Source organism: Arthrobacter liuii, from assembly GCF_014639275.1.
Lineage (GTDB): Bacteria > Actinomycetota > Actinomycetes > Actinomycetales > Micrococcaceae > Arthrobacter > Arthrobacter liuii.
This window is the reverse complement of the sequence record NZ_BMFW01000030.1, coordinates 1-43,376: the sequence shown is the minus strand read 5'-3', so window position 1 is coordinate 43,376 and position 43,376 is coordinate 1. Positions and strand designations below refer to the sequence as shown.

31 protein-coding genes, 1 tRNA gene, 1 rRNA gene and 2 pseudogenes are annotated in these 43,376 nt (G+C 62.9%); 19 read left to right on the top strand and 16 right to left on the bottom strand.

The window, feature by feature from the left end; translation table 11 throughout:
• The first annotated feature begins 138 nt into the window (after positions 1 to 138).
• Positions 139 to 1,366 (top strand): annotated as a pseudogene (locus IEW19_RS19425) (IS256 family transposase).
• Between the two features lie 308 nt (positions 1,367 to 1,674).
• On the opposite strand, the gene IEW19_RS19420 reads toward IEW19_RS19425, so the two are convergent.
• Positions 1,675 to 3,729, bottom strand: coding sequence for a S8 family serine peptidase (locus IEW19_RS19420; RefSeq protein WP_229748599.1), 2,055 nt, complete (start codon positions 3,727 to 3,729; stop codon positions 1,675 to 1,677).
• A 97-nt stretch (positions 3,730 to 3,826) separates the two neighbouring features.
• Between IEW19_RS19420 and IEW19_RS19415 the strand changes: the two genes are divergently transcribed.
• The 4 genes from IEW19_RS19415 to IEW19_RS19400 all read left to right on the top strand — a co-directional run bounded on the left by IEW19_RS19415 (position 3,827) and on the right by IEW19_RS19400 (position 7,765).
• Positions 3,827 to 4,054, top strand: coding sequence for a hypothetical protein (locus IEW19_RS19415; protein WP_188573225.1), 228 nt, complete (start codon positions 3,827 to 3,829; stop codon positions 4,052 to 4,054).
• A 798-nt stretch (positions 4,055 to 4,852) separates the two neighbouring features.
• A complete protein-coding gene (locus IEW19_RS19410; protein ID WP_188573221.1) occupies positions 4,853 to 5,518 on the top strand; it encodes a ScbR family autoregulator-binding transcription factor in 666 nt (221 codons plus the stop codon).
• Positions 5,519 to 5,959: 441 nt separating this feature from the next.
• The gene (locus tag IEW19_RS19405) at positions 5,960 to 6,532 is read left to right on the top strand and encodes a recombinase family protein (protein WP_188573220.1); all 573 of its coding nucleotides are present in this window, start codon (positions 5,960 to 5,962) and stop codon (positions 6,530 to 6,532) included.
• 402 nt (positions 6,533 to 6,934) lie between these two features.
• The gene (locus IEW19_RS19400; RefSeq protein ID WP_188573219.1) at positions 6,935 to 7,765 is read left to right on the top strand and encodes a hypothetical protein; all 831 of its coding nucleotides are present in this window, start codon (positions 6,935 to 6,937) and stop codon (positions 7,763 to 7,765) included.
• 141 nt (positions 7,766 to 7,906) lie between these two features.
• On the opposite strand, the gene IEW19_RS19395 is transcribed toward IEW19_RS19400, so the two are convergent.
• Positions 7,907 to 8,347: a hypothetical protein gene (locus IEW19_RS19395; protein ID WP_188573218.1), complete on the bottom strand. Its 441-nt coding sequence runs from the start codon at positions 8,345 to 8,347 to the stop codon at positions 7,907 to 7,909.
• Positions 8,348 to 8,775: 428 nt separating this feature from the next.
• On the opposite strand from IEW19_RS19395, the gene IEW19_RS19390 reads away from it, so the two are divergent.
• A complete protein-coding gene (locus IEW19_RS19390; RefSeq protein WP_188573217.1) occupies positions 8,776 to 9,729 on the top strand; it encodes a hypothetical protein in 954 nt (317 codons plus the stop codon).
• A gap of 1,790 nt (positions 9,730 to 11,519) precedes the next feature.
• Here IEW19_RS19390 and IEW19_RS19385 read toward each other — a convergent pair.
• From IEW19_RS19385 to IEW19_RS24305, 5 genes and pseudogenes are all read right to left on the bottom strand, one after another.
• Positions 11,520 to 12,005, bottom strand: a complete 486-nt coding sequence (locus IEW19_RS19385) for a hypothetical protein (RefSeq protein WP_229748598.1) — start codon at positions 12,003 to 12,005, stop codon at positions 11,520 to 11,522.
• Positions 12,006 to 12,272: 267 nt separating this feature from the next.
• Positions 12,273 to 12,743, bottom strand: coding sequence for a hypothetical protein (locus IEW19_RS19380; RefSeq protein ID WP_188573215.1), 471 nt, complete (start codon positions 12,741 to 12,743; stop codon positions 12,273 to 12,275).
• A gap of 1,493 nt (positions 12,744 to 14,236) precedes the next feature.
• A complete protein-coding gene (locus tag IEW19_RS19375; protein ID WP_188573214.1) occupies positions 14,237 to 14,608 on the bottom strand; it encodes a hypothetical protein in 372 nt (123 codons plus the stop codon).
• Positions 14,609 to 15,152: 544 nt separating this feature from the next.
• Complete coding sequence (locus IEW19_RS19370; protein ID WP_188573213.1) at positions 15,153 to 15,455, bottom strand: EthD family reductase; 303 nt, start codon at positions 15,453 to 15,455, stop codon at positions 15,153 to 15,155.
• A gap of 425 nt (positions 15,456 to 15,880) precedes the next feature.
• A pseudogene (locus IEW19_RS24305) lies at positions 15,881 to 16,117 on the bottom strand (cadmium resistance transporter); the annotation flags it as partial.
• Between the two features lie 112 nt (positions 16,118 to 16,229).
• Between IEW19_RS24305 and IEW19_RS19360 the strand changes: the two are divergent.
• Positions 16,230 to 17,594, top strand: coding sequence for an LCP family protein (locus IEW19_RS19360; protein WP_229748597.1), 1,365 nt, complete (start codon positions 16,230 to 16,232; stop codon positions 17,592 to 17,594).
• A 562-nt stretch (positions 17,595 to 18,156) separates the two neighbouring features.
• The gene (locus IEW19_RS19355; RefSeq protein ID WP_188573211.1) at positions 18,157 to 19,197 is read left to right on the top strand and encodes a hypothetical protein; all 1,041 of its coding nucleotides are present in this window, start codon (positions 18,157 to 18,159) and stop codon (positions 19,195 to 19,197) included.
• Positions 19,198 to 20,175: 978 nt separating this feature from the next.
• Here IEW19_RS19355 and IEW19_RS19350 read toward each other — a convergent pair.
• Positions 20,176 to 20,778, bottom strand: a complete 603-nt coding sequence (locus tag IEW19_RS19350) for a hypothetical protein (protein WP_188573210.1) — start codon at positions 20,776 to 20,778, stop codon at positions 20,176 to 20,178.
• A 156-nt stretch (positions 20,779 to 20,934) separates the two neighbouring features.
• Between IEW19_RS19350 and IEW19_RS19345 the strand changes: the two genes are divergently transcribed.
• Both IEW19_RS19345 and IEW19_RS19340 read left to right on the top strand, forming a co-directional pair.
• Positions 20,935 to 21,414: a GNAT family N-acetyltransferase gene (locus IEW19_RS19345; RefSeq protein ID WP_188573209.1), complete on the top strand. Its 480-nt coding sequence runs from the start codon at positions 20,935 to 20,937 to the stop codon at positions 21,412 to 21,414.
• A gap of 137 nt (positions 21,415 to 21,551) precedes the next feature.
• Positions 21,552 to 22,802 (top strand): IS256 family transposase, encoded by a 1,251-nt coding sequence (locus IEW19_RS19340; RefSeq protein ID WP_229748601.1) that lies wholly within the window; start codon positions 21,552 to 21,554, stop codon positions 22,800 to 22,802.
• Between the two features lie 257 nt (positions 22,803 to 23,059).
• Here IEW19_RS19340 and IEW19_RS24425 read toward each other — a convergent pair whose 3' ends face one another.
• The 3 genes from IEW19_RS24425 to IEW19_RS19325 all read right to left on the bottom strand — a co-directional run bounded on the left by IEW19_RS24425 (position 23,060) and on the right by IEW19_RS19325 (position 25,674).
• Complete coding sequence (locus IEW19_RS24425; protein WP_188573208.1) at positions 23,060 to 23,488, bottom strand: ParB family protein; 429 nt, start codon at positions 23,486 to 23,488, stop codon at positions 23,060 to 23,062.
• Position 23,489: 1 nt separating this feature from the next.
• Positions 23,490 to 24,125, bottom strand: a complete 636-nt coding sequence (locus tag IEW19_RS19330) for a ParA family protein (RefSeq protein WP_188573207.1) — start codon at positions 24,123 to 24,125, stop codon at positions 23,490 to 23,492.
• A 631-nt stretch (positions 24,126 to 24,756) separates the two neighbouring features.
• A complete protein-coding gene (locus IEW19_RS19325; protein WP_188573206.1) occupies positions 24,757 to 25,674 on the bottom strand; it encodes a glycoside hydrolase family 16 protein in 918 nt (305 codons plus the stop codon).
• Positions 25,675 to 26,248: 574 nt separating this feature from the next.
• On the opposite strand from IEW19_RS19325, the gene mobF reads away from it, so the two are divergent.
• From mobF to IEW19_RS19310, 3 genes are all read left to right on the top strand, one after another.
• Positions 26,249 to 29,824: a MobF family relaxase gene (gene mobF, locus IEW19_RS19320; protein WP_188573205.1), complete on the top strand. Its 3,576-nt coding sequence runs from the start codon at positions 26,249 to 26,251 to the stop codon at positions 29,822 to 29,824.
• A gap of 154 nt (positions 29,825 to 29,978) precedes the next feature.
• The gene (locus IEW19_RS19315) at positions 29,979 to 30,194 is read left to right on the top strand and encodes a helix-turn-helix domain-containing protein (protein ID WP_188573204.1); all 216 of its coding nucleotides are present in this window, start codon (positions 29,979 to 29,981) and stop codon (positions 30,192 to 30,194) included.
• Between the two features lie 16 nt (positions 30,195 to 30,210).
• Positions 30,211 to 31,401, top strand: coding sequence for a tyrosine-type recombinase/integrase (locus IEW19_RS19310; protein WP_188573203.1), 1,191 nt, complete (start codon positions 30,211 to 30,213; stop codon positions 31,399 to 31,401).
• A gap of 122 nt (positions 31,402 to 31,523) precedes the next feature.
• On the opposite strand, the gene IEW19_RS19305 is transcribed toward IEW19_RS19310, so the two are convergent.
• Together IEW19_RS19305 and IEW19_RS19300 are read right to left on the bottom strand one after the other, a co-directional pair.
• Positions 31,524 to 31,597: transfer RNA gene (locus IEW19_RS19305), tRNA-Thr, on the bottom strand.
• A gap of 138 nt (positions 31,598 to 31,735) precedes the next feature.
• Positions 31,736 to 32,623 (bottom strand): DsbA family protein, encoded by an 888-nt coding sequence (locus tag IEW19_RS19300; protein WP_188573202.1) that lies wholly within the window; start codon positions 32,621 to 32,623, stop codon positions 31,736 to 31,738.
• Positions 32,624 to 32,800: 177 nt separating this feature from the next.
• Here IEW19_RS19300 and otsA point away from each other — a divergent pair, with 177 nt between their 5' ends.
• The 4 genes from otsA to IEW19_RS19280 all read left to right on the top strand — a co-directional run bounded on the left by otsA (position 32,801) and on the right by IEW19_RS19280 (position 37,977).
• Entirely contained in the window at positions 32,801 to 34,297 is a 1,497-nt protein-coding gene (gene otsA / locus IEW19_RS19295) for an alpha,alpha-trehalose-phosphate synthase (UDP-forming) (protein WP_188573201.1), read from the top strand.
• On the top strand, positions 34,287 to 35,120 hold the full coding sequence (gene otsB / locus IEW19_RS19290) for a trehalose-phosphatase (RefSeq protein ID WP_188573200.1): 834 nt from the start codon (positions 34,287 to 34,289) through the stop codon (positions 35,118 to 35,120). The genes otsA and otsB overlap by 11 nt, the downstream gene beginning before the upstream one ends.
• Before the next feature lie 217 nt (positions 35,121 to 35,337).
• Complete coding sequence (locus IEW19_RS19285; protein WP_018772048.1) at positions 35,338 to 36,420, top strand: ABC transporter ATP-binding protein; 1,083 nt, start codon at positions 35,338 to 35,340, stop codon at positions 36,418 to 36,420.
• Between the two features lie 138 nt (positions 36,421 to 36,558).
• Complete coding sequence (locus IEW19_RS19280) at positions 36,559 to 37,977, top strand: DUF4032 domain-containing protein (protein WP_188573199.1); 1,419 nt, start codon at positions 36,559 to 36,561, stop codon at positions 37,975 to 37,977.
• Between the two features lie 3 nt (positions 37,978 to 37,980).
• On the opposite strand, the gene IEW19_RS19275 is transcribed toward IEW19_RS19280, so the two are convergent.
• Positions 37,981 to 39,351, bottom strand: coding sequence for an FAD-binding oxidoreductase (locus tag IEW19_RS19275; RefSeq protein ID WP_188573198.1), 1,371 nt, complete (start codon positions 39,349 to 39,351; stop codon positions 37,981 to 37,983).
• Positions 39,352 to 39,540: 189 nt separating this feature from the next.
• Between IEW19_RS19275 and IEW19_RS19270 the strand changes: the two genes are divergently transcribed.
• Together IEW19_RS19270 and IEW19_RS19265 are read left to right on the top strand one after the other, a co-directional pair.
• On the top strand, positions 39,541 to 41,274 hold the full coding sequence (locus IEW19_RS19270) for a glycoside hydrolase family 13 protein (RefSeq protein WP_188573197.1): 1,734 nt from the start codon (positions 39,541 to 39,543) through the stop codon (positions 41,272 to 41,274).
• A 2-nt stretch (positions 41,275 to 41,276) separates the two neighbouring features.
• Positions 41,277 to 42,332, top strand: a complete 1,056-nt coding sequence (locus IEW19_RS19265) for a LacI family DNA-binding transcriptional regulator (RefSeq protein ID WP_188573196.1) — start codon at positions 41,277 to 41,279, stop codon at positions 42,330 to 42,332.
• Here IEW19_RS19265 and IEW19_RS19260 read toward each other — a convergent pair.
• Both IEW19_RS19260 and IEW19_RS19255 read right to left on the bottom strand, forming a co-directional pair.
• Entirely contained in the window at positions 42,329 to 42,853 is a 525-nt protein-coding gene (locus IEW19_RS19260; protein ID WP_188573195.1) for an SRPBCC family protein, read from the bottom strand. The two genes, IEW19_RS19265 and IEW19_RS19260, sit on opposite strands and share 4 nt — an antisense overlap.
• 282 nt (positions 42,854 to 43,135) lie before the next feature.
• A 23S ribosomal RNA gene (locus IEW19_RS19255) occupies positions 43,136 to 43,376 on the bottom strand; the annotation flags it as partial.

The following is a 43,376-nucleotide window of genomic DNA, read 5'->3' as shown; positions in this document are numbered from 1 at the left end:
CTTCAACACCTTCAAACAGTGGCGGGCCCTGGCAACCCGCTACGACAAACTCGCCCTCACCTACCGCGGCGGAGCAGTCCTCCGAGCAATCAGCATCTGGCTGACAGCTTTAGGAGACACGCCCTAGACCAGTCTGCCCTGCTTGACCTCCTTGGCCAACTGAAACTCACCGATGTCTCGGACCGGATCCGCGCCGCGACCGAAACCCTGTACCAGCAGCTCATCGAGGCCGAGGCGACCGCGTTCATCGGCGCCGCCCCGTTCGAGCGCACCGAGGACCGTACCGCACAGCGCAACGGGACCCGGGCCAGGACGTTGACGACCACCGCCGGGGACCTGAGCCTGAAGATCCCCAAGCTGCGGACCGGGTCGTTCTTCCCGGCGTTGCTGGAGCGGCGCCGCCGCGTGGACCAAGCCCTCTACGCTGTCGTGATGGAGGCCTACCTGCACGGGGTTTCCACCCGCAAGGTCGATGACCTGGTCAAAGCGCTCGGGGCCTGACACCGGCATCTCCAAGTCCGAAGTGTCCCGGATCTGCGAGGACCTGGACCACGAAGTCGGCGCGTTCCGGGACCGGGACCTCTCGACCATGGACTACCCGTACGTGTTCCTGGATGCCACCTACTGCAAAGCCCGCGTCGGGCGCCGCGTCGTCTCCCAGGCGGTCGTGGTCGCCTTCGGGGTGGCCGAGGACGGGCGCCGGGAAGTCCTGGGCTTCGACGTCGGCGACAGCGAGAACGAGGGGTTCTGGACCGCGTTCCTGCGGTCGCTGAAGACCCGCGGACTGGACGGAGTGAAACTGGTGATCTCCGACGCCCACACCGGCCTGAAGAAAGCCATCGGGACGGTGTTCCAGGGTGCCGCGTGGCAGCGCTGCCGAGTGCATTTCATGCGCAACGTGCTCTCCACCGTCCCGAAGGGATCCCAGGAGATGGTCGCTTCGATCATCCGCACCGTGTTCGCCCAGCCCGACGCCGGCCACGTGAACACCCAGTTCGACGAGGTTACCCGGATGCTCGGCAAATCCCACCCGAAGGTCGCCGCGATGCTCGTCGACGCCCGGGAGGACGTACTCGCATTCACCGGGTTCCCGGCGAAACAGTGGCGCCAGGTCTGGTCCACAAATCCCATGGAACGGGTCAATAAAGAAATCAAAAGACGGACCGATGTCGTCGGGGTCTTCCCCAACCCGACAGCCCTCCTCCGGCTCGCCGGCGCGGTCCTCGTCGAACAACATGACGAGTGGGAAGCCGGGGACCGCCGCTACCTTTCCGAGGCCTTCATGGCCGAACTCAAGACCATGCACACAACACCCGCCAAACCGGTAGAGGAGGCGATTTTGCTCCCCGAACTCGCTGCAGCATAATCAAACAACTGACCCGCACGGTGTCGAGAAAACTCCACCACTCAGCGGGACGTAACCTGGGTTGGCGCCCGCTTCCCAGTGGACATGATGGTGTATTGCGCATTTCAGGACCGTCCATTGGCATCCAGCAGCAGTATCCCCGATTCGGCCCCATTCAGGGTGGCAGCAGTGAGGCCCTATGAAGCGCTGCCCAGCGGGCATGTTGGTGATCCCGCTGGGCAGCTTTTCACGCCCGCCGGCACCCTAATGGGCGATCTGCCGGGGCAACAAAGCCCCGCTTCGCCAAGGGTTCCCTGTTGCGGGTTACATCAGGAGATGTAGGCGCCGTTGGGACCAACGTGGATAACGCCACCCTGGTAGTTTTGGGCGACGCTTCCGTCATTTCCGGTGGGGTACTCATCACTTGTCGGGTAGCCGAGGCGACCCGATTCATATCCTGTCGAGGCCCAGATGGATCGGATTGCCCCGACGGAGATGTGCGCTCCGGTAGCCGGCGACCAGATAATGGCCCCACCCTGATAGTTCTGATAGACGCCGCCGTCACGCAGACCAGGAACCTGATCAGTGGTCGGGTATCCCAGGCGTCCGCCCTCGAATCCTGTCGCCGCCCACTCACCCCGGATCGGCCCGACGGAGATGTGCGCTCCGGTGGCGGGTGACCAAATGATGGCCCCACCCTGATAGTTCTGATAGACGCCGCCGTCACGCAGACCAGGGACCTGATCAGTGGTCGGGTATCCCAGGGCCCCGCCTTCGAAACCTGTCGACGCCCACAGCCCGCGGATCGCCCCGACGGAGATGTGCGCTCCCGTGGCGGGTGACCAAATGATGGCCCCACCCTGATAGTTCTGATAGACGCCGCCGTCACGCAGACCAGGGACCTCATCCGTGGTCGGGTATCCCAGGACTCCGCCTTCGAAACCTGTCGACGCCCAGAGGTCCCGGATGGCGCCGGCTGAAACGTGCGCTCCCGATGCGGGCGAGTAAAGGATGCATCCGTGTTCGAAGCACTGGTACGCACCGTTGTCCTTGAGCCCGTTGACTTCTCCCGTCGTCGCTGCTCCAAGGGCCCCGTTCAGCGACGCTGCCTTGGCTGCTATCGGGGTCAGCGGGGCAGGGGGTGCAGCCGGATAGACGACGGCGGCCGAGGCATCAACGAGGCCGGCACCACAGCCGCCTGAGCAGGTTCCGGGAAGGGGCCGGGCGGTTGCTTCAAGCTTCGCTTTGATCTGGGCCGGTGTCAGGGAGGGATCAGCGGCCTTCATGAGGGCGCCAACCGACGCTGCCATCGGCGTCGCCATCGACGTGCCCATCATGTAGCCGTACGTCTCTGCCCCTGGAGTCGTTGTCCCGGCGTTGAGCGTGGAGAGGATGCCTGCCCCCGTATCGCCTCCGGGGGCCATGATGTCAACTGCAGGGCCGAAATTTGAGTATGAGGCCCTGGAGCCTGACTGGTTGGTGGCGCCGACGGTGATGACATTGTTGCAGTTCGCCGGCGTGCTGTTCGATGCGAGCTGGTTCTCGTTGCCGGCAGCCACAAAAACGGCGGAACCACGGCTTACGGCACCATCGATGGCCGCCTGTAATGTGGCGCTGCAGGCTGCGGTGCCGCCAAGGCTCAGGTTGATGGTTTGTGCCGGGTTGCCGTTGGCGGGTACGCCGGTGACGGTTCCACCGGACGCCCAGGTGATCGCATCAGAAATATCCGAGAGGTAGCCGCCGCAGTCGCCGAGTGCGCGGACGGGTTCGATTTTCACCCCGGGAGCCGCACCGCTAACACCTTCTCCGTTGTTGGCAACGGCGGCGATGATGCCGGCGACATGCGTTCCGTGCCAGGAAGAATTGGAGGTTGAGGCGGAGCCGCAGGCCCCCGAAATCCGGTAATCTCCCGGGTCGGATGCGTCTGGGTCCCTGCCGTCGCCGTCGCTTGAAGTCGCTGGGTCGGCAATCATGTCGTACCCGGCAATGATGTTGGCATTGAGGTCGCTGTGGGATGTAATGCCGGTGTCAATCACGGCCACAACCTGACCTGCTCCCGTGGTCCTGTCCCACACGCCCGGGACCCGGAGTCCCACGTTGGGATCGGACAATGCCCATTGCCGGGAGTAGTAGGTGTCGTTGGGAGTGGACGTCGGCTGCATGAGAATGTCGGGCTCAACGGATGCCACGTTGCTGTCCGCAGCGATGCTCTGCAGCACGCTCCGGGACTCCTCGGCGTTGAGCCTGTGGCCGGCCTTCACCACCTTGGCGTCACCGGCCGTTGTCTTTACCTCCTTCACGTCAATGGAGGTAGCGAGGCCGGTCTTCGAATAGGTCTTGCCCCGCTCTACAGCGCTGCCGGCTGCGGAAGGCTTAAACTTCACGATGAACTGGTCAGTGGCCTGCGGCGGAGCCGATGACTTTTGCACAGCTGAAGGACCAGACGGCGCAACGGGCTTATCCACTGCGAATGCTGTCGGCATGGCAGAACCAAGCAGCACTCCTGCCAGGAGGAAACCCGCGACCCCCCTGTTCATGCAAGCTTCAAATGTGAAAAATCCCTTGAGCACATCCGCTCCTCTCGGCTTCCCGACTCCCCAGCAAGCCTTTAAAGCCTGCGCTGAAATTGATGATGATGTCTTCTGCAAAACTTCGGATCAAGCGCAGGCGCTTACCGAAAGGCCGTCCTCTGCGCTGGAGCAGCCGTGAACGTGACGGCCGGCTGCTTGCTGACCGTGGACGCGGATGCGCCGACTACGGCCACGGCAGCGCCGGCGGTCAGGACGGCTATAGGCATGGCATCCTTCTCCTGGTGAGCAGCGGGACATCGCCGGCAGTCCCTTGCTGCGCGACAAACGCCCGGGTGGCCGTTAGTGCAGAGGATCAACGGGATTACTTTAACAGTCGAAAAATGCCGATTAGCCGGACCACAGATAACCCTGCGTAAAGACTCAGGAAACTTGGCAAAACCACGACCAATACTGGGCAGGCAGCCCGGAAACGGGGGGCACGGGGCGGCAAACCCTGGCAGGAAGACCCTGCATCCGTGCGGAGCATGGCAGCCATGCTCCGCCGCTTCGGCAAGGACAACGCTTCAACGGAAGACGCCCCGACCAAGTAAGAGCCGGGTGATGTTCACCGCGACGCAGTAGAGATTGCCATTACGCCACCCCCAGGACCTGTCCCTGTTAGACCGTCCTTTACGGACAACGGCTCACGCTAAAATGCTGCCCCTGCCAGCCACCCTCAAGACACGACGCTCGCCCCAAGACGACCCACGAATTCCACTGCAACCCAAAGAACTTCTGTTGTGCTGACGAGGCCCCGGCGGCGAGAAATGACCGCACCGAGCAACCGCAGGCTCGGGGTTTCCGTGCGTGGACGCTGCCCTATGTCGTCCCCATGCGGATTTGCTTCTTGTTAGGATCGGATGAACTTCCGGCGGTTCAGCGGCGTGTCGAAGACGGTTGATGGTCCCGGTTTGTACCAGGAGTTTGAGGTTCATAGATGGTCCTTCAGGATCGGGCGAAAGCCACCCGCGGTGCCGCGCTCCTCGGTGCCGCTGCCGTCTTCGAGGAGCACGGATACGGTGGTGCGACTCTGTCTCGGGTGTCTGAGGTGTCCGGGCTGACCAAGGGCGCACTCTATTTCCATTTTCAGTCCAAGGAGGATCTCGCCCGGGCAGTCATCGAGGTCCAGCACCGGATCGCAGCGGCCGAGGGTGAGAGGATTCTTGCCGAGAATTTACCGGCCCTGACGAAGATAATTCTCATGTGCCGCGGTTTCGGGCTCCAGCTCGTGGACGAGCCGGTTGTTAGAGCCGGGATTCGTTTGACGTTCGAGGCGACGGCCTTCGGTCCACCCGTGCGTGGCCCTTATGAGGACTGGATCGCCATAATGGAGCAGCTGACCGAGCGGTCCAAGTCAGAACTGCAGATCCGGGCTTCCATCGATGCCGGAGCGTTCGCCCGATACCTTGTTGCCTCATTCACCGGGGTTCAAATGGTCTCCGGCGTGCTCACCAGCCGCGCTGACGTTATGCAACGGATCGAAGAGATGTGGGAGATTCTGCTTCCCGGGATCCTGCACGAGGATTTTCACGAAAACCCCCGGACCCTTTCCCGACTTATTTCCACCGGCCTGCCCGAGAGGCCTGCTCCTACAGCGCCGTAAAGGACCCGCGCGCTATGAAGCCGTTTCCGCGATCGCCTTGATCGCCAAAAACCGGACGACCGTCTTGTTTATGTGATCGAAGTCATTTAGTGTTATCCGGGATCCATTGGGAGCTCCGCTCAACGAGCGGCTGTGTCGGCGGACATAATTTGGGGGGCGCCGGCACAGATCCACGGTCCTCACGCCTCCGGGACTATGCCTTCCTCCTGGACAGTTTTGATTTCAGTTCGTGCCATCGCCGCCAGCTACTCCCGGCCGACCAACGGCCACGTTGCAGAGCATCAGGCCCTCACTACGACAACAAGGACGTCCGATAACGATCGTTCGCGATACATCTCTTGATGCGTTCAGCAATCCGCAAAATTCCGGAGTTGCTTTTTGCAATGCTTGCCGTGTACGCACCTATGTAACGCTTACTAGGGTTGGTGATACGTTATATTCATGCGCGTTGGATATGGGCGGGTCTCTACCCCTGATCAACACCCCGAGGCCCAGCATGACGCCCTGGCTGCGGCTGGCTGTGAACAGGTGTTCGTTGATGTGGCTTCGGGAAAGCTTGCCCGCCGGCCTGAACTGGACAAGGCCCTGCTCTCGGCCAACCGGGCAGGTGACCAACTCGTTGTGACCAAACTCGACCGGCTCGGGCGGTCCTTGGAAAACCTCATTGAGGTCTCCAAGGCTCTCCAGGAGCGAGGGGTTGATCTGGTGGTCTTGGACCAAAGCATCGATACGTCCACCGCGATGGGGCTGATGTTCTTCCAAATCCTTGGCTCAATTGCCGAGTTCGAACATGCCCTGATGTCCGAACGGACCCGTGACGGTCTGGCCGCGGCGCGGGCGAGGGGGCGAACCGGCGGACAGAAACCCAAGCTCGGCCCCCGTCAGGTAAAGCTGGCCCGGGAAATGTACGAGGAAAAGGGAGCGGACGGGAAGCGAGCCTACACGGTGGAACATATCGCCCAGGAATTCGGCGTCACCCGGCCCACGATCTACAGACACCTGGCGAAACCGTAACCTGGTCGACGGGTCGAACACGGCGCCCGGGCATATCCGTGCAACGAGAGCTCTGGCCAGACGTCGTGCCGGCTTGTGCACGGGACTGTTGAGCGGAATGCGATTCCGTGCAGGCGACTCCTGACATGTCGATATCCATACTCGTCTGCACAACCCCCGGAAACACGGATCCGGCTGTGCAGACGGGTACGGAAAACGACAGCCGGCACGTCCGGTGGACGACCGGCTTACGGGGCAGCTTCCAAGCGTGCTGGATGCGACAGATGCGTTAGATTCCGAGTGCGACATTTCTGAGGAATGGCGGGGGCCACACCTAAGATCGATCCGTAAACCCATTGGGTACTGAAGGCCGAGATGTCAAGCCAAGCGGCCCCTGTTCAAGAACATGGAAGGCGGTTCGACGTGGACTCCATCGGACATGCGATTGACTTCGTGAACTCGTGGAACTGGACCGTGATTGCCGCTGTCGTGACTGCGGTGACTCTCGTCGTGATCGCGTTTCAAACTATTGCAACCGCCAAGGCGGCAAAAGAGGCGGAGCGCAGCGCTGACGCTGCGAATAAGGCGCTCCGACTTGGCCAGGCGCAGCAGCGCCAGGCCATATTCATGGCCATCGAAGCCGTGAAGGCGAGGATCGACGCCGGTATGCCTGTGGTGACCGTGACCGATGCCCACGCGACCTGTCTTATACGTGCAGACGGAGTGGAGCCCGAGTCACAGGCATTCTTGCCTAGTTCTGATGGCGGACGCAGGCTGACGTGCCGTTTGGACTTCCGGCTCCATAACGGCGGGTCACGTGCGGCCGAAGTTGAGTTCTCCCAACCCGTGCGAGTAACCGAAAGCAGTCGCAACTATAACGAAGGCCAGACTCGGTGCACGCTCGAATCAGGTGCGTCTGTTGCTGTGATGGCTCTGGCAGATCGCGCTGTTGGTGAGGTAGTCCGCCGGGTCGAGACGGGCGAGCCTGAGCAATTCCAAGTCAACGTGAACTACGGATCGCCGACCGACGAAGGGGGCCAGGATTCACAGTTCGTGATGGGGCTAATCAACGGGATCGAGAAGGACCAATCAAACCCGGACGTGAACCAGTGGCGCATCCGTCCCGAAGCGTACGGCGTGGCGTGGGGGCGGCCCAAGCGCGTGTATTTCCTATCGCGGGCTGCGAACCGTCGGATCCCGGAGGTGGAACTGTCCGACCTTGAGCCAGTCGAGACCGAAGCGTCGTCGAGTTAAACTCGACCTCGGTTTCGAAAAATGTCCTCTCGACCCGCGCACCGTAGAGGACCCGGCAAACGGGCGAGCCATTCCGTCGTGGTACGTGCACATCCACCAGGGTGTGGGTCGCATGCGACCACGGCGCGGGCTCCTGCGAAATCAGCGTCCTGACAGGCACGCGTCCCGCGCAGCGGCGAACGCCTGGATATCCGCGACCTCGCCCGGGCCGACCTGCTTCAACCGCGCGTCCGCGGCGTACAGGGCGGACGAATCGCCCGTCCTGATCTCGTTAAGAATCGCATTCTGCTCGATACTGCTGTCGTCGATCGCCTCCTTCAACGCCTTGCCCCCGGCCGTGACCGCAGTCCGGCATGTCTGGAGCGCGACGGCAGTCGCAGGGTCCGGCGCGATGACAGTCTCCGCGGGACTCGCGACCGTCACTGTCCGCTCCGGGCCAGGGACAGTTACGGTCGGGCCGGGAACGCTCGCGGTGGCCGTGGTGGTTACTGCCGCCACGGGGGCTGGCTGGGCGGACTGGACCGCGGAAATGACCGCAGCGGCGACTCCCGCGGACACCAGCAACGTAACAGTCGCAGACACAGCCGCACCCTTCCAAAACGTACCTCGCGGGCCGGTGGGTGTGGTCATGGTACGCCCCCATATTCCGTGACTTGTAAGAGCGTGCCTCTCGGCTGGAGGCCGACAGGTCACGAGAGACTTAATAGCACTAAATCATGGCCCGTCGATAGGGACACGCCCACGGCTTGATCGGCACAGCGACCATTCTCGGGACCTGTCAACCGTCCCGGTGAGGGATCCCCTTGCGGGCTACACCACGTGCCAAATAGCGCCGCAAAAAGACCGCCATTTACCGCCGAAAGTCACACCCACCCCGGGATCTCCCCGCCGAGCAAGTCACTAAGGGTCGTTTTTGACTTTCCATAATGGATTCGAACCGGGCGGTTTCTCGTAGTCTGCGAGAAGACGCCACGGACTGGCATGTCGGATGTTCACGGTAGGGTCGCAGCATGTCGCTCACACGTCATCTCAGCAGCAAGGATTCGCCGATCCGGCAATTTGTCTATGAGAGTGCCCCGCAGCTCGCGCTAGCTGGAACCCGTGGTCGACGGGGACAAGAGATTGCCTCGTCGTTCGGCTTCGACCAGCTCCTTTCGCTCAAGACACAGCTTCCTATCCCTGAGGATGTGAAGGACCGTCAGAGCCATGCAACTGTGGCGGGCACGGCTCTGGATTACCGACTCCGAATGGACCTGCCCGACTTTGACTTTGTGGAGACCGTGGCTCAGAGAGGACTCGACGTCCTTGCCTCGGATACCGCTGTCGTGCACAGGGGAAAGCATATTCATAAGGTGCTGGAGATGGCTTTAGGTTTCGCCTATCTCACCTGGAAGGACAAGAACAGTGACCCGCTGAGCCTGGACAGGGCATCGATTCCCTTGGCATGGTGCGAGAGTATCGCACGGATAGGGCCGCACGATGCACTCTCGGGCGCCCTCGGACAACGGGTCAAACGAGCGAAAACCGCCGTCGATTTGATGATGAACATCGACGACCCGCTGCTATTCGACATCGCTCTAATGAGAAGGGCGGTCGGGCCGCTTCTGGATGAGTGGAACCGTGGCTTCGAGGTAGGCGTCGACTACGTCGCCAACCCGCGTTTCCTCGGGAGCATGGCGGTAGGAGGCGCAGACGCCGATTGGGCTGTCGGAGACATGCTTGTGGAATTAAAAACGAGGGAGGAAATTACCAGCCCCTGGCTCAGGGATACGCTGTTCCAGCTCCTTGGCTACGCACTCCTTGATCTCGACGATTCGCTGGGCATCCGCCGGGTAGGCATCCTGCTTCCCCGGCAGCCCCACTTTGCAGTCTGGACTCTCGATGACCTCCTACAAAAGGACGCGGATGAGGCGCTTCCGCGTCTCCGCGCAGCTTTCGCTGGCCTACTGACCAGCGAGAGGTAACTCCTGCAGTCATCCCGTGCGAATGTTGCATCCGAACTGGTCGTTTTTGTTGCCTTGGTCTGTCTCATAACTAACGGTTCGTACTGCAAGCCCCCAGAGGTTGCGAGGCATGGATGTGGGAATCGGCAGCCCATGAGTAAGTTGCGTGACTTCACGGGAATCAGGATCCTGTGGGACACAGCTCGTGAGACGTCTCGTTTCCCAAGGGTTTCGAGACAATCTGGAGGGTAGTGATTAGGGAACGCACCGTGCATTCATTCGTGCAGGGTAAACGTGCACATCGAGGCAGTTGCTTCATCTGGCCGGCACGTTATGCTTGCGTCGGCGACCGCGTAGGCCGCGAAGTTCGAGCCTGTCGGGGGCCGGGTGAACGAGACTGAGTTCGTGCCCAAGGAACGGTGGGCCGCTCTCCCTGTTCAGCCGCCCGCCGGTGCGCTCCGAGCCCGTCGGCGACGGGTCGGGATCAGCATGATCGCCTGCACCGTGTGGATGGTAGTGGTAGACGGGGCGGTGGTCGCTGGTGCCGTTGGCGGTGCTCGGGTTTGGGATCCGCTTGGCCCGTTTGTCCTGCTCGGCATTCTTGGTGTCGTATTGAGCGTGCGTCAGGCGCGCGCTCAGAAGGATGAGTTAGCCCGCGGGTACACGACGTTGCCTCCTCGTAATTGAGACCTGGGCAAGCACTCGGGCAGCAACGCTATCCTTTCAGTACACGCGGTGAGTCCGCGCCGCGTGGCGGGAAGTCTTTTGGGGATCCCTCAGCGTGCAGGGCTGTGGTCCGGGAACAGGGCTGGGCCGCCCATGATCCCACCCGAATAAGTGGAAATATTCGGTCTTGATCGGAATCGAAGTCACCATGAGCTGCCCCGTGCGGGATTCGATGGCGAAATATTGGCGCCACCCCCGGTTTTCCCGCGCCAGCCCAGACCGTCTTTCCACATGTGCCGTGAGAACATTGAGCGGTCTTGAGTCCTTCCGCGGCAGTCGTGGTCGGAAAATCCCGGGGGTAAAGGTGTCTGTAATGTTTGGAGGAATTGGAAGCTTGTTGATCGGCTTCTACTTTGTGGTGGTAGTCGCGGTCGCCGTGCTTGTTATCTGGGTGCTGATACTTGCCATTACCTTCTTAAGGCTTCGAATTGCGGAAATCCGAGGCGCAAACGGTCCAGGTTCTCCCAGGAACTAGACCAGATTCTCTGGGCCGCAGGCCCTCCCATCGGAACTCCTCCCGCCCGAGAAACGTTCGGCTTGCGGCGGAGCGCGGACAGATGTCAGGTGCCCGGACTGGACGGAGTGGGTAATGGTTGCCGGTCTGGAGCGTGGCGTCGACCGAGCGCCCACCCGGCACCGAATGAGAGCAATGACAACCCGATAATGAGCAACACGACCCCGGCCTGACTCTGTGGCGTCAGCCATACTCCTGACGGAAGGAAGGTCGTATTGCTGGGCGGCGCATAGGCGAACCAGCCGTAACGCGCTGATCCGCTGGGCAGAAGGAAAAGCACCAACCCAATGACGGAGGCCACCGCACCGAGAAAGACTGTGGACACACCCACCCAACGCGAGAGGCCTGATCTGGATTCCCGGCCCCGCCCGGCTTGAATCTCACCCATGTGGCCATGCTAGACCGCAATAACGGTGCCCGCAGAGGGATCCCACGGCGAACGCCCCGCGTTCATTGGATGATTTGCGTACGAAATCATGCGGATTTTTACCATTTGTCCGACATGGCCGATCGGGGACGCGTCTCGCGGGTGGAGGTCCCGCCGACCCGGGCACCTGAAAGCCAGCGCCATTTATTCGGCGGTAATTCTCACTCCGGCGACGGCCCCTGTCCAAGGACCATTCGGGTCGTGTCGCATCAGCGCTGCTCCGACGTATCCCTCCTGCAGCTCGACAACCTTCGACGAGACGCCGGAGCAATCAAGATCGAGTGACAACAGCTGCTCCGACGCTGGGCCGGAGATGACCATCTGCGCGTTCGGGATGCCCACACAAGCCGCCGTGACGGTATACCGGCCTGCGGTCGTCACTTTTCCGGTTTTGCTGAAACCAACACCGGGCCCGTCGGCAGGGCCGGAGTCGTCAAGGAGTGCGGGCCCTCGGGCCGTTGCAAGGCGCTTCTGCAATTCGGCGTAGTTGCGCGTTTCGGCCCCCAATATCTCCGGGCCCTTGGTCGGGGCAGAAGGCGCGGGGCGACTGATTTGCTCGGTGCCGGCTGTCCGTGCCGGATCGCCGGCACCCTCATAGGCGCACGCTGCCAGACCACCTGAGAGCAGCATGCCCAGCACCGCCACCGCAGCAGCACTACGGACCGGTCTCATTCCCCCACGACTTGACATGGGCAGAGTCTACGGTTCGTCCGCCGAAAGACAAGACACACTCGTTCCGCAACGTGTTTTGTGGCGTCGGCGTTTGCTCGCTGGCACACCAGAAACTGCCAGGCCATGGGAGCACCAACCTAGGTTCATTCCATCGGCACTGCCCCCCGTTTTGTTGGCTCCATCACCTAATGCGCTGGGTGACCGCAGCGCCCGGTAAAGGATCCGCTACGGGAGCGGGAGGTCCATGATCTGTGTGAAAACCATCTCCTCGTTCGGGTCGCGGGCTGGCAACATCGCGCCGCCCGGGTTCTGGACAATGCGAGGAGTGGAGGGTCTCCGCCAGTCTCGTCTAAGCCCGAGCGTCGCAGTCTGGGCGACGAGCGGGCGGGCGAACGCGCTTGCCATGAAGCTGAAGCGGTCACTCCCGCCGCCATTCCCATGAACCATCTTCGCGAACGTGCCGTCGGAGAGCCGTAGAACGACCGCGTCGTCCTGCCCGCTCCGCAGCGGCCGATCAATGAAAGTCACGTTCACACGCACAAACGAATCCCAGACCTCGTAGCTGGTCAAATAGCCTCGGACCACCGAGCCGTCCGGGACCGTCACCTCGAACTCATGCCGCACGGGCAGTAGCACCCGTTCGAGCCGAGGCGGCTCGCCCCCCATGGAGTGCACTGCGCCGATCATCGTTCCCATTGTTTAGCTCCTATTTCTGTTATCAGCGCGGCCCTATTCCGTTCAGCGACACACCACCGATGATGTCTGATGGCCCGCGGCTGTCAAGACTCACAGGCCGGGGCAAGAAGTCTCCGACAGAAGCAGTGGGCTTGCCGGCCGGAACGGTCCCTTTCGGCCGCAGCCATCCCGGTGAGGGATCCGTTATCGGGACTTCTTGCAAGCCCGGAGCCGAGTCGGACCCGCTGTGTACGCTATCGCTATGAACAAGGTGGCCTCAGAAGGCGGTTGTGGCGACGAGTCCTGCGGGCGCTGAGGAACTTATTTGCAGACGGAGGGCCGCTGGCGCCCGGGTGGGGCTTCGGCCGACGGAAGAATTAACGGGCAGCCAAACACAGGGCAATTGCGGCGAAAGGGTGCGCCCATGGTGGGGGAAGAGCGACCCGTGCGATAGTTGCGGAGTGACACGGGGGAAATGGGTAGCAGGTGCGGTCCTCAGCGCGGCCATTCTTGTCGCGCTCGTCGTGGCGGGGGTTCGGATCTGGGACGTCCACCAGATGACCTCTGACTGGGCACTCTGGCCAAAGGAAGTACCGTCGAAGGTCCAGTTCGCCAATCGTGACTACCAATGCGGAGCGAACCCAATGCCAAACACGCACTCTCTCGACGGATTGACCAAGCAAGGAAAAACCGCGGGCGGAGCTGACATCTACTCAGCCGCGCCAGGAACACAAAGTGGCACAGCGACCTGGATCGTGATCAAGACGGGCCAAGCCACCTACACCTGCGATCTCATGGGCGGCCCGTAGCCGCGCCGGAGCAAATCCCAGCATGTCCGGTGAAGCATCCCTGAGCGACGCCTAAGTAATCCGCGAATATGATCACGACAGGACCCTGCGAAATCTCGGACCGCTTAATTCCGTCTAAGGGTCGTTAGCTTCTGGGCCAGCACTCCAACCCTTGACGATCAAGGACCCAACGACGGTCACCCCGTCTTGGGCGTAGAAGCGAACCTCCTTGTCGCCGACTCGGCCCGTCTGACCGGTCGAGGCGCGCGCCTCGACCTCCTCTGGAGACCTCGGTAGGGCTCGGGCTTCCAAGTCCGTCTTCCGCACGAAGCCCCGAGTCTTGTGGTCTTCCCCGATAGCCGCAATGAGATCGGGTTCCTCCCCAGGCTTCGCAGAGTGGATTGCCGAGCCGTAGGTCTCACCTCTAGCGTTCTTCGGATACGTCACATGGGGGCCTCCTTTGGTTCGAATTGGACCCCGCAAATGATGTCGCTATTGCTGAAGATACTCGGAGACCACGGCCGCGGACGAGCGATCGGTGACTGCCGGCAGCCGGTCGATCACCGTGCTCCGAAATCCCCTCGCGATGTCCCGCGCCGTTGCTGCGTAAATCGCCAGACTCATGTGGCTCGTTTTTCGCAGCACTGTTTGGCGTGGCCTGCCGGTCCCCGCGCGTCCCGGAAGCCGGGCGGGCCTGTAATCACAAATTTCGCTCGAGCAACGCGCTTAGGAGCAAGTTTGAAGGAAGCTCGTGGCACCAGGGCGTTCGTGGAAAGTCACGGTGTGGCCCTTGTCGTCGTGGAAGACGGCCTGCGAACCTGCCACTGTGATGGTGCCCGATTGGTAGGGGTTGCCCCAGCCCGCTGGGGGATTTCCATGGCCGTCGTTCAACGGTTGCTCAGCGAGGAAGAAGGTGTCCTGCACCCGTGCCTCATAGATACCGCAATGAGTGAAGAGGGCGAAAGGAACACCTGAAGCGGGGATGGTTGCCGGACTTGTCGAGGGATCGCCTGTCGGCGCTGCCGGTGCCGCGCATCCACTCATCGCCGCCATGGCGGCCGCCGCAGCGGCGATGGCGCGACCATAGCGACATGACATGCGCCAAGGTTCTCTGACGATTAGGTGTGCGGTCAAGTACCTGAGCATCTCGATTGCATAACCCGCCGAGCCAAGGGGCGGAATTCATCGCAAACGTGCGCCCCCGGGGGCCCTGAGCGGACGGGCATCAGCGTAGGGTCTGGATATGGCATTCTTCGGTCCTCCGAAGGTGGAGGCGACATTCTTTGAGCCGCAGGCTCTGAGCATTGCCCTGTATGTCCGGGACCGGCTCGGGCCTGATGTTGCTCTGGGAGGCTCTCCGGGTTCGCGGCTCGTCCCCGCCGTTAGCGCCGACGCGGTGCTTCTCGACGAGGGTCAACCGCGATGAGATTTCGGCTCAGTGGAGCTCATAGTGGATCGGATTGTTCGGCGCAGCCGTCCTGCGCAAGGAACCAGGACCCATCGACTATTTCGGGCCTCTGGTAAACGAACCGGACCTCGGCCAAATAGCCGAACCCCTGCTCCGTGATGCGACACCCATTCTTCGCGGTTATTCCTCGCCGACTGTGAGCCCCTGAGGCCTGTGCGCGCTCAAACGCTGCTGTCAAAGAACCTCCGCCCAACCTCGAGCAGGCTGCGTCCCGCTGAAGTTGCGGATGTCTGCGTAGATTTGCTCTCCCCGCTCGGCGAGCATCGCTCCGAATCGCTCTGCGGATTCCACCCAGAAGTACGCAGCCGCAATGAACTGCGGGGCCGGCGCGCCCCGTGCAGTCAGCGCTTGATGCACTTCCCATCGCACGCAGTTATCGCCCATCATCTCGGCGAACAGTGGAGCGTGCTTCGTGGCGAAGTAGTCGACGTCGAAGTTTTCAGCGTCGAGTGGGTAGACGACGGATGCACAGAACATGCCGGACTCCCTTCATTCATGAATCAGCGGCGATGGCGATGCGCGCGCCTTCACCGGACAGTGTATGTAGCTCGCAATCACTTCGTACAGAACCCCGCAAACTTCAACAAACATGGAGTACTGGCTCGGGACGTACCCCGACGATGGCGGCAACGATAGTCGCGGCGGTCGTCTCCGAGTTCCGTTGCGCACGCACGGGGACCGGCTTACGGCACTGTCTGCAAGCAATAGGATTCGCCGGGGCAATAACGGTGCGCAAGACTGACCCCATGGCGATCCCTCCTCTCTCCAGCAGCCCCCTCCCTCCGGTAATCACGGCGAACGTCGTATGGCACTACACCCGGAAGGACAACCTCGGGTGACAGGTATATCCGCGGACGAGCGGGCGGACTTGGCCAGTGCGTAGCAACCCAGGCCAGTGGCACCAGTCCCAGGAGCCCCACCCACTCAACTGGGACTGGTGTGAGCGCCCAGGCAGCCGCGGCCGCCGCCACTGCCATTATTCCGATACCCAGGTATTGGCCTACCCAGATCTTCCAGAGTCCAGGCACTGCACACGCCTTCGCCGACAGGAACAGGACGCAAAGCACCAGCAGGTCATCCAGGTTGGTCGCAGCAAAGGCGCCTGCCGCAGTGAGCACGATACCGGTCAGATCTTCCATCGCCCACGACACTACCGAGTTGCCCTTCAGCACAATTAAACCTGCCATCATTGACTTTTCAGGGTCGTCAGGATTCTGGCGTCAGCCGAGTCCCGGGTCAGGAGGATTGTTGATGGTTGATGGGCAGCACCGCCCCTTCGGCGGGTCATCGGACGGGCGGACAGCGGCGTCTGGTCCGCGGCATATGCGCCCCAAGTCCCGGCGTACTTCCATCATCCTGATCTCGGCCGGCGCGTGTGTGGTGCTGGTTCTGGCGGGAGTCGTCGCCTTTGTGGGTGGGACGGCGGTCGGGGTGAACAACAATGTCCACCGCTCCGATGTCCTGGAGGACCTGACCTCTTTGCCCGAGGCGGTGCCGAAGCTGACTCAGGACACGAACATCCTGGTCATGGGGCTCGATACGCGGGTTGATGAGGAGGGCAAGCCGCTTCCACCGGAAATGTATGACGCCCTGCACGCCGGGGATGAGAACATCGGCGGTTACAACTCCAACGTCCTCATGCTCATCCACATCCCCGCTGATGGTTCCAAGGCCACCGGCATCTCGATTCCCCGCGATGACTACGTCCAAGTCAGCGGCATCCCGGGAAGCGGCCCGTTCAAAGCCAAAATCAAGGAAGCCTACGGCTACGGATTCGACACTGAGAAGACCTCGCTGATCAACGCGGGCAAAGCCGATGACGACACGACGTACCAGGCGGCCCGCGACGCCGGACGCAAAGCCGAGATAGCGACCGTGACCAAATTCCTGGGTGGCGTGCATCTAGACCACTTCATCGAAGTCACGATGGCCGCGTTCTACCAAACAGCCCAAGCCATCGCCCCCATCACCGTGTGCATCAACAAGGCCACGAAAGACACCTTCTCCGGAGCTAATTTCACGGCCGGCATGCAGCAGATCGACGCGAAACAGGCCATGGCTTTCGTGCGGCAGCGCCGGGACACATCCGACCCGAACTACCAGTTCTCGGACCTGGACCGTGAACGACGCCAGCAGGCTTTCATCGCCTCGGTCTCCCACCAGCTCAAGGACGCCGGCACCCTTACTGATATCGGCAAAATGCAGGGCGTCCTGGACGCCGTGAGCAAAAACATCGTCGTGGACGCCGGGCTGAACCTCATCCAGCTTGCCCAGCAGGCCACCTCCCTGACCGGGGGAAATATTTCTTTCTCGACCCTGCCAATTACCGGGTTCGGCTGGTCCCCGGAGGGCGCGTCCATCAACACCGTGGATATCAACCAGGTTCAGGCCACCGTCAAAGAACTCCTCACCCCCGCCCCGCCGGCTCCGGCAACGACCGCGGTGGAGACGACGTCCCCCGCGCCCCCGGCGCCCGGGCCCGCGGCAACAGCACCCCCCGCTGCAGACTCCTCCGCCCCGGAAGCCGGAGCCCAACCACAAGCCACTCCTCCCAGCAACGTCTACGCCGATTCCACAGGCGCCCTCCAAGGCGGCGCCATCCCCTGCGTCAAATAGGGTCGCGTCACTTCTTCACAAGGTGCCCCGATGAACGAAGTGCGTTCCTGGGGGGCGTATTGTGCTTCGCCGTCGCCGCCCTGTTCCCACGAGATTCTTCCTGCGGTTCGTCTAAACCCTGCCCTTTGGCGCTGGCCCTTCTCGTCAGACGAGGATTGCGAAGCCCCCGAAGCTGAGGACTAAAGAGACAGGCCCTGGGGCGGCGCAATGAACGCTCCCTTTCATCTGCAAGGACCCTGAAAACCCGTTCCAGTTCCTAGGTTTCGAGACAGAAAGGGGGTGTGGCGCTTTTGGTACCTTCACCGTTCATTTCAATCGTTCGGGGCCAAACGTGCGTACCGGCGCCGAGGCAGAAAGCACGCCTGGTCGCCCGCCTACAGATCCAGGTCCGGGCGCAACCAAGCCGGAAGGTTGCGGGCCATGTGTCAAGGACAGAGCGTTTCCGGGTGCCTCCGGCCGGGCGGCCCCGTCCTCTGTTCATGCGGCCGCAACCCTGCGGCCATCCAGTGGGCGGAAAATGGCCGAGATGGGGAACCACTCTATGACATTGAGGAATTTGACCATGGACATCAGACCTTCCCGTAAGCCCTTCATGCTCGGCGCTGCGCTCTCCGCGGCAGCCCTCCTGAGCTGCACCGCCGTCCCCGCCATCGCCGCCCCGGCGGAACCCTACACGGTCAAGTCCTTCGCTGCCGTCGGCAGCGAGAGCAAGCCCGATGACATCACCCGGCTTGGCAACAACATCTACGTGGCATTCCAGAACGGCGTCGGGCCGATGGGCGAGCCCTCCGCCAGCGGCGCAACCGCGAGCACGATCCAGCAGTACTCCCTGGCCGGCACGCCAGGCGCGTCCTGGACGATCACGGGCAAGATCGACGGGCTGCACGCTGACGAGGCTGGCCAAAGGCTGCTGGTGACAACGAACGAGGACGGCAACTCCGCCTTCCACACCGTGACACCCGCCGCCGGCGCCACCGCCGTCAAGGACTACACCTACACCGGGCTGACGCACGGCGGCGGCACGGACACTGCCACGATCTACCAGGGCAAGATCTTCATTACCGCCTCGAACCCGGCCGACACCACCGGACCGGCTGTCTACCAGGCAACGCTGAGCGGCTCGACCGCCGCCCTGGCCCCGGTCTTCACAGACAACGCCACCGCTGCCGTCGCCAACACCGGCTCGACCGGAACCACGCCCCTCGCACTGACCGACCCTGACTCCGCCACGGTGGTCCCGGCCGAAAGCCCCCGCTTCAAGAACCAGTTCATGCTCGCTTCCCAGGGCGACCAGCAGCTGATCTTCGCGGACCGGGCCGGAACCCCGCAGCAGTCGCTGCAGGTCCTCAACCTCAACGGCCAGGTCGACGACACCGCCTTCGCCACGACGTCCCAGCAGACACTCTGGATCACCGACCCGGACCACAACACGGTGCACTCCGTGACCGGACCGTTCACGGCAGGCCAAGCCCTCTCAACCGTGACACCCGATACCGCCCCTGACTACCTCGCGAGCCTGGACCTCTCGACCGGATCGCTCACACCGGTCCCGGGCCTGTCCTCGATCCACCCCAAGGGCCTGCTCTTCACGAGCGCCCAGTAAGGACGCCTCCGCAGACGAAACCGCGCGGCACCTTCCTCGGGAGGTGCCGCGCTTTCGTTCCGGGGCCGGCGCCAGACCCAGCAGCGGCATCCGCCGCACGGTCATCGGGCGCCTGTACAGCGAGAGCAAGACGCGGTGCAGTGGTGCCGAGGATCCCAAGCGATGTCCCGGCCCTACTTGGCTTCAATGAGAAGGAGCGGTAATTCCGCGAGGCTTTGGATTGTCCCCTCGCGTGGTTTGTCAATTCGGAGCTGAAAATCCGGCCCAGGAGTGGTTCGAGTCCTATTTTGTCGATTTTCGACGTTTGCTGGGTCGTGGTTCCCGTTGGTGACGACGCCCACACCGGCATGCCGATGGCCCGGAGGCTCTGCAGGGTTGGCTCCTGGTTCTCAGGAAACTCTTCAGGAGCCAACCCGACCTCGACGGTTGCGAACCCAAGGGTTTCAACGTCAGATCAGTAGTGTGTCGCAGCGTCGCAGCGTCCTGCCCGGCAATGGCGCACTATCCAGGCTTAGGTCCGATTCCCGCGCGGCTACAGAAATCGGCTCACAGAGCCCAAGTACCGCATCTGCTTCACGGGCCGATCCATGTTCGCCTCTGCGCCTCAAGATGGCCTCAAGATTTCTCCACCATGTCCACAATCTTGGTCTCGGCGCGCGCAGGACGGACACCCAAGCCCCATAGAGAAGGCCCACAGGTTGGGGGGAACCGCGGGCCGTCGATGGAAACGATACAAAGCAATCACAAGAACAACGAATGGACAATTAGGACCGCAACTCCATGGCGCTCGACGAAATAGACCGAGATCGAAGCCCAAGTCCCGGCTAATCTGGACGTGCACCTGATCTGCGACAACTACCAAACCCATAAAACCACGGCCGTCAGGGCCTGGCTAAAAACCACCCCCACTTCCATGCCCTTCAGGCTGGTCCTTGCGGACAGGACCGGGGTGACAAGAGTGCCTGTCGTCAGATGAAGTCAGAAGCTTCCCTCGTCTCCCCCGCCAAAGCCGCTGACGTCTCCACCCCCGAAGCCGCCGCCGTCATTGCCGAAATAGTCATCGTCGCCCATTGCCTCGAACCCGCGTCCCTCATCACGATCGCGGTCTTCGAAAAGGCCACCGAAAAGCATATTGCCCGCAATCCCGCCGAGGACCCCAGCGCCGAGCCCGCGGGCAAACCCGCCACCATTTCCAGACCCTGCCCGACCCCACGGGCCAGCGCCGTTATAGCCGTGCACCCCCGCCTGGGCCTCGGCCTGGGCCATTTGCCCGGCCCGGGTAGCCTGCTCTGCTGCCATCCGGGCATAGGCGAGTGCGTTCACCGGATCACTGCTCTGCAAAGACACCGCTGAGCGGAGGTTGCCTTCGGCCTCGGCGATGCCTTGATGGGCCCCGGGGCCTACGGGGACCGGAAGGGAGCCAAGGTAGTTCCTGGTTCCCTCGATCCGGGCCTGCGCGGTCGACATCGCCTGCGGGAGGACTGCCGCAGCCTGCCGGGCGCGCTGCTGCGGGTCCCGTGAACCGGTAAAGACGTCCATTGCAGCGGTGATGCGCTGCTTCAAGCTCTGGATAAACGGCATGTGGAACTCCTCCGGAACGGTCTTCAGTGCAGTAATACCCCCTACGCGCCAGACTACAACCGGATCACTTCCCCCGGTGCCGGGGGCGAAAATATCCGTAGGATGCCCGACACTAAATTCAACAGTGCGACTGAACCAGGAAAGGCAAGACCGGCCATGAACGCTTCGATCACCCTTCGTGCAGCGACCGGACCAGAAGGCACCACATCGGACCGCGTCCCTCTCCGGCCCCTGGAACCGGCAGACCTTCCCCAACTCGCGAGTCTTTACCGGCAGGCTTACGCCGCACAGTCCGGCCCGCGCAGGCTGGGCCGCGCCGTCGCCACGGATGAGGACCGCACCCCCACCTCCGATGCCGCCTCCTTCGTCGCGTATGGACCCGACGGCCAAATCATTGCCGCCATCATCATCATCGAACGCAACGGTGAAGCGGTCATTGACGAACTCTTCACCCACCCCGATCACCGCCGCCAGGGCCTCGCGGAAGAACTCCTTCGCCACTGCATGCACATCCTGCACACCCTGGGCCGCACCACGCTGAGCGTCACCGTTGAGGAGAGCAACTCACCCGCACTTGCCCTCTATCTCTCCAGAGACTTCCGCCGCGTCCCCGCCGATGACACCGACACCGACTGACACCCCCGAGAGGGCAACAGGAACCGTTGCACCCGTGGCCCCGGCCGCCGGGACTGTCTGAATAACGGTGTGTGGGGTCTGGCCTGATCCGAAAGGAGACGGCCGTGTCAGAGACCACGACCGAGATGACGGGGGTGATGATCGATCCTGTGACGGGAGAGATCATCGATCAGAAGGAAATTGCCGAGCGGTTGCTCGCTCAGGCCAAGGAACAGGGCGTAAGCCTGGTCGGCCCCGGCGGGCTGCTCAACCAGCTCACGAAGAACGTCCTGGAGACCGCGCTGGAAGCCGAGCTGACCGAGCACCTCGGTCACGAGCACGGCCAGACACCGATCGCAGCCAACATGCGTAACGGCACTAGATCAAAGACCATGCTGACCGAGATCGGCCCGGTCGAGATTGAGGTGCCCCGGGACCGGGACGGTTCCTTCGAGCCGGTGATCGTTCCCAAGCGGAAGCGGCGGCTGGACGGGATCGACCAGATCGTACTCTCACTGTCCGCACGGGGTCTGACGACCGGGGAAATCGCCGCGCACTTCGAGGAGGTCTACGGTGCCAAGGTCTCCAAGGACACCATCAGCCGCATCACGGAGAAAGTCGCCTCGGAACTGGCCGAATGGTCCGCCCGGCCCCTGGATCCGCTCTATCCGGTGCTCTTCGTTGACGCCATCGTCGTCAAGGTCCGTGACGGGCAGGTGCGCAACACCCCGTTCTACGTCGTCATGGGAGTCACCACCGGTGGGGAGCGGGAGATTCTGGGCATTTGGGCCGGCGACGGGGGCGAGGGTGCACGGTTCTGGCTGCAGGTATTCTCCGAGCTGAAGAACCGCGGCGTGGAAGATGTACTGATCGCCGTCTGTGACGGGCTCAAGGGCCTGCCGGAGGCGATCACCACCACGTGGGAGCGAACGGTCGTGCAGCAGTGCATCGTGCACCTGATCCGTAACAGCTTCCGCTACGCCGGACGCCAGCACCGCGACGGCATCGTCAAGGCCCTCAAGCCGGTCTATACGGCCCCGTCCGAGCAAGCGGCGAAGGACCGGTTCGCCGAGTTCACGGCTGAGTGGGGCCAGCGGTATCCGGCCATCGTGCGGCTCTGGGAAGCCTCGTGGGCTGAGTTCGTGCCGTTCCTGGAGTACGACGTCGAGATACGGCGGGTGATCTGCACGACGAACGCGATCGAGTCGATCAACGCCCGCTACCGCAGGGCGGTGAGGGCCCGCGGGCACTTTCCGAATGAAACCGCTGCCCTGAAATGCCTGTACCTGGCCACCCGGTCTCTTGATCCCACCGGGGGCGGCAGGGCACGCTGGGTGATGAGGTGGAAGCCTGCGCTAAACGCGTTCGCGATTACCTTCGCGGGCCGGTTCGAAAGAACCACTCAATAATGAAAACCGGCCGGACTCCACACACCGTTTATCGGACAGTCCCCGGCCGCCGGCGCGGATGCCCGTCATGCAGCGGCGTGGCGTAGGCGTTTACCGTCTCTATGTGTCTCGTGCAGGGCCGGATGGTCACCGGTCCCGGCAGGATGAGCCGCTTTGGCTTCCTTCACGGCGGTACGGAACCGTTTGACGTCGCGTTGAACGCACTGCGATTGTCCCCTATATACCTATTAGTTATATAAGGGACAATCGATCTTCGTTTATCGGCGGCCACGCGCGATTCGGCCTGAAGGGACAAAGGGAAAGGGGTCGCCTCCGTTATATGTTTTCTCGCGCCGCTGCATCCTCTCCAGCGCAGCTTCCCGAAGGAAGTCCGAAAAGGATGCTTCCCTCTCGGCGGCAGTGGTCGGCGTGTGAAACCATGCGGCCCGGATGCGTTCGAGTACGTCTTCGTCGGCGTAAAAGGCGCCCTTTGGCTGCGCCTTGCCGGACTTATTCACACTACGCGGCGTAGCGGCCGACGCGGCACGTTCTTCCTGTGCCTGAGAGGCCGAATGGGCCTGGTCCTTGGGGCCAGCTAGAGGCCCCGCGGCCTCGTGTTTCTCCTCCACGGGCACCTGGTTGTTTTGGTGCTCGATGGGGTGCGCGGCCCCGAGAGTACTCTTTCGGCGTTCGGGTCGTGGTGCCATGTCAGCTCTCCAGGGTGCTGTAGTCGTGCTTTGGGAACATTTTCTCCAGGTGCGGACGAAGCTCGATTTCATCCAGGTGCGCGAGGTGCCGTGCGTAAATTTCGTAGGCTTGCCGCGCTTTGTCGTCTCCGGGCCACTCGTCCAGGCCCAGGCCGGCTTCCATGGCGTCCTGGATAACGCTCCAATACGGCACGTAGGGCGTGAACACGCGCCACGGCGAGGCTTCGGCGAGGTCACCTATCCATGCCTTGTGCGTCAGGGTGTTGCGGTTTCCGTTGACTATCACTCCTGCCACTGTCAGCAGGGGGTTGTAGTACCGTGAGACGCTGTCGAAGCTCAGCTGCAGCTGGCTCGATCCGTCGAGGGAGAATTTGCCAGGTTGGCAGATCACGAGGGCGCGGTGCGCCGCTGCAAGCGCATTGATGGTGTGCAACTCCAGGCTGGGTGCGCAGTCAATGAGGATGATGTCGTAGCGACCCATGCTGTCCGCCAGGGCTTCTTTGAGTCGGTACTCGCGGCCGTGCTCAGTGTGCAGCTGCTGGATGGCTTTGGTCGTGTTGGAGTTGCCCGGGAGAACCGCGAGCCCTTCCCAGATGCCCTCTACTTCGACGTCGTGGACCCTCTCCCCCAACAGCACATCAGCAAACGTGAGTTGGTCAGCTTCAACATTTTCTGCAGGACCCAGTCCCGGTCCCACACGATCGAAGCGAAACGGGCACGCCTGACAAGGTAGCCAGCACCACCATCGATACCGTTCGGCAAGCGGTCTGAGACCACAGGCGCTCTCCCGGGCCACCACCAGCCCGGGCGTCAACAGCCCCCCGCCGATCGTCCTTCCCGGATGGATAGCACCCGACCGTCACCTTTGCAGAACACAGGTGACGGTGCACTCAACCCTGCCTGTCGTCCAGAACCAAAAAAGGCTTGACAAGCGTTAGGGAATCTTGTCGTGGTCGACGGCGAAACAGGTTCCGTGTCTTGAAAGCTGGAGGGCTCGTGGCCCTGCTGTGATGGATGTCTCTCCGCATTCATCAAGCGGTGACGTGTTGGCGGGAGCGGCTCTTGGGCATGTTGGAGTACCGGGAATCCCCCGCGAGCTGGGATCCCGCGTTGAGGAACGCGGCTTTGGCGGCGGCGCCGCCATAAAGGCACCTTTCCGTTTCCTGCTATGCCAGACAGGTGTGTTCCGGTTTCTCAAGTCTGCGGGAATCTTGATGAAGTCAAAGCATGAACTTGATGGTTTTTCCTGTCTTGCTCGCACTGTCCCTTCAGATCCTTGACCAGACGGCGACCCACGCGACCTGGACGTGGCCGGCAGTCGTCGGCGCTGGGCAACCGGGAAGGCAAGACTCGGTCTGCAGGATGTAATGCATGGGCTTAATTGGCGTACCGACGGTGGTCGTGCCGAGTTCCTTACCATCAAGGAAGAAGGCGACACGTCCAGGTGTCCATTCAGTAGTCGCCGTGTGCCAGGACGTGAACAGTGCGATTGATGGCACCACGTCATAAACGTCCTGGGACGACCCGCTCCGGTGGAACGCGCCGAAGATCAGTCCTGCAAGATCCCCCTCCGGAAAATCCAGTTCACCATCCATAGGCCAGAGGCCGCTGTCTGGCCACATCAGCCACGCCGTCTTGAACCCGGGGAGGGAATCCGCTTTGAAACGCACGGAATACCGCCCATACAGCTGGCTGTTGGGACGGTGCGGGTTCTGGCTGCTGTTCGCGATGACGGGGGTAGGAGCGGCGCCCATCGAAATACCGCTTTCGGAGTGCAAATACCAGTCCAAGACGCCATTCTTAACGCTGAGGACCTTCGACGGGTAGTAACCGGATTTCCCGCCCGATAACTGTCCCGCCGTGTCGGGTGTCCCATCGCCATAGCCAGCGCTCCATTCAGCGCCATACACTGCTCCTGGGAAGCCGCCCACAGGGACATCACCCTGCGTGAAGTCACTGGCGAAAACCTGCCGCCACCCCGGCAGATCACCCACAGGCAAGCGCTGACCCGAAACGGAATCATCGTCCGCAGACGAACTCGACACCCCTTGAGAGCCGAAAACCGTCCCGTTCAAGTCACAACCGGCAATCGGCAAAACCACGACCATAAGACAGCCCAGAATCATCAAGACACGTTTTGTGGCACAGATTCTTCCCTGGACGAAGCGCAGCGACAGGAGCATCATCAGCAAAGATTATCGGCGCCACCAAACGTTGAAAACCCGCTTCCCAACAGGCTGAAGACCAATCCATCATCAAACGCGACCATCACTCGCTGACTCCGCGCGAGGAAAAGAATACGTTGGAGCACTTTGACTACACCCCAACCTGACGTCAGTAAGAGCGTCGGGAGAAGTCAGGATTGGCTCGGTATTGGGTATTCCTGACACAGGCGGTCCATGGTCTCAGATTTCAACCGGACACTTTTCGCTTCGAGGACACCTATGTCAAGAACCCCTCCATCGACCAACAACTTAGCAATTCTCATCCCGCTCATGTCGAGGAACTTGCCGCACAGCGCAACATTCACACCTCTGGCACCTAAGGGGGCCGTGAGCCCCAAACCACGGTGAGTCATGCCGCCAGGTGATTCGAGACGGATGAACCACCGTGAGCACGAACTACTGCGAGGCGTCCAAGGACGGCCTTAATCCGTACCACCGCTTCTGTTCTCCCGTATGGCCGATAGACGAGGTGATCGTCAGCCGGAGTCCCTCTTACAACCGCCGTGAGCCCGATGCGCGAGGCAAGGCTTATAGCATGACGATGTCGATCGCCCGACTCTCTGCCCAGTCCGGGCTCAGGTATCTGTTCAAGACCACGATGATGGATGATCTGGCCCTCGCCCAGGTTGATTCCACCAGCTACTACCTGAAGGCCGGGACGCCACCGGGCCGCTGGCTCGGATCAGGGCTGTCTGGCATCAGCCGCGGCGCCGACGATGCTGTCACGGAAATCGACGCGAAAGCACTCTTTGAATACGCCGTCCATCCGGACACCGCCGCCCCTTTGGGCCGCGCTCACACCAAAACCACGGTCGTTAAAACAGCGCAGGGCCGGACCAAAACACACCATGCCGTCGTCGGTTTCGACCTTACCTTCAGCGTCCCGAAATCTGTGTCGGTCCTCTGGGCACTGAGTCCGCGATCGGTCCAGGACGAAATCCTGCAAACCCACCACGACGCCGTCAAGGCCGCCCTGCAATGGCTCGAAGATTCGGTCATCCATACCCGTTCCGGACACGGCGGCATCGCCCACCTCGGCACCAGGGGTGCGATCGCCGCCGCCTTCGACCATTGGGAATCACGTGCCGGGGATCCACAGCTGCATACCCACGTGGTCATCGCCAACCGTGTCCAACGCATCACCGACGATGCCTGGGTCACCTTGGACTCCCGAACTCTCTACAAGGCCGCCGTCGCTGCAAGCGAGCGCTACAACGGCCTCTTATTCGACGCCCTCCACCGGAACCTGGGCACCGATACGGAAACCCGCGCGCCGGCTTCGAGCACTCACAACCCCAGCCGGCATCTCACTGGCATCGACGACGATCTGGTCCGCGAATTCTCGAATCGCTCCCGCCTCATCGACCTTGAAACCGACAAGCTCGTTGCCGAATGGACCACACAGCACGGCGCTCCCCCGTCAGCAACCACCACCCTCAAGCTCCGCCAACAGGCAACCCTCTCCACCAGGACCCCTAAATCCGAAACCATCGCGCCGCTCCATGAGCTATCGGCCCAATGGCAAGCGCGGGCGAAGGTCAGGGGTTTCGAGCCAGGCCTCGTCCTAGCCGACACCATTCGGCGCTCACACCCAGCACCGTTCACCTCCAACGACTTCACCGGGACCTGGATTGACGCCGTCGCCGCCCTGACCCGGCATCGGGTCGCGGCCAAACGCGCTACCTGGAACCGCTGGAACCTCGTCGCCGAAGCCGAACGAGTGTGCGCCGACGTCCGCTGCGACACGCCCGCGGACCGTAACGCGATGATCGACGCCGTCGCGACCGCCGCAGAAACTCAATGCGTCGCGCTCAATGAACACCGATACAGCCTCCCGCCGGACGCCGGGCCCGACCTCCGACTTGGAGACCGGGCGGTGTTCGACTTCCACGGCTCCCGTCTCTACACTGACACCCAGACTTTGGCCTGCGAGGATTCCGTGATGGCAGCGAGGGACGACGACGGCGGACCCGCAGTGCATGCCGCCCTCGCCCTGGAGGCACTCACCAGGTACCGACATCACGGCCACTTTGAGCTGCACGCCGACCAGCGCGCCGTCGCCAGCGAGGCCCTCTCGAGCGGCAATCGGCTCGACGCCGTTGTCGGACCTGCCGGTACCGGCAAAACCACCATGCTCGGCGCGATCAAGGCAGCCTGGGAAACAGAGCACGGTGCAGGTAGCGTCATCGGGCTAGCGCCGGCTGCGGCAAGCGCAGAAATCCTCGGCCGCGAACTAGCAATGACAACGGAGAATGTCGCCAAGTGGCTGCACGAATCAGTCGGTCAAGGCGTAGCCCAACGGGCAGAGCGGTTCTTCACTTTGGAGCGGCGACTCGGCGATGCCGCGGTCCCTCGAAGTCCTGTGGCGACCCGTCTGGCGCAACAAGCCACATGGCTCGCCGCGGAACAAAACAGATGGCGGTTCCACCCCAACCAACTCGTCGTCGTCGACGAGGCCTCAATGGTGTCTACTGCCCAGCTCTCTTCCCTGGTTACCCAGGCCCGGGACGCCGGAGCCAAGATCCTACTGGTCGGTGACCCTGCCCAGCTCGACGCGATCGACGCCGGCGGCATCCTGGGCTGGCTGGACCGGCAACACAAAACGGCCCGTTTGACCACCATCTGGCGCTTCGACCAGCCCTGGGAACGGGACGCCTCCCTGCAACTCCGTGCCGGGAACTATTCGGCCATTACCGCGTACGACCAGCACCAGCGGCTGCGCCACGGGAGCTACTTGGACATGATCGACCTGGCCTACTTGAACTGGCACACCGATACCCTCGCCGGAAAGACATCCATCCTTATCGCCCCGGATAACGACAGCGTCCACATGCTCAACGAACGCGCCCAGGCAGACCGCGCCAGCCAAGGCGCCGTGGATGCCGAACAGACGGTCAACATCAGCTACGGGGAACGGGCCGGAAGGGGAGACACGATCATCGCCCGCCGTAACGACCGCACCCTCAGGGACAGTAACGGCGACTTCATCCGGAATGGAACACTGCTCGACGTCGTGCGAGTATCCGGGCGCGACGGCTCACTCCTGGCCGCCCGGCGAGACACCGGCGCAACCGCCATTTTGCGCCGGCACTATCTTGAAGGCTCGGTCGAGCTCGGGTACGCGACCACGGCGCACCGAGCACAGGGCACCACGGTCGACACCAGCCATACTGTCGTAACCCAAGGACGCCTCACCCGCGAACTGTTCTACGTGGGCATGAGCCGCGGGCGCACAGGAAACCACGCCTACGTCTGCGAAAGCGACCCCGCCGACGACGAGGTTCTCGACCCTGCAGCGCGGCCGTCATGGCGCCAGATCCTCGGCGAGGTCCTCGCTGCCGAAGGCGCCGAACGCACCGCCCATGAAACCCTCGAAACAGAACTAGCAACGGGAGACAGCCTGGAACGGCTCAGCGCGGAATACGACTACCTCGCGCAAATCGCCGCGGCAGAAGACCTATCGAAGCTAGTCGAGTCCCACGACAGCCGGGCAGCTGCAGGGTTGCAGCAGTCCCCTTCCTGGGGTGCCGCCGTTACGGGCTGGCGGCGGGCATCATCGATCAACCGCCCGGGCGCAGAACGCCTTGTGCGTGGCGTTGTGGAAACGGTCGCCTCCGCAAAGGACCCTTCAGCCGTCCTTCACCTCCGGTTCCATCAATACATCGCCCAGATGCCGACGAACGGGCCAGCCGATACTCCCGAAACCGTACGGACAGCTCGTCCCGGCCTCGCCAACTTGATGGAACAGGTTCGGGCTCGGATCCAACACCGTCAGGAACAGGTAACTCAGGACGCTTTGGTGCTGGAGACCGACTGGAAGCACAACCTTCTCGAATCCCTGCCTCGAGTTGTCCATCCAGAAGACGTTCTCGAAGTCCTTCGGGGAGTGGCGATTTTCAGAGACAGATGGGGCATTGGCGACTCTCCGCTCCCCTTGGGTCCTGTGCCTGCAGATTACGAATGGGCGCAGCAAAAGGAACGCGCCAGCCTCGAACAAACCATCGACCAAGCTGGCCGCTACCGGCCGCCAGAGGATCTGGGACACACGAACTGGGTCAACAACGGGCTTCAAACGCAAGCATCATCTAGTGCTGCTGGCTGGGAACTTTAGGCCCAGAGCAGTAGAAGAGGCGGCAAGCCCAGTCAAGCGCACCCTCGACCCTGTAGACCCATTTAGAGAGTCGACGGCACCAGTGTCATGCGGTCCAGAGCGCCTGCTCCCATGAACCAGTACCATGCCGGCAATAGACAAAGCGGAGACCCTCATGACGACAGTGCCAGAACGCAACAGCTCAGTAGATGCAGCGGAGGACAAGTGGCTGACACCAAAAGAGATTTGCGCGCAGCTCCAGATCCCCGAGCAGACTTTCTACCAGTGGCGCGCGAAGCACGTTGGTCCGCCGGCCTACCGTATCGGAAGGCATCTGCGGATCAGCAGTCGGGACTTCGCCGCGTGGCTTTCCCTGCACGCGGAGCAATAGCTCGCGGCGAAGGAACATGAGCAGGCAACCGACTCCTCTCGGCACGTGGGGAGTCGTACGCATTGATCGGGCTACGGCCACGACGTGGCGCGCGCGGGCGCACTACCGCGACATGGACGGGAAGCTCCGGAAGGTAGAGGCCCGTGGCCCGTCAGCTGCCTCGGCGCGTCAACAACTGCACCTCAAGCTGCAGCATCGTCAGACACCCCGCAACTCCATCGTGAGCGCGGCCAGCACGATCGGTCAATTGGCCGAGGTCTTCCTGGTGGAGCTGGAGCGATCCGATAAGGCTTCCAGAACCAAAGACAAGTACGCCACGACCGTGAAGAAATACATTGCCCCAAAGCTGGCATCCATCCGGATAGGTGAAGCGTCACCAGGAGTCATCGACTACTTCATCCGGAACGTTGCCGACGACACGGGACCATCCACGGCGAGGACCTGCGGAGCGGTGCTTTCCTGGATGTTCAAAATTGCCCTCCGGCACGACGCCGTGTCCGTCAATCCCGTCCTTGGCCTATCCATTCCAAGGACGCAAACGGCCAAGCCTCAGGCATTGGACGCTGCACAATTCCAGGAACTCCGGACCAAGCTGATCGCTTGGGAAAAGGAACCTGCCCTTGGCCGGACCCGGACGCAAGAGCTCCACGAAATGGTCGATTTCCTCATCAGCACTGGAGTAAGACCTGGCGAACTCCTCGCCTTGCGCTGGGACGATCTCGACTTGGAATCCGATCCACCAACGATCTTCGTCAATGCAACGGTCATCAGGACGAGCAACGGGGGCGTCGCCATCCAGAACCATCCGAAATCCCAGCACGGCATTCGCCATGTCACCGTGCCTGCATACCTGGTCGCCCAGCTTCAGGACAGGCGAGAACGACAGGTAAAGGCCCTCACACCCAACCCGCTCAATCTGGTCTTTCCTTCGTCCACGGGTACCGTCAGCGACGCGAACAACGTCGGAAAGACCTGGCGCAAGGCAGCGGACTCCATCGGATTCGGCTGGGTCACCCTCAAGACGTTCCGCAAAGCGAACGCCACCCTCATAGCCAGAACCATGGGCGTTGAGGCCGCAGCCTACCAAGCAGGGCATTCCAAGGTCTCAATGACCGCCAAGCATTACGTCGAGGAGTACAAGGAAGCCCTGGACACCCGCGCGGTCCTCGAACCGTTCAAGCCCCAGTCTGGTCCATCGATGAGCTGAAGATCGCCCTCGCAGAGGACGTTCGTGAAACTCAAAATGGTGAGTTTATGGTGAGTTAAGTCGGAATGAGCCCACTTTGGGCCACCGACCCGGACTAAAACCGCAGGTCAACGCCGATCAAGAGCCCCCTGTCGGATTCGAACCGACGACCCCCGCTTTACAAGAGCGGTGCTCTGGCCAACTGAGCTAAGGAGGCGTGCGCCCGGAAGGCGCTAGATAAGGTTAGCCCAACTCCCGCCGGGGGTAAAAACGCCCCGGCGCCGCCCGTACACGCGGCAAAGGGCCCGCCCCGGATACTTTCCGGAACGGGCCCTTGCCCGGGCTGCTGGCCGGGTTAGCCCTTGGCGGCGATGGCTGCCTGCAGGAAGTCCGGGAACGGCGTCTGGGCGCTGTCCCCCTTGCCCCACTGCTTGCCGTCCACGAACACGGAAGGCGTACCGGTGACCCCAATTGCCGCCGCTTCTTTCGTGGTGAACTTCACGAACGGGCGGTAGGTCTTGTCATCCACGCAGGAGCCGATGTCGACGCCCATGTCCGAAGCCATCTTCTTCAGGTCGTTATCGGAAAGGCCCGCACTGCCCTCGGCCGGCTGCTTGGCGAACAGTGCGTTGACGAAGTCGGAGTACTTTTCCGGGGATTCGTTGACCACACAGGCTGCGGCACTGGCGGCGCGCGATGAGTAGTTGGTCGTGGACCGGCTGTCCAGGAACCCAAGGGCGCGGTACTCAACGGTGATCTTGCCTTCGTTGCGCAGCGAGGTGAGCTGGTCGTTGTACTGGGCCTCGAAGTTCTTGCAGACGGGGCAGATGAAGTCGATGTAAAGGACCACCTTGACCGGTTTGCCGGCCTCCGCCCCGGCACCAGGAGCCACAACCTCCGCGGGCGGAGTCTTCGGAGCATCCCCCAGGGAGGCGGCGTCAACAGTGGCCGGCTCCGCCTTCGCCACGTCGGTGTTGGCCAGCAGCGTCACGCCGCCATGCACGTTGGCGTTTGCCGGGGTGGGCCCCTGCTCCGCGACCGGGGCGTTCTGCTTCATGCTGTTGGTGACCACCAGCGCCACCACCACCAGAATGGCCACGACTGCCGCCACGATGCCCCAGCCGATCAGCAGCTTGTTGCGCTTGTCCTTCTTTACCTGTGCTTCCCGGATCAGGCGCGCCTTTTCCCGCGCCTCCGCGGTTCGCTCAGCCTTGGACTTCCGTACTTCGTTTGCGGGGCTCATGAGTTCCTTGGGTCGGACGACGTAGGGGGACCACTTGGTGGCACCACAACATTTTAGGGGAAAAAGCTGAGAGCTTGCGGGTTCAACCATTCCCTCGGCTTGACCAACGGACGAATAGCCCCGATGATTCCGTCCGGCTAGGGTGGCTTAGAGGCACAAGCAACCCCAGGGGGCGCAATGCAAACACCCGTCCAGGAAAAACCCGCCGGCACGGCAACGGCCGGCAGTTCCGGCCACGCCGGCCATACCAAGTACGACTTCATGGTGGTGTCCAACAGGCTGCCGGTTGACCGGGTGGCGCCGGGCGACGGTGGTGACGACGACTCCGGCTGGCGCAGGTCCCCCGGCGGCCTGGTGACAGCGCTCGCCCCCATGATGACCAAGACGGACGGCGCCTGGGTGGGCTGGCACGGGGCACCGGATGAGACCGTGAAGCCATTCAGCCACGGCGGAATGGACCTCGTCCCGGTCCAGCTCAGCACTGACGACGTTGAGCTGTATTACGAGGGTTTCTCCAACGCCACCCTCTGGCCGCTGTACCACGATGTCATCGCCCCGCCGGAATTCCACCGCGCATGGTGGGACGCCTACCGAAAGGTCAACCGCAGGTTCGCCGAGGCCGTCGTACAGCATGCGGACCAGGGTGCCACAGTGTGGGTGCAGGACTACCAGCTGCAGCTGGTTCCCCGGATGCTCCGCGAGGCCCGGCCGGACCTGCGCATCGGGTTCTTCAACCACATCCCGTTTCCTCCGCCGGAGATCTTTGCCCAGCTGCCGTGGCGCCAGGCCATCATCGACGGACTCCTCGGCGCGGACCTGGTGGGTTTCCAGCGGCCCAGCGATGCCGGAAACTTCATGCGTTCCGCGCGCCGTTTCCTCGGTGCCAGCGTTAAGCAGCAGCAGGTCCATGTAAAGGGTCAGGACGGGCAGGTCACCCACATTGCCCGGGCACAGGCCTTCCCCATCTCCATCGATGTCCGGCATATCAGCGAGCTCGCCGCAAAACCGGAGATCATCGAGCGTGCCCGCCAGATCCGCCAGGACCTGGGAAACCCGAAGACCATCCTGCTCGGCGTGGACCGGCTGGATTACACCAAGGGCATCAGGCACCGGCTTAAAGCCTTCGAGGAGCTCCTGGCAGACGGCAAGCTCTCCGTTGGAGACGCCACGCTCATCCAGGTGGCCAGCCCCAGCCGCGAGCGCGTGGAACAGTACCGGCTCCTGCGCGAGGAGGTGGAGGGCACGGTGGGCCACATCAACGGCACCTACGACACCATAGAGAACACCGCCGTCCGCTACCTGCACCACAGCTACCCCGTGGAGGAGATGGTGGCGTTGTACCTTGCCGCCGACGTCATGCTGGTCACGGCCCTTCGGGACGGCATGAACCTGGTCGCCAAGGAATACGTCACGGCGCGCACCAACAACGACGGCGCGCTGGTCCTCAGCGAGTTCGCCGGCGCAGCCGACCAGCTCAAGCAGGCACTGCTGATGAACCCGCACGACATCGACGGCCTGAAGAGCGCCATCATGCGTGCCGTGGAGATGCAGCCGCGGGAGTCCAGCCGCAGGATGCGGGCCATGCGGAAGCAGATCCTCGAACACGACGTGGACCACTGGTCCGCCGACTTCCTGAACGCACTGAACGAGAAGGTGGTCCGCGATGACTCCTGACGGCCACACCAAGGCAGCGCTGGCACTCACCCCCGAACTCCGGGAAGCGCTGCATCGGATCGCCGGGACGGAACACCTGCTGGTTGCCATGGACTTCGACGGCACCATTGCACCCATCGTGGGACGCGCCCAGGATGCGCGGCCGCTGCCGCGCTCGGCCGTGGCGTTCGCTGGCCTCGCCGCGCTTCCGCGCACGACGACGGCACTCATCTCCGGCCGTGCCCTCGCCAGCCTGCGGGAGGTCGGTTCCCCGCCGGCGGACACCCTGCTGATTGGCAGCCACGGCGCCGAAGCGTGGCTGGGCCCAGGCTCCACCGAACTCGCCCTGGACGAGGACCAGAAAGCGCTCCTTGAAGAGGTGCGGGCAGAGCTGGCAGGCATTGTCGCCGAGGCTCCTGGCACCTCGCTGGAGGACAAGCCCGCCGGCGTCGTCCTGCATACGCGCCTGGCCGAGGATGCCGTGGCAGAAGACGCAGTGTCGGCAGCCCGGTCGGTACTCCAGGACCGCAAGGGCGTCTTCCTGAAAGAGGGCAAGCGCGTCCTGGAGACCTCGGTGGTCAATGCTTCCAAGGGAGAAGGCGTCACCTTCCTGCGGCAGGCCACCGGGGCCACCGGCGTGCTGTTCGCCGGCGACGACGTAACGGACGAGGACGCTTTTGGCCGGCTCGAACCGGGCGATGTGGGCGTCAAGGTCGGCCTCGATTTCACCCAGGCCCAGTACCGGGTGGAGGCACCCGTCCATATCGCCGAGCTGCTCGAGGCACTGCTGCAGGCGCGCAGTGCCGCCGTCGCCGAAGGAGATCCGCAGGCAGCATCGCAGTAGGACGTGTCGAGCCGCACATGTGACGTTCGTAACATTTGCGCTAAAAAACACAACCTCTGGCATACTCTTTGTGTGATGTGGCGCACAACCAGCGTGCGGCGTCACCCAGTGCTCCGCGCCAAGGCGCGGAGCACTTTGCAGGAACAAAACTGAATAAACATGAACCATTCACAACGGATCGTCCGGCACGTACCTGCCGGTGAAGGGATTGATAACTGTGGCTACAGTTACTTTTGATAACGCTACGCGTCTGTACCCGGGCACAGATAAGCCCGCCGTCGATAAGCTCAACATCGACATCGCCGATGGCGAATTCCTGGTCCTCGTGGGACCCTCCGGTTGCGGCAAGTCCACCTCCCTACGCATGCTTGCGGGCCTCGAGGACGTCAACGCCGGCCGGATCCTGATCGGTGACCGCGACGTCACCGATGTTCCGCCGAAGGACCGCGACATCGCGATGGTTTTCCAGAACTACGCCCTGTACCCGCACATGACTGTGGCCGACAACATGGGCTTCGCCCTGAAGATCGCCGGCGTCTCCAAGGAAGAGCGCGCCGAGCGCGTCCGTGAAGCCGCCAAGCTCCTCGACCTCGAGCAGTACCTGGACCGCAAGCCGAAGGCACTCTCCGGCGGCCAGCGCCAGCGTGTTGCCATGGGCCGCGCAATTGTCCGTAACCCGCAGGTCTTCCTCATGGATGAGCCGCTGTCCAACCTGGACGCCAAGCTCCGTGTGCAGACCCGCACCCAGATCGCATCCCTGACCCGCCGCCTCGGTGTCACCACTGTGTACGTGACGCACGACCAGGTTGAGGCCATGACCATGGGCGACCGTGTCGCCGTGCTAAAGGACGGCCTCCTGCAGCAGGTGGACACCCCGCGCAACCTCTACGACCGTCCCAAGAACGTCTTCGTTGCCGGCTTCATCGGCTCCCCGGCCATGAACCTGCTGGAACTTCCCGTCGTCGACGGCGGCGTCCAGTTCGGCGGCACCGTCTACCCCGTGCCCCGCGATGTCCTCGAAGAGGCACACGGCTCCACCGTCACCCTGGGCTCCCGTCCCGAAGACCTGGAGACCGCTCCGCACGGTGAAGGCCTGAAGGTGGAGGTGGACGTCGTCGAAGAACTCGGCGCCGACGCTTACGTCTACGGCCACACCACGCTTGACGGCAAGGACCACGACATCGTGGCCCGCGTCGACGGCCGCCGTCCCCCAATGAAGGGCGAGGTCATCTACGTCCGTCCGCAGTCGGGCCACGTGCACCTCTTCGACACCAAGACCGGCCTGCGCCTCGGCGACTGATCTGCCTGCCGGCGTGGCTCCACCCACGCAAACCGACGGCGGCCCGCACCGTTCCACAACGGTGGGGGCCGCCGTCGGCCTTTAACCATGCCTCCGCAAGATTTAGCTGCCCTGCCCCCAGTACGGAAGAATTGACCCATGACCGAGGAATACAGCGCCAAGTGGCACGACGAACCCACCGACTACGCGCAGGTCGGGAAACTGCCGCGGTTCGTGGCGGCCAGTGCCGACGACAACAAGGCGGCCTCGGTAGCCTCGTCACTGAACATCACCGCTGCGGCCGCGGACCCCGAACTGCTGGACCTGCCATGGCATATTGCCCTGGAGGACTGGCCGGCAGCGAACCTGGCCGCACTCCCCCGCGGTATCTCCCGCCACATCGTGCGCTTCGCGCACCTGGGCGGTTCCGTGATCGCCATCAAGGAAACCTCCGAGCACGTGGCGCGCCATGAGTACCACATGCTGCGCAAACTCGCCAGGCTGGACGTTCCCTGCGTGGAGCCGGTTGCGGTCATCACCGGACGGACCACCCCCGACGGACGCCCGCTCAACCCGGTCCTGGTTACGCGGCACTTGAAGTTTTCCATGCCCTACCGCGCACTCTTTTCCCAGATGCTGCGCAAGGACACGCTCACCCGCCTCATCGACGCCCAGGCGCTGCTGCTGGTGCGGCTGCACCTGATCGGCTTCTACTGGGGCGACGTCTCCCTGTCCAACACCCTGTTCCGCCGCGACGCCGGTGCCTTCGCCGCCTACCTGGTGGACGCCGAAACGGGTGAGCTCTACCCGGACCTGTCCACGGGGCAGCGCGAATACGACCTGGAAATCGCCCGGGTGAACATCGCCGGCGAGCTGATGGACCTGCTGGACGGCGGGCTCATCGAGGAGAAGGTGGACCCGGTAGCCACCAGTGAGCTGATCATGGACAGCTACCGGCGGCTGTGGGCCGAACTGACGGAGAAGGAATCCTTCGAACTGGGCGAGCGCTGGCGCGTTGGCGCCCGCATCCGGCGCCTGAACGAACTCGGCTTCGACGTCGAGGAATACGCCATCAAGACCACGCAGAACGGCTCCACCATCCTACTGCAGCCCAAGGTGGTGGACGCGGGGCACCACCAGCGCCGGCTGCTGCGGCTTACCGGCCTGGACGCCCAGGAGAACCAGGCCCGCCGCCTCCTCAACGACATGGACTCCTTCCGGGCGGACAACAACCCTGAGATGGACGAGGAATACAGCGCCCACCTCTGGGTCAGCCAGATCTTCGAACCGATTGTGCGTGCCATCCCGCGGGACCTCTCCGGCAAGCTCGAGCACGCGGAGGTGGTCCACGAGGTCCTGGAGCACCGGTGGTACATGTCCGAGAAACAGGAACGCCACATACCGTTGGCAGAGGCCGTCCAGTCCTACATCGACTCGATCCTCCGGCACCGGCGGGACGAGGCCGCGATCATGCTCAACCCGGACACCGAACTGCTGAAGATCCTCGAGGTGGAAAACGAGGAGTCCCGCTACGGAGCCGATGAATCCGTGGACGAATATCCGGACTCGGACGATTGAGCCCTAAATAGCCTTTCCGGGATTCAGGATTCCCGCGGGATCGAACAGGTCCTTGATCCTGCGCTGCAGCTCCCGGACGGGCACCGGCTGCTCCTGGCCCAGCCAGCGGAGCTTGTACTGTCCCACGCCGTGTTCCCCGGTGATGGTGCCGCCCATGGCCAGGGCCGCCGTGATGGATTCGTCCAGCGCTACCTGCAGGCGCTGCATGGCGCCCGCTTCCACGCTTGCTCCCTGCCGGTCGATCCAGAATATGGGGTGCAGGTTGCCGTCGCCGGCGTGCGCCACCACCTTGAGGTGCACCTGCTGCGCGGCCGCCATGGCTTCGAGCGCTTCAACGTAGTCCACCAGGCGGGACCGTGGAACCGCCACGTCTTCACCTACCCGGTATTCGTCGTCAACCTCCACTCCCCTGCTGTGCCGCCGGAGTTCCACCAGCCGCTCCGCCTCGGCGCTCGCCTCGGTGGTCACCGCGGCCCCGCCTGCCTGGAGGACCTGCCGCACCACCTCCGCTTCCGCGGCAGCTCCAAACCCGTCCGTCTGGACCAGCAGCAGTGATTTCCCGCGTGCGGTGAGGTCGGACCCGTGGATGTCATCGAGCTGGGCCAGGGTGCCGCCGTCGAGCAGCTCCATGATGGCCGGCTGGACACGCGCCCTGCCTACGGCCAGGACACCCGCAGCAGCGAGCCTGAAGTCCGGGTAGAACGCGGCCACGGTGTGCACTTCCCGGGGCAGGTACTTCAGCCGCACGGTGATTCCGACGACGATGCCCAGCGTCCCTTCGGACCCCACGAAGAGGCCCGTGAGGTCGTAGCCCGCCACGCCTTTGAAGGTCTGGTGGCCGGTGTGGATCAGGGAGCCGTCCGCAAGGACCACGTCCAGCGCCAGGACGGAGTCCCGGGTGACCCCGTACTTGGCGCACCGCAGGCCGCCGGCGTTGGTGGCTACGTTGCCGCCAATGGTGGAGCTCCGGAAACTGGCAGGGTCCGGAGCGTACATGAGGCCATGCTCTGCGGCGGCTGCGTTGAGGACGGCGTTGACCACCCCTGGCTCCACCACTGCTGTTTCGTCGTCCGGATCCAGGTCCAGGATCCGGTCCATCCGCTCCAGCGAGAGGATGATGCAGTTCCTCGTGGCATGAGCACCGCCGGACACACCCGTGCCCGCTCCCCGGGGGACGACCGCCACTCCCGTGTCCGCGCAGGTCTTCACCACGGCCTGCACGTCCGCTACTGATTCGGCGAACACTACTGCCAGGGGAAGCTGGAAGTCGATGACCGGCGCCTGGTCCACGGCGTAGCGGCGGAGGGAGACCTCGCCGGTATCCAGCTGACCTGGCGCCAGGATGGCTTCCAGCTCGTCAACGATGCTTCCCACAAAGCCTCCACCCGTCGTCGGACATATTTCCCCAGTCTAGGGGGCACACTGGAAGGAACTTCTGGATTTCCCATGCTGCAATCGCTTCCATATAACTGACCTCGTTGACTAGCCCAGTAGACGACGATGCAGAGAAATAAACATGGAAGCGTTTTCATTTAATCGCCCTCCGCCAGTAGGCTGGCTTCCATGTCTGTTGAAACTGTGACCCAGGACACCGCGGTCCTCGCTGGCCCCCTGACGCTCATTCACGCCGCTGACTCCGCTCCGGGCTGGTGGCGCTCAGCAGTGATCTACCAGGTGTATCCCCGGTCGTTCCGTGACTTGAACGGCGACGGCGTGGGAGACCTGGCGGGCATCACCGAGGAACTGCCGCAGTTGGCGGAGTTGGGCGTCGACGCCGTCTGGCTCTCCCCCTTTTTCCGGTCACCCCAGCGTGACGCCGGGTACGACGTCAGCGACTATTGCGACGTTGATCCGATCTTCGGCACGCTCCGCGACTTCGACGTCATGATGGCTGAATCGCACCGCTTGGGCCTGCGGGTAATCGTGGACCTGGTGCCCAACCACTGTTCGGATCAGCATCCCGCATTCCAGGCAGCCCTCGCTGCACCAGCCGGAAGCCCGGAGCGGGACGTGTTCATCTTCCGTGATGGAACCGGCCCCGACGGACAGGAACCGCCGAACAACTGGCAGTCCCACTTCGGCGGACCTGCCTGGACCCGGGTGGAAGGGGCTGACGGCCAGCCGGGCCAGTGGTACCTGCACCTCTTTGATTCGTCCCAGCCGGACTTCAATTGGGACAACCCTGCGGTCCATGCAGAGTTCGAGCGTGTGCTTCGTTTCTGGTTGGACCGCGGCGTCTCAGGCTTCCGGGTGGACGTGGCCCATGCGCTGGTCAAGGCCCAAGGGCTGCCTGCGTGGGGCGGCCGCGCTGACGGCGGCAACAGCGAGGGGTACCCCGGCCATGAGGCACCCATGTTCGGCCAACCGGGCGTCCACGACATCTACCGGAACTGGCGGGGAATCCTGGACGGGTATGGACCCGACCGGATCCTCTGTGCCGAGGCCAGCGTGGACCTCCACCGGCTGGCGCACTGGGTCCGGCCCGACGAGATGCACCAGGCGTTCAACTTCCCATATCTCCACGCCGGCCTGGACGTGTACCGGCTGCGCTCGGTCATCACAGATTCGCTGACAGTCCTGGACGGGGTGGGCGCCCCGAGCACGTGGGTGTTGTCCAACCATGACGTGGTCCGCCACGCCAGCCGGTTCGGCTACAACGGGCAGGGCCCGCGGGACGGGGACGGCATCGGCTCCGCAGATCCGCAGCCGGACCACAACCTTGGCCGGCACCGCGCAGCTGCCGCTTCCCTGTTCATGCTGGGCCTTCCCGGCGCCGCCTACCTCTACCAGGGCGAAGAGCTGGGATTGCATGATGGCATCGACATCCCCGGCCACCTGCGCCAGGACCCCACCTTCGCCCGTACCGGTGGGCAGCGGCTTGGCCGTGACGGCTGCCGGGTGCCTTTGCCCTGGCGGGGCGGGGAACCGCACCTCGGCTTTGGTTCAGGGAATGATCCCTGGCTGCCCATTCCCGCCTCTTTCGGCGAATTGGCGCGGGACCTGCAGTCGGGGTCGCCGTCGTCGCACCTGTCCTTGTACCGTAACGCCCTGGCCTGCCGCCGGGAACTAAACCTGGGCAGGGGATCCTTGTCCTGGGCCGAGGACTGGTGCACCGGTTCCTCCCTGGGCTACCTGAACGGCACTACGCTGGTGCTTATGAACCTGAACCACGAGCCGCTGGAGATGCCTGCAGGCGACGTCCTTATCCGCAGCCTTCCGGCAAGCAGCGGCCACGACCTTGCCTCCGGCGAGACTGCGTGGATAGACCTTGGGCCGGACACCGCAGCCATCCACTGACAATGGCGGGCATCAAAGAGGTTGCCAGCCGGGCCGGCCTGTCCGTGGCCACCGTCTCGCGGGCACTGAGCGGCAAGTCCAACGTCTCATCCACGAGCCGCCGCCTTGCACAGGAAGCAGCCAGGGAACTCGGGTTCGTCCCCTCTTACCACGCGTCCAGCCTCGCGTCCGGGCGCAACCACAACATTGGGCTGGTGGTTCCCAATGTGCAGCGCTGGTACTTCTCCTGCGTCCTGGAAGGCGTTTCGGAAACCCTGCTGGACGCAGGCTACGACCTGACGCTGTACAACGTGGGCCAACAGGCGGAGCGCCGCAGCAGCATCCTGAATGACTTCCTGCTCCGGAAACGCCTGGACGCCGTTATCGCCGTGGCACTGGTGCTTAGCGAGGACGAGATCCGCCAACTGCTGGCGGTGCACCGCCCCATCGTGGGCATCGGAGGGGCCTTGCCCGGAGCATCCACCGTCAGGATCGACGACCAGGGCGTGGCCATGCTGGCCACCGGCCACCTGATCGGACTGGGGCATACCCGAATTGCGCATGTCACCGGGTCATCAGAGCTGAACCGCGACTTCAAACTTCCCCAGCTTCGCCAAAAGGGTTACATGGCGGCCATGGCAGCAGCAGGGCTCCCCGTACGGAAGGAGTGGACCGCCACTGCCGACTTCACCATCCAGGGCGCTTACGCAGCCGGCCGCCGGCTGCTGGGAACACCTGCCGGGCGTCCCACCGCAGTCTTTGCAGCATCCGATGAGATGGCCGTGGGCATCATGCTTGCGGCACGCGACTTCGGCCTGCAGGTCCCGCAGGACCTCTCCGTGGTGGGAATCGACGGGCATGAACTCGCAGAGACTTTTGGGCTGACCACCGTCAGCCAGGACCCGCGGGGACAGGGAAGGCTGGCGGCTGCTACTGCTTTGGGGTTGCTTAAAAGCGTCGGGAAGGATTCCGACGGCGGTCCGGCGGCGGAGGCAGTACAGGACCAGGAGTATCCAACGGAATTCGTGATCCGAAACAGCACAGCTGTACCACCGGACGTGGCGGGACGGCGGGCCTAGGACAGCCTTGGCGGCGCGCCGTCCGTTGAGTCTTCGGCGCCCATGAAACGCGCGAACCTCTCCAGGATCAGCGGCCAGGCGTCCGCATACTCCCGTCGGGCAGCAACGGGGTCCTCGGCGCCTTCCCATCCTTCGTGGAAGACGCGGACTTCCGTTCCCGTTTCGACCGCGCGGAATGCCACCCGCAGTTCGGTGGACCACAGTGCCGTGGTCCCGGGGTGCCAGGTGGCGTGGAAGGACAGGGGCGGCTGCCAGTCGTCAAGGGTTCCCCAGATGCTGGTGCGGCCATCGTCTGCTGTCTCCAGGATGAGGTTCTCTTCAAACTCCACGTATGAGGCGGCCCCGTAAACGCCGTTCTGCTCCAGGGGCCACCACAGGTGGGCGTGGTCGGTGAACCCGGCGAAAGCCCGGGCCACCGGGCCTGGAACCACCACGGTGTACGCCACCGGATCCAAAGGATCAGCAGCCTGCCGTTCCTTGTCTTCGAAAGGATCCTGGGCGTGGCTGAAGATGCTGCTCATGAGGGATTACTCTACCCGCGGGACCCGGGGCCGGCGGAACGGGGCATTCAGAAGGGCTCAGCCGCTGTTTGTTAAAGCAGAAGGGCCCTGACATTCCTTGTCAGGGCCCTTCTTAATGGNGTAACCCTTGACCCGCACCCTCAAGCGCGTGGGCTTGTGGTGGGGAAATCTGTGTGGTTACAACATTGTGGTGTTGTTATTCAGTTATGGTTCCTGCCAGGGCAACCCTGTGGGTTGTTGGTTGGGAACCACATAGTGGACGCAAGCAAGTATGTTTCTTGTGTGGTGTAAGTTGTTGGCCTATTAGTACCGGTCAGCTTCACGAGTCGTTAGTCCTCGCTTCCACATCCGGCCTATCAACCCAGTGGTCTGGCTGGGGGCCTCTCACACATAAATGTGTATGGAAATCTCATCTCGAAGCGAGCTTCCCGCTTAGATGCTTTCAGCGGTTATCCCATCCGAACGTAGCTAATCAGCGGTGCACTTGGCAGTACAACTGACACACCAGAGGTTCGTCCGTCCC

What these genes read in the sequence shown, in the direction of transcription:
- IEW19_RS19415 (WP_188573225.1), top strand. Translation starts at nt 3,827, where the DNA reads ATGGCAGAACCAAGCAGCACTCCTGCCAGGAGGAAACCCGCGACCCCC.
- IEW19_RS19410 (WP_188573221.1), top strand. Translation starts at nt 4,853, where the DNA reads ATGGTCCTTCAGGATCGGGCGAAAGCCACCCGCGGTGCCGCGCTCCTC.
- IEW19_RS19405 (WP_188573220.1), top strand. Translation starts at nt 5,960, where the DNA reads ATGCGCGTTGGATATGGGCGGGTCTCTACCCCTGATCAACACCCCGAG.
- IEW19_RS19390 (WP_188573217.1), top strand. Translation starts at nt 8,776, where the DNA reads ATGTCGCTCACACGTCATCTCAGCAGCAAGGATTCGCCGATCCGGCAA.
- IEW19_RS19385 (WP_229748598.1), bottom strand. Translation starts at nt 12,005, where the DNA reads ATGCTGCTCTCAGGTGGTCTGGCAGCGTGCGCCTATGAGGGTGCCGGC.
- IEW19_RS19380 (WP_188573215.1), bottom strand. Translation starts at nt 12,743, where the DNA reads ATGGGAACGATGATCGGCGCAGTGCACTCCATGGGGGGCGAGCCGCCT.
- IEW19_RS19375 (WP_188573214.1), bottom strand. Translation starts at nt 14,608, where the DNA reads ATGTCATGTCGCTATGGTCGCGCCATCGCCGCTGCGGCGGCCGCCATG.
- IEW19_RS19370 (WP_188573213.1), bottom strand. Translation starts at nt 15,455, where the DNA reads ATGTTCTGTGCATCCGTCGTCTACCCACTCGACGCTGAAAACTTCGAC.
- IEW19_RS19360 (WP_229748597.1), top strand. Translation starts at nt 16,230, where the DNA reads ATGGTTGATGGGCAGCACCGCCCCTTCGGCGGGTCATCGGACGGGCGG.
- IEW19_RS19355 (WP_188573211.1), top strand. Translation starts at nt 18,157, where the DNA reads ATGGACATCAGACCTTCCCGTAAGCCCTTCATGCTCGGCGCTGCGCTC.
- IEW19_RS19350 (WP_188573210.1), bottom strand. Translation starts at nt 20,778, where the DNA reads ATGCCGTTTATCCAGAGCTTGAAGCAGCGCATCACCGCTGCAATGGAC.
- IEW19_RS19345 (WP_188573209.1), top strand. Translation starts at nt 20,935, where the DNA reads ATGAACGCTTCGATCACCCTTCGTGCAGCGACCGGACCAGAAGGCACC.
- IEW19_RS19340 (WP_229748601.1), top strand. Translation starts at nt 21,552, where the DNA reads ATGATCGATCCTGTGACGGGAGAGATCATCGATCAGAAGGAAATTGCC.
- IEW19_RS24425 (WP_188573208.1), bottom strand. Translation starts at nt 23,488, where the DNA reads ATGGCACCACGACCCGAACGCCGAAAGAGTACTCTCGGGGCCGCGCAC.
- IEW19_RS19325 (WP_188573206.1), bottom strand. Translation starts at nt 25,674, where the DNA reads ATGATGCTCCTGTCGCTGCGCTTCGTCCAGGGAAGAATCTGTGCCACA.
- mobF (WP_188573205.1), top strand. Translation starts at nt 26,249, where the DNA reads ATGACGATGTCGATCGCCCGACTCTCTGCCCAGTCCGGGCTCAGGTAT.
- IEW19_RS19315 (WP_188573204.1), top strand. Translation starts at nt 29,979, where the DNA reads ATGACGACAGTGCCAGAACGCAACAGCTCAGTAGATGCAGCGGAGGAC.
- IEW19_RS19310 (WP_188573203.1), top strand. Translation starts at nt 30,211, where the DNA reads ATGAGCAGGCAACCGACTCCTCTCGGCACGTGGGGAGTCGTACGCATT.
- IEW19_RS19300 (WP_188573202.1), bottom strand. Translation starts at nt 32,623, where the DNA reads ATGAGCCCCGCAAACGAAGTACGGAAGTCCAAGGCTGAGCGAACCGCG.
- otsA (WP_188573201.1), top strand. Translation starts at nt 32,801, where the DNA reads ATGCAAACACCCGTCCAGGAAAAACCCGCCGGCACGGCAACGGCCGGC.
- otsB (WP_188573200.1), top strand. Translation starts at nt 34,287, where the DNA reads ATGACTCCTGACGGCCACACCAAGGCAGCGCTGGCACTCACCCCCGAA.
- IEW19_RS19280 (WP_188573199.1), top strand. Translation starts at nt 36,559, where the DNA reads ATGACCGAGGAATACAGCGCCAAGTGGCACGACGAACCCACCGACTAC.
- IEW19_RS19270 (WP_188573197.1), top strand. Translation starts at nt 39,541, where the DNA reads ATGTCTGTTGAAACTGTGACCCAGGACACCGCGGTCCTCGCTGGCCCC.
- IEW19_RS19265 (WP_188573196.1), top strand. Translation starts at nt 41,277, where the DNA reads ATGGCGGGCATCAAAGAGGTTGCCAGCCGGGCCGGCCTGTCCGTGGCC.
- IEW19_RS19260 (WP_188573195.1), bottom strand. Translation starts at nt 42,853, where the DNA reads ATGAGCAGCATCTTCAGCCACGCCCAGGATCCTTTCGAAGACAAGGAA.